51 protein-coding genes, 1 other RNA gene and 4 pseudogenes (1 of these 56 running past the window's edge) are annotated in these 57,671 nt (G+C 30.5%); 26 read left to right on the top strand and 30 right to left on the bottom strand.

The window, feature by feature from the left end; genetic code table 11:
- The 3 genes and pseudogenes from capC to ELQ06_RS07475 form a co-directional block, all read right to left on the bottom strand.
- Positions 1-833 (bottom strand): annotated as a pseudogene (capC, locus tag ELQ06_RS07485) (autotransporter adhesin CapC); its annotated part reaches 1,292 nt to the left of the window's first position; the annotation flags it as partial.
- Between the two features lie 202 nt (positions 834-1,035).
- Positions 1,036-1,394: a transfer-messenger RNA gene (gene ssrA, locus ELQ06_RS07480) on the bottom strand.
- The gene (locus ELQ06_RS07475; RefSeq protein ID WP_002783915.1) at positions 1,395-1,805 is read right to left on the bottom strand and encodes a hypothetical protein; all 411 of its coding nucleotides are present in this window, start codon (positions 1,803-1,805) and stop codon (positions 1,395-1,397) included. It abuts the tmRNA gene before it with no gap.
- Between the two features lie 90 nt (positions 1,806-1,895).
- Here ELQ06_RS07475 and ruvB point away from each other — a divergent pair, with 90 nt between their 5' ends.
- Together ruvB and ELQ06_RS07465 are read left to right on the top strand one after the other, a co-directional pair.
- Positions 1,896-2,903, top strand: a complete 1,008-nt coding sequence (gene ruvB / locus ELQ06_RS07470) for a Holliday junction branch migration DNA helicase RuvB (protein ID WP_002866780.1) — start codon at positions 1,896-1,898, stop codon at positions 2,901-2,903.
- Positions 2,904-2,906: 3 nt separating this feature from the next.
- Positions 2,907-3,950: an AI-2E family transporter gene (locus tag ELQ06_RS07465; RefSeq protein WP_002862038.1), complete on the top strand. Its 1,044-nt coding sequence runs from the start codon at positions 2,907-2,909 to the stop codon at positions 3,948-3,950.
- Between the two features lie 29 nt (positions 3,951-3,979).
- Here ELQ06_RS07465 and fumC read toward each other — a convergent pair whose 3' ends face one another.
- The 3 genes from fumC to ELQ06_RS07450 form a co-directional block, all read right to left on the bottom strand.
- Positions 3,980-5,371 carry a class II fumarate hydratase gene (fumC, locus tag ELQ06_RS07460; protein WP_002877339.1) on the bottom strand — a complete coding sequence of 464 codons (1,392 nt, stop codon included), beginning with the start codon at positions 5,369-5,371 and terminating at the stop codon, positions 3,980-3,982.
- A gap of 134 nt (positions 5,372-5,505) precedes the next feature.
- The gene (gene glmS, locus ELQ06_RS07455) at positions 5,506-7,302 is read right to left on the bottom strand and encodes a glutamine--fructose-6-phosphate transaminase (isomerizing) (RefSeq protein ID WP_052798040.1); all 1,797 of its coding nucleotides are present in this window, start codon (positions 7,300-7,302) and stop codon (positions 5,506-5,508) included.
- A gap of 4 nt (positions 7,303-7,306) precedes the next feature.
- Positions 7,307-9,655 (bottom strand): nucleotidyltransferase, encoded by a 2,349-nt coding sequence (locus ELQ06_RS07450; RefSeq protein WP_052798039.1) that lies wholly within the window; start codon positions 9,653-9,655, stop codon positions 7,307-7,309.
- A gap of 142 nt (positions 9,656-9,797) precedes the next feature.
- Between ELQ06_RS07450 and mqnE the strand changes: the two genes are divergently transcribed.
- Genes mqnE through ELQ06_RS07420 form a run of 6 tightly spaced genes read left to right on the top strand, consistent with a single transcriptional unit; the run spans position 9,798 to position 16,441 of the window.
- Entirely contained in the window at positions 9,798-10,862 is a 1,065-nt protein-coding gene (gene mqnE / locus ELQ06_RS07445; RefSeq protein WP_002856525.1) for an aminofutalosine synthase MqnE, read from the top strand.
- Between the two features lie 9 nt (positions 10,863-10,871).
- Positions 10,872-12,191, top strand: coding sequence for an NCS2 family permease (locus ELQ06_RS07440; RefSeq protein ID WP_052798038.1), 1,320 nt, complete (start codon positions 10,872-10,874; stop codon positions 12,189-12,191).
- Between the two features lie 13 nt (positions 12,192-12,204).
- Entirely contained in the window at positions 12,205-12,648 is a 444-nt protein-coding gene (locus ELQ06_RS07435; protein ID WP_002892911.1) for a phosphoribosyltransferase family protein, read from the top strand.
- A gap of 44 nt (positions 12,649-12,692) precedes the next feature.
- A complete protein-coding gene (locus tag ELQ06_RS07430) occupies positions 12,693-13,391 on the top strand; it encodes a VacJ family lipoprotein (RefSeq protein WP_002859657.1) in 699 nt (232 codons plus the stop codon).
- A 9-nt stretch (positions 13,392-13,400) separates the two neighbouring features.
- Positions 13,401-13,970, top strand: coding sequence for a phospholipid-binding protein MlaC (locus tag ELQ06_RS07425; RefSeq protein WP_002856450.1), 570 nt, complete (start codon positions 13,401-13,403; stop codon positions 13,968-13,970).
- Entirely contained in the window at positions 13,970-16,441 is a 2,472-nt protein-coding gene (locus ELQ06_RS07420) for an RND family transporter (RefSeq protein ID WP_052823880.1), read from the top strand. The genes ELQ06_RS07425 and ELQ06_RS07420 overlap by 1 nt, the downstream gene beginning before the upstream one ends.
- Before the next feature lie 30 nt (positions 16,442-16,471).
- Here ELQ06_RS07420 and rdgB read toward each other — a convergent pair whose 3' ends face one another.
- A complete protein-coding gene (gene rdgB / locus ELQ06_RS07415) occupies positions 16,472-17,074 on the bottom strand; it encodes an RdgB/HAM1 family non-canonical purine NTP pyrophosphatase (RefSeq protein WP_052823881.1) in 603 nt (200 codons plus the stop codon).
- Positions 17,075-17,240: 166 nt separating this feature from the next.
- Between rdgB and ELQ06_RS07410 the strand changes: the two genes are divergently transcribed.
- On the top strand, positions 17,241-18,542 hold the full coding sequence (locus tag ELQ06_RS07410; protein ID WP_052823882.1) for an MFS transporter: 1,302 nt from the start codon (positions 17,241-17,243) through the stop codon (positions 18,540-18,542).
- A gap of 2 nt (positions 18,543-18,544) precedes the next feature.
- Here the strand turns inward: ELQ06_RS07410 and ELQ06_RS07405 are convergent, their stop codons facing one another.
- Complete coding sequence (locus ELQ06_RS07405; protein WP_052794227.1) at positions 18,545-20,218, bottom strand: 4Fe-4S dicluster domain-containing protein; 1,674 nt, start codon at positions 20,216-20,218, stop codon at positions 18,545-18,547.
- Between the two features lie 77 nt (positions 20,219-20,295).
- On the opposite strand from ELQ06_RS07405, the gene selA reads away from it, so the two are divergent.
- The 4 genes from selA to ELQ06_RS07385 are packed head-to-tail and all read left to right on the top strand — an operon-like array spanning position 20,296 to position 24,715.
- Complete coding sequence (selA, locus tag ELQ06_RS07400; protein WP_052823883.1) at positions 20,296-21,618, top strand: L-seryl-tRNA(Sec) selenium transferase; 1,323 nt, start codon at positions 20,296-20,298, stop codon at positions 21,616-21,618.
- Entirely contained in the window at positions 21,615-23,420 is a 1,806-nt protein-coding gene (gene selB / locus ELQ06_RS07395) for a selenocysteine-specific translation elongation factor (RefSeq protein ID WP_052823884.1), read from the top strand. The genes selA and selB overlap by 4 nt, the downstream gene beginning before the upstream one ends.
- A 48-nt stretch (positions 23,421-23,468) precedes the next feature.
- On the top strand, positions 23,469-24,179 hold the full coding sequence (locus ELQ06_RS07390) for a DsbA family protein (protein ID WP_052823885.1): 711 nt from the start codon (positions 23,469-23,471) through the stop codon (positions 24,177-24,179).
- A 5-nt stretch (positions 24,180-24,184) separates the two neighbouring features.
- On the top strand, positions 24,185-24,715 hold the full coding sequence (locus ELQ06_RS07385; protein ID WP_052794223.1) for a hypothetical protein: 531 nt from the start codon (positions 24,185-24,187) through the stop codon (positions 24,713-24,715).
- 44 nt (positions 24,716-24,759) lie between these two features.
- Here ELQ06_RS07385 and fldA read toward each other — a convergent pair whose 3' ends face one another.
- The 3 genes from fldA to ELQ06_RS07370 are packed head-to-tail and all read right to left on the bottom strand — an operon-like array spanning position 24,760 to position 26,263.
- On the bottom strand, positions 24,760-25,251 hold the full coding sequence (gene fldA, locus ELQ06_RS07380) for a flavodoxin FldA (protein WP_052823886.1): 492 nt from the start codon (positions 25,249-25,251) through the stop codon (positions 24,760-24,762).
- The gene (locus ELQ06_RS07375; RefSeq protein ID WP_052823887.1) at positions 25,251-25,946 is read right to left on the bottom strand and encodes a hypothetical protein; all 696 of its coding nucleotides are present in this window, start codon (positions 25,944-25,946) and stop codon (positions 25,251-25,253) included. The genes fldA and ELQ06_RS07375 overlap by 1 nt, the downstream gene beginning before the upstream one ends.
- A 2-nt stretch (positions 25,947-25,948) precedes the next feature.
- Entirely contained in the window at positions 25,949-26,263 is a 315-nt protein-coding gene (locus ELQ06_RS07370; protein WP_002855637.1) for a DUF2325 domain-containing protein, read from the bottom strand.
- Positions 26,264-26,434: 171 nt separating this feature from the next.
- On the opposite strand from ELQ06_RS07370, the gene ELQ06_RS07365 reads away from it, so the two are divergent.
- Together ELQ06_RS07365 and ELQ06_RS07360 are read left to right on the top strand one after the other, a co-directional pair.
- Positions 26,435-27,859, top strand: coding sequence for a catalase (locus ELQ06_RS07365; RefSeq protein ID WP_134237499.1), 1,425 nt, complete (start codon positions 26,435-26,437; stop codon positions 27,857-27,859).
- A 56-nt stretch (positions 27,860-27,915) separates the two neighbouring features.
- A complete protein-coding gene (locus ELQ06_RS07360) occupies positions 27,916-28,386 on the top strand; it encodes a Cj1386 family hemin-binding protein (RefSeq protein ID WP_002858381.1) in 471 nt (156 codons plus the stop codon).
- Here ELQ06_RS07360 and ELQ06_RS07355 read toward each other — a convergent pair whose 3' ends face one another.
- A complete protein-coding gene (locus tag ELQ06_RS07355; RefSeq protein WP_002859670.1) occupies positions 28,387-29,043 on the bottom strand; it encodes a transcriptional regulator in 657 nt (218 codons plus the stop codon).
- Between the two features lie 167 nt (positions 29,044-29,210).
- Here ELQ06_RS07355 and ELQ06_RS07350 point away from each other — a divergent pair, with 167 nt between their 5' ends.
- The 7 genes and pseudogenes from ELQ06_RS07350 (at position 29,211) to feoB (ending at position 37,061) form a co-directional block, all read left to right on the top strand.
- Positions 29,211-29,573, top strand: a complete 363-nt coding sequence (locus ELQ06_RS07350; protein ID WP_002860397.1) for a RidA family protein — start codon at positions 29,211-29,213, stop codon at positions 29,571-29,573.
- Positions 29,574-29,576: 3 nt separating this feature from the next.
- Positions 29,577-31,015: pseudogene (gene dcuC / locus ELQ06_RS07345) on the top strand (C4-dicarboxylate transporter DcuC).
- Positions 31,016-31,027: 12 nt separating this feature from the next.
- The gene (locus ELQ06_RS07340) at positions 31,028-32,191 is read left to right on the top strand and encodes a PLP-dependent aspartate aminotransferase family protein (RefSeq protein ID WP_052823889.1); all 1,164 of its coding nucleotides are present in this window, start codon (positions 31,028-31,030) and stop codon (positions 32,189-32,191) included.
- Between the two features lie 9 nt (positions 32,192-32,200).
- A complete protein-coding gene (purB, locus tag ELQ06_RS07335; protein WP_134237498.1) occupies positions 32,201-33,568 on the top strand; it encodes an adenylosuccinate lyase in 1,368 nt (455 codons plus the stop codon).
- Positions 33,569-33,576: 8 nt separating this feature from the next.
- Positions 33,577-34,917: an MmgE/PrpD family protein gene (locus tag ELQ06_RS07330; protein WP_052823891.1), complete on the top strand. Its 1,341-nt coding sequence runs from the start codon at positions 33,577-33,579 to the stop codon at positions 34,915-34,917.
- 81 nt (positions 34,918-34,998) lie between these two features.
- On the top strand, positions 34,999-35,223 hold the full coding sequence (locus ELQ06_RS07325; RefSeq protein WP_002859677.1) for a ferrous iron transport protein A: 225 nt from the start codon (positions 34,999-35,001) through the stop codon (positions 35,221-35,223).
- Positions 35,220-37,061: a ferrous iron transport protein B gene (gene feoB / locus ELQ06_RS07320; protein WP_052794214.1), complete on the top strand. Its 1,842-nt coding sequence runs from the start codon at positions 35,220-35,222 to the stop codon at positions 37,059-37,061. The genes ELQ06_RS07325 and feoB overlap by 4 nt, the downstream gene beginning before the upstream one ends.
- On the opposite strand, the gene ELQ06_RS07315 is transcribed toward feoB, so the two are convergent.
- From ELQ06_RS07315 to gap, 5 genes are read right to left on the bottom strand one after another with little or no spacing between them, the layout of a single operon-like run.
- The gene (locus ELQ06_RS07315) at positions 37,058-38,551 is read right to left on the bottom strand and encodes a hydrogenase small subunit (RefSeq protein ID WP_052794213.1); all 1,494 of its coding nucleotides are present in this window, start codon (positions 38,549-38,551) and stop codon (positions 37,058-37,060) included. The genes feoB and ELQ06_RS07315 overlap by 4 nt on opposite strands.
- A gap of 3 nt (positions 38,552-38,554) precedes the next feature.
- Positions 38,555-39,379 carry an enoyl-ACP reductase FabI gene (fabI, locus tag ELQ06_RS07310; RefSeq protein ID WP_052794212.1) on the bottom strand — a complete coding sequence of 275 codons (825 nt, stop codon included), beginning with the start codon at positions 39,377-39,379 and terminating at the stop codon, positions 38,555-38,557.
- A 3-nt stretch (positions 39,380-39,382) separates the two neighbouring features.
- The gene (locus ELQ06_RS07305) at positions 39,383-40,054 is read right to left on the bottom strand and encodes a triose-phosphate isomerase (protein ID WP_052794211.1); all 672 of its coding nucleotides are present in this window, start codon (positions 40,052-40,054) and stop codon (positions 39,383-39,385) included.
- Entirely contained in the window at positions 40,051-41,253 is a 1,203-nt protein-coding gene (locus ELQ06_RS07300; RefSeq protein ID WP_002859679.1) for a phosphoglycerate kinase, read from the bottom strand. Before ELQ06_RS07300 ends, ELQ06_RS07305 begins: the two co-directional genes overlap by 4 nt.
- 2 nt (positions 41,254-41,255) lie before the next feature.
- Positions 41,256-42,254, bottom strand: coding sequence for a type I glyceraldehyde-3-phosphate dehydrogenase (gene gap, locus ELQ06_RS07295; RefSeq protein ID WP_052794210.1), 999 nt, complete (start codon positions 42,252-42,254; stop codon positions 41,256-41,258).
- A 59-nt stretch (positions 42,255-42,313) separates the two neighbouring features.
- Between gap and nadD the strand changes: the two genes are divergently transcribed.
- Together nadD and rsfS are read left to right on the top strand one after the other, a co-directional pair.
- Positions 42,314-42,859: a nicotinate (nicotinamide) nucleotide adenylyltransferase gene (nadD, locus tag ELQ06_RS07290; protein WP_052794209.1), complete on the top strand. Its 546-nt coding sequence runs from the start codon at positions 42,314-42,316 to the stop codon at positions 42,857-42,859.
- A gap of 27 nt (positions 42,860-42,886) precedes the next feature.
- Complete coding sequence (gene rsfS / locus ELQ06_RS07285) at positions 42,887-43,213, top strand: ribosome silencing factor (RefSeq protein ID WP_052794208.1); 327 nt, start codon at positions 42,887-42,889, stop codon at positions 43,211-43,213.
- A 33-nt stretch (positions 43,214-43,246) separates the two neighbouring features.
- Here the strand turns inward: rsfS and ELQ06_RS07280 are convergent, their stop codons facing one another.
- On the bottom strand, positions 43,247-43,624 hold the full coding sequence (locus ELQ06_RS07280) for a DUF1090 domain-containing protein (RefSeq protein WP_002875241.1): 378 nt from the start codon (positions 43,622-43,624) through the stop codon (positions 43,247-43,249).
- Positions 43,625-43,671: 47 nt separating this feature from the next.
- Positions 43,672-45,061, bottom strand: a pseudogene (gene pgmL, locus ELQ06_RS07275) (phosphoglucosamine mutase PgmL).
- Positions 45,062-45,163: 102 nt separating this feature from the next.
- Here pgmL and fliL point away from each other — a divergent pair.
- Together fliL and acpS are read left to right on the top strand one after the other, a co-directional pair.
- On the top strand, positions 45,164-45,700 hold the full coding sequence (gene fliL, locus ELQ06_RS07270) for a flagellar basal body-associated protein FliL (protein ID WP_002855429.1): 537 nt from the start codon (positions 45,164-45,166) through the stop codon (positions 45,698-45,700).
- A complete protein-coding gene (gene acpS, locus ELQ06_RS07265) occupies positions 45,701-46,048 on the top strand; it encodes a holo-ACP synthase (protein ID WP_002825806.1) in 348 nt (115 codons plus the stop codon). It abuts the gene before it with no gap.
- Here acpS and ELQ06_RS07260 read toward each other — a convergent pair whose 3' ends face one another.
- From ELQ06_RS07260 to ELQ06_RS07210, 11 genes and pseudogenes are all read right to left on the bottom strand, one after another.
- Positions 46,049-46,468: a hypothetical protein gene (locus tag ELQ06_RS07260; protein WP_002880391.1), complete on the bottom strand. Its 420-nt coding sequence runs from the start codon at positions 46,466-46,468 to the stop codon at positions 46,049-46,051. It abuts the gene before it with no gap.
- The gene (locus ELQ06_RS07255; protein WP_002880390.1) at positions 46,465-47,826 is read right to left on the bottom strand and encodes a cytochrome P450; all 1,362 of its coding nucleotides are present in this window, start codon (positions 47,824-47,826) and stop codon (positions 46,465-46,467) included. The genes ELQ06_RS07260 and ELQ06_RS07255 overlap by 4 nt, the downstream gene beginning before the upstream one ends.
- Complete coding sequence (locus ELQ06_RS07250; RefSeq protein WP_052798029.1) at positions 47,823-48,944, bottom strand: hypothetical protein; 1,122 nt, start codon at positions 48,942-48,944, stop codon at positions 47,823-47,825. The genes ELQ06_RS07255 and ELQ06_RS07250 overlap by 4 nt, the downstream gene beginning before the upstream one ends.
- A 72-nt stretch (positions 48,945-49,016) precedes the next feature.
- A complete protein-coding gene (gene kpsS, locus ELQ06_RS07245) occupies positions 49,017-50,201 on the bottom strand; it encodes a capsule polysaccharide modification protein KpsS (RefSeq protein ID WP_052798028.1) in 1,185 nt (394 codons plus the stop codon).
- Complete coding sequence (locus tag ELQ06_RS07240; protein ID WP_052821032.1) at positions 50,198-52,267, bottom strand: capsular polysaccharide biosynthesis protein; 2,070 nt, start codon at positions 52,265-52,267, stop codon at positions 50,198-50,200. The genes kpsS and ELQ06_RS07240 overlap by 4 nt, the downstream gene beginning before the upstream one ends.
- Entirely contained in the window at positions 52,264-52,776 is a 513-nt protein-coding gene (locus ELQ06_RS07235; RefSeq protein ID WP_002903883.1) for a cytidine diphosphoramidate kinase, read from the bottom strand. Before ELQ06_RS07235 ends, ELQ06_RS07240 begins: the two co-directional genes overlap by 4 nt.
- The gene (locus ELQ06_RS07230) at positions 52,766-53,527 is read right to left on the bottom strand and encodes a CTP:phosphoglutamine cytidylyltransferase (RefSeq protein ID WP_002825812.1); all 762 of its coding nucleotides are present in this window, start codon (positions 53,525-53,527) and stop codon (positions 52,766-52,768) included. Before ELQ06_RS07230 ends, ELQ06_RS07235 begins: the two co-directional genes overlap by 11 nt.
- 1 nt (position 53,528) lies before the next feature.
- Entirely contained in the window at positions 53,529-54,131 is a 603-nt protein-coding gene (locus ELQ06_RS07225; RefSeq protein ID WP_052798026.1) for a gamma-glutamyl-CDP-amidate hydrolase, read from the bottom strand.
- Complete coding sequence (locus ELQ06_RS07220) at positions 54,122-56,461, bottom strand: PEP-utilizing enzyme (protein ID WP_052798025.1); 2,340 nt, start codon at positions 56,459-56,461, stop codon at positions 54,122-54,124. The genes ELQ06_RS07225 and ELQ06_RS07220 overlap by 10 nt, the downstream gene beginning before the upstream one ends.
- Before the next feature lie 14 nt (positions 56,462-56,475).
- On the bottom strand, positions 56,476-57,237 hold the full coding sequence (locus ELQ06_RS07215; protein WP_002825818.1) for a class I SAM-dependent methyltransferase: 762 nt from the start codon (positions 57,235-57,237) through the stop codon (positions 56,476-56,478).
- Positions 57,238-57,290: 53 nt separating this feature from the next.
- Positions 57,291-57,671 (bottom strand): annotated as a pseudogene (locus ELQ06_RS07210) (SAM-dependent methyltransferase); the annotation flags it as partial.

Raw genomic sequence — 57,671 nt, 5'->3', positions numbered from 1 at the left:
CCTCCATACTTCTTATCATCTGTAACATCAAGATAAGCAGCATAATCATCGCCATTTAGCAAGTTTTCATTTATATAAGAACTTGCAGTTTTTAAAATCAAAGCTCCTGCGTTAGTGTCTTCATTAAGTGTATCTGTTTTTATGTCTTTCGCTCTTAAAGCAATAAAATCATTTACATCTAAATTAGAATAAGATTGAGATAAAAATCCAAGACCTGCTTCTTTAAGCGTTGCTGTTCCATTGACTTTAAAAGTATCGCTTTTCATTGAAACAATAGCACTATTTGTTGTGCTAAAGTCTCCATTTACAGTTAAGCTGCCATTTACAGTATCGTTAGTATTTTCTCTGCTACCATTAAAAATTAACAAAGATGAAGCTTTATTTTTATCTATATTGCCAAGATCAAAATCTTTACCTGAACCTTCCATTGTAAAATTAGCATTAATAATTCCTGCATTAAAATAACTAAGTCCTATATCAGTAGTTTTAAAATCTTTGGCATCTACATTGAAATTTTTTACTAAAGCAGCTGTTTTGCCTTGATAATCCATTTGGTTTTTCAAAGTTAAAGAATTATTGCCTAAATCAATGTTGATTTTAGTATCTTCAGGGGCATCATCAAAAGCTGAAGTGCTGATATTAAAAGTTACATCTTGCTTGTTTTTATAATTTTCATTTTTAAAAGTAGCAACATTGTCTTTTTCATTGATATCAAAATATTTGTCTAAATCACTATCGCCATTAAAAGTAATCTCTGCTGCAAAAGCACCCGAATAAAGCAAAGTTGCTACACCTAAGCTTAGCAATATCTTGCTCGAAGCATTTTTCTTCATAAGTTTCTCCTTCAATAAATTTAAACTGAAGGAAAAATTATACCCCCCTAAAAATAAGCTTAAAAATAAAACTATAAATTTTTAATGAAAAATTATAAAACCTAATATATCAAAGCTTTAAGGGTAATAAATCGATCTTAACTTCATATAAAAAATTCTAAAAATTTGAAATAAACTTATGATTTACTTAAAATTAGCGTGATGGTGGAAGCGAGGGGAATCGAACCCCTGTCCAAAAATAATCCCACAAAGACCTCTACATGCTTAGCAAAGATGACTACTTCACCCTACTTCGCTCATCTTCCAAAACTCAAAAGCAAGGCTAAGACTTTATTTCACCTCAACGCTTGTCAAACGCAAGGCTACACTATCAAAAATGACCGAAAATTAAGCTAGATAGTATGACTTAAATTTCAGGCTCAACTGAACTTACGCAGCTTTTGCGTAAGCAGGAGCGAATTTAACGTTGTTTGCGTTTAATTTTATTTGGGCTTTTTACGCTTTGCCCAAAGCGACATGCCATCTAAGCAGACTTACTCCTGTCGAAGCCAAGTCGCTCCCTTATTTAGAAATAATATTTGGAACATTAACAATTAAAGGATTAAAAACCGCTAAAACAGAATCATCATTTTCATATGAACGACAATATTTTTCAAACTGATCACTCATCAAAAGCATCCAATCCGTAAATTCATCACTAGCAGGCCCATTAAAGCGATTTGCTTGCGCCATCATCTCTTCACAAAATACACAAAAATCAGTCACTTCTTCAAGATTTAAGCGTCTTGCTGCCCAAGCGGTATTGTGTGCTAAAGTTTCAAGCTCTTTTATGGCTTCTTTATAACGCACACTATCGCTTCCAAGCTTGATGATTAAAGGTTCAAACCTATCGCACATGGTTCTAAAAAATTGCAAAAATTTTTCTATATCGTCAATTTCATAATCTAATTCTAATTTTGTTAAAATTCCCATTTTTAAACCATAATCATTAAAGTTTAATGTAAATTCTAGCAAATTTTAGCTAAAATCTTATTTTAATTTTTCCAAAATATAAGCAAAGATATGGATAGAATAGTAGAAATAGAAAAATACTCCTTTGATGAAACTTACGAAACTTCGTTGCGTCCTTCAAATTTTGATGGTTATATAGGTCAAGAAAGCATTAAAAAAAATTTAAATGTCTTTATAGCTGCAGCTAAAAAACGCAATGAATGTTTAGATCATATACTTTTTAGCGGTCCTGCAGGACTTGGAAAAACAACACTAGCTAATATCATCTCCTATGAAATGGGTGCAAATATCAAAACAACCGCCGCTCCTATGATAGAAAAAAGCGGAGATTTAGCAGCCATTTTAACCAATCTTAGCGAAGGAGATATACTTTTTATCGATGAAATTCACCGCTTAAGCCCTGCTATCGAAGAAGTGCTTTACCCTGCAATGGAGGATTACCGCCTTGATATCATTATAGGTAGTGGCCCAGCTGCTCAAACTATAAAAATCGATTTACCAAAATTTACTCTTATAGGGGCTACAACGCGTGCAGGTATGCTTAGCAATCCTTTACGTGATCGTTTTGGTATGCAATTTAGATTAGAATTTTACAAAGATAGCGAACTTGCCCTAATCTTGCAAAAAGCAGCTTTAAAACTTAATAAAACTTGTGAAGAAAAAGCCGCACTTGAGATCGCTAAAAGAAGTCGTTCAACTCCTAGAATAGCTCTAAGGCTTTTAAAAAGAGTTAGAGATTTTGCTGATGTTAATGATGAAGAGATTATCACAGAAAAAAGAGCTAATGAGGCCTTAAATTCTTTAGGAGTTAATGAGCTTGGTTTTGATGCGATGGATTTAAGATATCTTGAACTTTTAACCGCTGCTAAGCAAAAACCTATCGGACTTGCAAGTATTGCTGCGGCTTTAAGCGAAGATGAAAATACCATAGAAGATGTAATCGAGCCTTATTTACTAGCTAATGGCTATATAGAACGCACTGCAAAAGGGCGTATAGCGAGTGCAAAAAGCTATAGTGCTTTAAAACTAAACTATGAAAAAACTTTATTTGAGGAGTAAATTTTGCAAAATGGAAAATTCTTTCTTATAAGCTTTATTTTAGTCATTTTATTTCTTTTGCTTTACCTTTTTAAAGGTTTTTTACTTGTAATTATCATAGCTAGTTTAATGGCGGTAGCTACCTCAAATATCAATGCGAAATTTTTAAATCTTACTAAAGGGCATAAATTTTTAGCTTCCATTCTTACAACAACTTGTATGGTTTTGCTTTTCTTTGCACCTTTTGTTTATGCTATGATAGAACTTGCCAAAGCTTTAAAAAATTTTGATATTAATTTAGTCACACAAACACTTGATTATGTCAAAAACTATCAATTTACTTTGCCTGAAAGCTTTAATTTTTTAGAACCTAAAATCAAAGAATTTTTAGCTTCTATAGATTTAAATAGCATTTCTAAACAAATTCTAAGTTATGCTTCAAGTTTTACAAAATCAGGAGCTAAATTTCTTATAGATATGGTTTTAATTTGTGTGTTTTATTTCTTTGCAAATCTATATGGAACAGAACTTGTTATCTATCTTAAATCCATCATTCCCATTGATAAAAAAGAACTCGATGATGTTTTAAGCGAAGTGGGTAATGTTATGGCTGTTGTGCTTTACTCTATGGTAATTGTAGCAATATTTCAAGGTGCACTTTTTGGTTTAATCACAATGTTTTATGGTTATGATGGAATTTTAATGGGAGTAATTTTTGCTGTAAGTTCTCTCATACCTGCTATAGGAGGAGCTTTAATTTATGTGCCTGTAAGTCTTTATGAATTTGCCTCAAACAATCTTAACTCAGCTCTTGTTATTTTTATTTATTCTGTAATTGTAATTTCTTTTATAGCAGATACTTTAATCAAACCTTTAATTATCAAATGGATCAACAAAAAACTTGTAAAAACCCCTACCAAAATCAACGAACTTTTAATTTTCTTGGCTATGATAGCAGGAATTTCAACCTTTGGTTTTTGGGGTATTATACTAGGTCCTGCGATTTTAACCTTTTTTGTATCAACTTTAAGAATGTATGTGATTTTAAAAGATAAGAATTTAATTTAACTTGCCTTAAAAAAGGCAAGTTTTATGTTCTAGGCTTTTGGGCCTATCATTTTAGTAGGATCAACAAATTTATTGAAATCTTCTTCGCCAACCAAACCAAGCTCCATTGCGCTTTCTTTTAAAGAAATACCTTTTTTATGAGCATTTTTGGCTACTTTAGCAGCGTTTTCATAACCTATGTGTGGATTTAGAGCAGTAACTAGCATTAAAGAATTATGAAGATTATGATCGATTTTTGCACGATTTGGTTCTATACCTACAGCACAATGGATATTGAATGAATGCATAGAATCAGCCAACAAATCAAGACTTTGCAAGAAATTATAAATAATCACAGGCTTAAACACATTAAGTTCAAAATTTCCTTGACTTGCTGCAAATCCGATAGCTGCATCATTTCCCATCACTTGTACAGCAACCATAGTAACAGCTTCGCACTGGGTAGGATTTACCTTACCTGGCATAATCGAACTTCCTGGCTCATTTTCAGGGATGATAAGCTCACCAAGACCACATCTTGGGCCTGAAGCTAACCATCTTATATCATTTGCAATTTTCATTAAATTTGCAGCCAAACCTTTCATAGCTCCATGAGTAAAATTAATCGCATCATGACTTGTTAAAGCATGAAATTTATTTGGACTTGAAACAAATTTCGTACCTATAAGTTGAGTTAGCTCTTCACTTACTTTTTGGCTTAATTCTGGATGTGCATTAAGCCCTGTTCCTACTGCAGTTCCTCCTATGGCAAGTTCTCTTAAAGTTGGTAAAGAAGCGATGATTTGCTCTTTTGAATGCAAAAGCATAGAAAGATATCCACTAAATTCTTGTGCTAGAGTAAGTGGCGTAGCATCTTGTAAATGCGTGCGTCCTATCTTGATAATACCATCAAATTCTTTTACTTTTTTTTCAAAAGTTGCAATAAGCTCATCAAGCGCAGGGATAAGCTTTTTCTCTACTTGCTCAACCGCAACGATACTCATAGCAGTTGGAAAAGTATCATTTGAACTTTGACTCATATTAACATGATCATTTGGATGTACAAGCTTTTCTTTGCGAAAATCTCCGCCCATGATTTCAGTGGCACGATTTGCAATAACTTCATTCATATTCATATTACTTTGTGTGCCTGAACCTGTTTGCCAAATCGCAAGTGGAAAATTATCATCAAATTTACCTGCGATAATCTCATCGCAAGCTTGAACTATAGCATTTTTCTTAGCATCATCAAGTTTGCCAAGTTTGTTATTGACTAAAGCTAAAGATTTTTTAAGATTTGCAAAAGCATAGATTAAAACCTTTGGCATTTTCTCACAACCGATTTTGAAATTTTCAAAACTTCTTTCAGTTTGAGCTCCCCAATATTTGTCATTTGGGACCTTAACTTCACCCATAGTATCGTGTTCAACTCTATATTCCATAGTGTTTCCTTTCTAGAAATATTGTTAGAATTATTTAAACAAAAATAAGCATAAAGTTAGCTTATAATTTAAAATTTATTTATATTTTTTTGAAGTATTTGAAAGTTATGTGCAGTTTATTTAAACTGCACGGATTATTCGACTGTTACGCTTTTAGCCAAATTTCTTGGCATATCCACATCATTACCAAGTCTTATGGAAATTTCCATCGCCAAAAGTTGAGTAATGATCATCATTTCAAAAAATTCACACATATAATGATCTTGCTCATTGGTTTTTATAAAATCATCACTTAAATCAAATTCTAAAGGTGAAATGCTAAGCACTGTAGAATCCCTAGCAATAAGCTCTTCAACATTTGATTTTGTTTTTTCATAAAGCATGTGCTTTGGCATTAAAGCTATAGTATAAAGCTTAGAATCAGCCAAAGCAATAGGGCCATGTTTCATCTCTCCTGCAGGATAACCCTCAGCGTGAAGATAAGATAATTCTTTAAGTTTCAAAGCTCCTTCTAAAGCCAAAGGATAAAACACATCTCTGCCTATAAAGAAAAAGCCATGTCCATCTAAATAACGCTTAGATAAACGATGAATTTTTTCATGTAAAGCCTGTTTTACACTCACGCAATTTGGAGTATGCAAAAGTGCTTTAATTTCAGCAGAAACATTTAAATTTCTTTTTTGTGCCATAAAAATAGCAAGCATCCAAAGTGTTAAAACCTGAGTGGCAAAAGCTTTAGTTGAAGCAACTCCTTTTTCTATACCCGCACGAGTTAAAAGACTTAGGTGTGCTAAACGCACTATATTAGAATTATCCACATTACAAATTGCAAAAGTCTTAGCGCCCTGCTCTTTTGCAATCTTTAAAGCCTCTAAAGTGTCTGCTGTTTCTCCACTTTGAGAAATAACGATAAATAAAGAATCTTTTTTTATAATTGCTTCACGGTAGCGAAATTCACTTGCAATTTCTACTTTAGCTTTAACTTTAGCAATTCTTTCAAACAAATAAGCACTTGCCATTGCAGCATGATAGCTTGTTCCACAAGCACAAAGCGTGATTTCATCTACTTGACTTAAATCTTCATTGTTTAACTCATCAAAAACGACTTCATCGCCTTGAATACGCCCCATTAAAACTTCACTCATCACGCGACTTTGTTCATAAATTTCTTTTTCCATAAAAAAGCGAAAGCCATCTTTTTTTGCATAAGCCTTATCGCCTGAAAGCTTAGAAAAACAAAGTGATTTTAAAACATCATTTTCATAAACAACAAGCTCATCTTTACTCGCGTATCCCAAGCTTAAATCTTCAAGATACATTACCTCATCACAACTTCCTATCAAAGGCGCATCACCTGAAGAAAAATACCATTCTTTATTTGCATTTTTACCGATAATCAAAGGAGCAGCATTTTTTGCAAAATACACATGTTTGGGATCTTTTTTTGTTACTAACAAAGTAGCAAAAGCACCGCGAAGTTCTTTGATGGTTTTTTGCCAAGCTTCAAAAACTCCCAAATTTCTTGCATAAAATTCAAAAAGCTGGACAATAACTTCTGTATCGGTTTGACTTAAAAAACTCACGCCTTCTTTTTCAAGTTTGTCTTTGATTTCTTTATAATTTTCTATAATACCATTGTGAATCACACAAGAATACTGTCCTAAATGAGGATGTGCGTTGATTTCAGTAGGCTTACCATGAGTTGCCCATCTTGTATGACCTATAGCAAAACCATAACCTTGACTTTCAAAATCCGTGCATTTATTCGCCAAATTTTCAAGCTTTCCTACAGCTTTAAAAAAACTAAGCTCTCCTTCTTGCATCACTGCCATACCCGCACTATCATAGCCACGATATTCTAATTCTTTAAGTCCATTTAGTATAATTTGTTTTTTTTCATTATTTCCTATATAGCCTACGATTCCACACATTTTGTTACTCACTTATTAATAAATTAACTAACTTTTGCTCGCTATGTTCTAATTTTTCATTCTTTTGAAAAATAAAAATATTACGCGTTCTTTGTCTTATGGTTTGAATTTTTGCTGCACATAAAACAAGTTCAAGTTCATTAAAAACATTCATCAAATACGCCATTAAACCCTGCTGATCTTTGGTATTAAGACCTAATTTGGCATACATTTTAGAATAGTTTAAGTCTAATTTTAACTCATCTTTTTTAATGATTGGCTTTTTAATTTTTTTCAAATTAAAACCAGAAAGATTTGAATTTAAAAGCTCGCAAAGTTTTAGTTTTTGCTCATCACTGATAATATTATCATATTCAAATCTTAAATAAATTTTATTATCAAAAAGTTCAAAAAAGTTCATGAAAATAAGATTTAAATTTGTTAAAGAACTTAAAATAATGGCAATATTAAAATGAAGTGGTGCAACAATTTGCAAACTAAGATTTGTTTCATTACTAAACCAAAATTTAAAATCATTTTCTTTGGCTAATTTAGAAATCATAACAATATCTTCAAAAGTATTTTTTATAATAAAAAGATTTGATTTGATATGTATGATTTTATCTTGCAAAATTTCATCTTGCTCTAAAAAAATCTTACTTCTTTTAAGTGTTAATTCTTTTTTTACTCTTCTTGCGCTTTCTTCAAGTAGATTTTCATCTTCAAAACCTTGTTTTGCATTTTCTAAAAGTTTATCAAGAACTCTAAAATAAAAAGCATTATAATTTAAAGCCTTAGCCTTTAGCCAAGTTAAAGTGTATAAAAGCTCTAAATTTTCTAAATTTTCTAGCTTAGAAACCAAGCTACTTACAACAATAGGATTGTATATATCTTCTTTTTCTACAAGATCTTTTAAGGCATTATTGTTTTTAAATATCTTAAGACCCCATTCTAAAATTTCATTCTTTAAATCAAATTTAGAGCAATACGCTCTATATATGCCTGCTAAAGAAATTTCATTTTCACTTTCTATAGCGCTTAAAAGTATCACAAGCTTTAAAATCATTTTTTCATCGGTTTTAAGTTTTTGGAGTATCTCAAGCTCATCTTCATATTTTTCAAATTCACTTAACATAAGAAAAACTTGCTCATCAAAACTATAATTTCCTTCTTCATCGCTTAAAAAACGAACTGTCCAAAAAGGCTTACATAAATCTTTTAAAATTCCACTATCAAGCAAAAGTTTTAAAACACAAAAACTATGCCTTTTATAAAAAATTTTCTCAAAAAGTATTAAAGCTTTTTCTATATCTTTTTTACCGTATTTCAATCTTCTTAGGGCAAAAACCAAGTTAAGATCGAAAATAACATGTTTATCTTCAAGTTTTAATAAGTATTCTAAAACTTCCACAAGAGTTTTAAATTTATATTCTTGTTTAAGAGTATGATTTAATCCATCTTGAATTTGCTTTGCTAAAAAGTGTGTATAAAAACCTATAGTATGCATACTTTGCAAAGCCTTTTGAACCAACAACTCATTTGCTCCAAAATGTTTTTTAGCTTTTTTATACATTAATTCACTCAAATCATGAACATTAATAAGTAAAAATTCATCCTCATCTTTAGCACTTAATAAATTCATCGCTGATTTTAAAGAAAGTAAAAAATCTCCAGCTAAACGCAACTCGCTTAAATTTTTTTCATCTATAAAATTTAAAGCATAATTTTTTGGAGAAGTCTTAAAAAGAACAAGCAAACTCTCTAAGGATCTTAAATGATTTAATCCGCCAAAATCTTTTAAGATATTAAATTCTTGCTTTATAAATGGAATGTCAAATTCTTTAAAATTTTCTAGTAAAAGCTTGGCAAAATCATTTTTATTTTCTTTTATAATACTCTCAAATTTTATCTTAATCCCTTTAAATAAAATCCTAGAACCACATATGAAACGAGTTTGTATTATAGAAGTCTTAAGCTCATTGCTAGCATTATAAAGTCCATTAAATTCTAAGATAACCGAATCAATTTGCAAATGCGCATCATTTAAAATTTCGATAAAAGCCTTAATTATAGGTTTTAAATGAAAAGCCTTAATATCTTTATAAACAAAAATCAAAGAAATACTTTCATTAAAACAAAGACTATTATTTGCATATGCTTTGCTTGCTAAAACACAAAAAGGGATATTATCACTTGGAGGTGAAAAATCATCAAAATAATCTTTAAGAACTATATCATAAGCTTTTTTTATGAAATTATCCATATTTTTAGAATGATATAAGCTAAATGCCCCTTGCTTAAGAAAAAATTTTCTACAACTTTGGGTATAGGAACTAAGATTTTTTTTAAAAATTTCTAATTCTTTATTTAACAAAATTTCTACTCTCTTTAAATTTTAATATTTTAATAATAATCTTAACAAAAATATCTTTTATTTTGGCTTTTTCTATAAACTCTTTTTCAGTAAGCAAAAATTATAATGCTTTATTTAAAAACAGTAAAAGAGTAAAATTAAAATGAAAAATTTAATCACCAAACTAGAAAATGAAGAAAGATTAAACCAAGAAGAAGCCAACGCACTTTGGGATCTAGATCTTTTTACCTTAGGTAAATACGCTCACAAAAAACGCACTAAACTTCATGGAAAAAAAGTCTATTTTAATATCAATCGCCATATCAACCCAACTAATATCTGTGCAGATACCTGTAAATTTTGCGCCTTTTCAGCACACCGAAAAAATCCTAATCCTTATTTGATGACTCATGAAGAAATCATGAAAATTGTTGATGAAACCGTAAAACGAGAAACCAAAGAAGTACATATCGTTTCAGCTCACAACAAAGATACAACTTGGCAATGGTATTTAGAAATTTTTAAAATGATAAAAGAAAAATATCCTAATCTTCATGTAAAAGCTATGACTGCTGCTGAGATTGATTTTTTACATCGTCGTTTTAAAATGAGTTATGAAGAAGTGATAGAAAAAATGCTTGAATACGGCGTTGATTCCATGCCAGGCGGTGGAGCTGAAATTTTTGATGAAGAAGTGCGTAAGAAAATTTGTCATGGAAAAGTTAGCAGTGAAAATTGGCTTAAAATTCATAAACTTTGGCATGAAAAAAGCAAGCAAAGTAATGCTACCATGCTTTTTGGACATATAGAAGAAAGACATCACAGGATCGATCATATGTTAAGACTGCGCGATCTTCAAGATCAAACTGGTGGATTTAATGCTTTTATCCCTCTAGTTTGGCAAAGGGATAATAGCTTTATACAAACTGATAAAATCATGGATAGTGAAGAAATTTTAAAAACCATTGCCATTTCTCGTTTAGTGCTTGATAATATTAAAAATATCAAAGCTTACTGGGCAACAATGACTTTAAATTTAGCCATGGTAGCACAAGAATTTGGAGCTAATGATTTAGACGGCACTATAGAAAAAGAAAGCATACAAAGTGCAGGTGGTGCAAAGTCCGCCAAAGGCACAAGTTTAAAAACTTTTATCGATATGATAAAAACTTCAAATCTTATTCCTGTAGAACGCGATAGTTTATACAATGAGCTAAAAACCTACTAAGGAGAAAAAATGAGCTTTTTTAAACTCAAAGAAAACAATACGAGTTTTAAAACCGAAGTTATAGCAGGGCTTACTACTTTTTTGGCTATGGTTTACATTATCCCCGTAAATTCTAGCATAGTAGGAAATACAGGAATGCCCATAGAAGCTTTAATCACCGCAACAGCTTTAATCACCATAGTTGCAAGTGCTTTTAATGCTTTTTTTGCCAATACTCCTGTAGCTATGAGTGTAGGAATGGGTTTAAATGCTTATTTTACCTTTGCGGTTTGTTTAGGTCAAAACATAGCTTGGCAAAGTGCCTTGGGAGCTGTTTTTATTTCAAGTATTATTTTTCTCATACTTTCTTTTACGCATTTTCGCCTTTGGGTAATCCGCAATATCCCAAAAGATTTACGCCTTGCAATTTGTGCGGGCATAGGTTGTTTTATTGCATTTTTAGGCTTAAGTCAAATGGGTGTGATCATGCATAATAAAGATACTTTAGTCAGCATAGGAAATTTCAAAAGTCCTCATGTGCTTTTTGGAATTTTCACTCTAGCTTTAATCATCTTTTTTTGGGCTATAAAACTTCGCGGAGCTTTTATTTTGGGAGTATTAGCAAGCTCCATTATTGCTTGGATTTTCCATTTAGACAATGCAAGTTCTCCTGTGCAAATCTTTTCTTTGCCAAATTTTAGCATGGAAAATGGTTTAGGAGCCATCTTTTTACAACTTGATATCAAAAGTGCCTTAAATATTACTATGATACCTATAATTCTTACTTTTTTTATCACTCAACTTTTTGATAGCATAGGAACTATCACAGGTGTGGGTGAAAGAGGAAAGATTTTTGATGATCCTAAAAATGGAGAAAAAAAACTAAGCAAAACCTTAATGGCAGATGCAACAGGATCAGCCTTAGGAGCTATGACAGGCACTTCTACAGTTACAGCCTTTGTTGAAAGCACTACAGGGGTTGAAAGCGGAGGAAGAACTGGGCTTACAGCTTTAGTTGTAGCTATTTGTTTTGCTTTTACACTTTTTTTACTGCCACTTTTTAAAGCCATTCCTGCAAACGCAATATACCCCGTACTTGTAATGGTTGGAATTTTAATGTTTATGGAAGTTAAAAATATAGATTTTAAAGATAGTGCTATAGCTGTAGCAAGCTTTTTTACTATTATCATGATGCCTTTTACTTACTCCATCACCACAGGTTTTGCTTTTGGTTTTCTTTCTTATTTACTTGTACGAATTTTTAAACGCGAATGGGATAAAATCAATCTTGGCATTATAGTTTTAAGTTTATTATCTTTGGGTAATTTTTTACTTATGGCACTACAATAAATAAGGATATATAATGATATTTTACTCCTATGAAGAATTTAAAGAAGATGTAAAAATTCTTGCTAAAGAAATTAAAAAAGATTTTAACCCTGATGCACTTTTAGCTATAGCAAGAGGGGGGATGAGTTTAGGACACTCTTTAGCAGTGGCTTTAAAAACGCGTCAACTTTTTGCTTTAAACTCAATTCATTACGATGATACGAAAAAACTTGATACTATTGAAATTTTTAACATTCCTGATTTAAGCAAGCACAAAAAAATTCTACTCATTGATGATATAGTAGATAGTGGAGAAAGTTTAGCAGAAATAAAAAAAGTTTTGCTTGAAAAATTTCCTCATATTGAGCTTAAAATTACAACCATTTTTTACAAAAAAACCGCTCTTTTAGAGCCTGATTTTAAAGTAAAAGAAGCTACTGAATGGGTGGATTTTTACTGGGATATAAACCTTGATTAAAAATTTGCTATAATTTTACTTTTATAATTTTTAGGAGTTTTTGCTTGAGAATAAAATTTATATCTTTTATTTTAATTTTTTTTGCTATTTTTGCTTTTGCTAAAGAACAAAATTTAGATGATTTCGAACAAGAATACCAAAACTATCAAGTAAACGATCCACTTTCAGGATATAACAAAGCTATGACAAGTTTTAATGTGGCTTTGTATGATTATGGTTTGCGTCCCGTTCTTAAAGGCTATAACACTATCACTCCTGAATTTATAAGATTAGGGGTAAGAAATTTCTTTGATAATTTACTTGCTCCTTTGCGTTTTGTAGGCAATATTTTACAGTTTAAATTTGAAGAAGCGGGAGAAGAATTTAAAAGATTTACCGCCAATACCATTATGGGCTTTGGTGGACTTATGGATGTGGCATCAAAAATGGGTCTTAAAAAACATCCCGCGGACTTAGGAACCGTTTTGGCTCACTGGGGTGTAGGAAGCGGTTTTCATATTGTCTTGCCTATACTCGGCCCTAGTAATCTTAGAGATACTCTTGCTTTACCTGCAACTTGGTATGCAAGTTTTACTGCTTACATTGATCCTACTTGGGCAAGTATAGCTATAAGTGCTTATGGATTTGGTAATGAACTTAGTTTTAGACTTGATGAAATTGATGAAATTTATCACAACACGCCTAATTTATATCCATTCTTGCGTGATGCTTACGAGCAAAGACGCAATGAACTTAGCAAATAAAGGAAAATAATGAAAAAAATATTTTTAATCTTGGCTTTATTTTTTAATGCTTTTGCCTTACAGCTAGATGAAATTTCTAGTACTATGCAAAAAAACATTGATGCAAGCTTAAAACTTTTACAAGATAGCAAAGAAGACAAAAAACAAGCTGCTGATGGAATTTTTAAACTTTTTGATAGCATAATAGATTATAAACTCATGGCAAAACTCAGTCTTTCGAAAAATTATTCTAAATTAAATCCAAAAGAACAAGAAAAATTTACCACAGCCTTTGAAGCAAGTCTTAAAAAAAGTTTTACCGATAAACTCAGTCTTTATAAAGATCAGGTTTTAAAGGTCAAAAATGGTGAGTTAAAAAATGAAAAACGCTATTTTTTAACCACTTCTATGGTAGTAGATGGGGAAGAAAAAAATATCATTTTCAAATTTTACAATGATAATAACAACTGGCTTGTTTATGATGTAGATGTTTTAGGTGTGAGTATAGTACAAACTTATAGATCACAATTTGGAGATATTTTAGCCAACCAAGGCTTTGATGCCCTACTTCAAAAACTTGAGAGTATTGTCATAGAATAATGTTTGCAAAGCTTTTAAAGTTTTTTATTTCTCGTCCAAAAAGTACTTTTTTTGGAACCTTGTTTATATGCCTGTTTTTAAGCTTTTTTGCTTTTAAGCTTAGCGTAGATGCAAGTGCTGAAAGTTTACTTTTAGAAGATGATGCAGATTTAAAAACTTTTAGAGAAATTTCAAAACATTATAAAAGTGATAATTTTTTACTTTTAGCCTTCAAACCCTATGATGAAAAACCTTTTTCAAATGAAAATTTAGCCAAATTAAAAAAACTTCATGAAGAATTAGAAAAGGCCCCTTTAGTAGAGCGCGTTTTTAGCATCATCAATGCCCCTTTGCTTCAAAGTTCACAAAATACGGATTTAAAAGAACTGTTAAAAAATATCCCAAACATAGAAAGCCAAGATATAAACCGCACAAAAGCCCGAAATGAAATTTTAAATAGTCCCTTTTATAAAAATAATATCATCTCAAAAGATGGAAAAGTAACAGGGCTTATTATTTACTTAAAGCCTGATACAGTTTATAATGATCTTGTAGAAAAACGCGATCTTGCTACCGATGAAAAAGAAAAAGATCAAATTCGTCTTGCTATAAAAAAACATCAAGACAAGCAAAAAGTTATCACGAAACAAAGTCTAGATACTATTAAAAGCATAGTTCGAAATTATGAAAAAAATAAAGATACGCTCTACCTTGGTGGCGTAAGCATGATCGCTGATGATATGATAGCTTATATAAAATCTGATCTTGTGCTCTATGGTGTTTCTCTTGTATTTTTACTAGGACTTGCACTTTATTATTTTTTCCGTTCATGGCGCTTTGTTTTTTTACCTCTTTTTATTTGTTTTATAAGCTTAAGTGCGGCTAGTGGAGTTTTTGCGCTTTTAAATTTTCAAATCACAGTTATTTCATCAAATTACATTGCTTTGGTTTTAATTATCACCTTAAGTGTAGTTGTTCATTTGATCACGCATTTTATCGAAAGCACCCAAAATCATCCCAAAGCTAAAGTTGAGCGCATAGTGCTTGAAACCTTACTAGCCAAAGCAAATCCTAGCCTTTATGCCATTGTTACAACGATGATAGGATTTTTTTCTTTAATCCTATCAAATATCGAACCTATCATAAAACTTGGCATTATGATGAGTATAGGTATAGGTTTAGCTCTTATCTTTAGTTATTTGTTTTTAGCAAGTATCTTAGTTCTTTTAAAACCAAAAAATTATCATAAAAAAGAGTTTAAATTTAATCTTTTAGCCTTTTGCGCCAAAACCGCTCTTGATCCTAAAAAGCGTCGCATGATTTATGGAATTTCAGTTCTTGCTATAATCTTAGCTTTAATAGGCATTTCAAAACTCAGAGTTGAAAATTCTTTTGTCAATTATTTCAAAGATGGTAGTGAAATCAAAAAAGGACTTTTGGTTATTGATAAAAACCTAGGTGGAACCTTGCCTTTAGAAGTGATCATTCGTTTTCCAAATAATAAAAACGATCAAAATACAAGTGATACTCTTGATAGTTTTGAAAGTGAATTTGAAAATTTAGCCACACAAGAAACTTATTGGTTTGACTCTAAAAAAACACGTATTGCAAAAAAAGTTCATGAATTTTTAGAAAACAAAGAATTTGTAGGCTCGGTTTTAAGTCTTAATAGTCTTTTAACCCTAGGGAAAAATATCAACGACGGAAAAGAGTTAGATGATTTTGCCCTTGCGTTTTTAAATGAGAATTTACCTGCTAAATTTAAACAAGACTTGCTTTCACCTTTTGTAAGCATAGAAAATAACGAGTTAAGATTTAGCATGCGTATTGTTGATTCTGATCCGAATTTAAGACGTAATGAGTTTTTAATAGATCTTAAAAAACAGCTCAACGAGCTTGTAAAAAATGATGGAGTAGAAGTTCAAATCACAGGCATAATGGTGCTTTATAATAATATGCTCCAAAGTCTTTTTTCATCGCAATTTGATACTCTTATATTTGTAATTTTAGCTATTTTTATACTTTTTATCATTGTTTTTAGAGATTTAAAATTTTCAGTTGCGGCTATATTGGTAAATGTTATTCCTTTAAGTGTGGTTTTTGCTCTTATGGGGCTTTTAGGTATTCCTTTGGATATGATGAGTATCACTATAGCTGCTATTGCTATAGGTATAGGCGTTGATGATGCTATACATTATATTTATCGTTTTAGGGAAGAAATTAAAAACAAAAGCCTAGAAGAAGCCATTATGATTTCTCACCTTAGTATAGGTTCGGCACTTTATTATACTACCATTAGCATAGTTTTAGGTTTTAGTGTTATGATGAGTAGCAATTTTATTCCAACAATTTATTTTGGAATTTTAACCGTTTTTGTAATGATTTTGCTTTTAAGTGGAAGTTTGTTCTTATTACCAAGCTTTTTAATCACTATTTATTCTAAGAAAACCAAGTTTCCAAACCAACATAAAGAGCATATATTAAAACAATAATAGCTATATATTTTAAAAAATTTTTCATTTTTATCCTTTGTTTAAAATCTTTAAAATGATTTTTGCAAGCTCTAAGGCTTTAAAACGATGAGAGATGTTATTCTTCTCATCCACGCTAAGCTGGGCTAAGGTTTTATCAAAACCCTTTGGAATAAAAAGGCTATCATAACCAAAACCATTTTCACCTTTTTCTGTATCTATTACTTTTCCATGCATGGTTCCATGTGTGCTAAATTCCCCCATCAAACCCACCATAGCAATAGCAGCAACATAATGTGCCCTGCTTTGATTACAACCTTTTTTTATCATTTCATTGACAAGTTTATCACGGTTACTTTTATCATCACCCTTACCGCTAAATCGAGCAGAATAAATTCCTGGATTTCCTTCTAAAACATCTACACAAATGCCACTATCATCACTTAAGGCGATAAAATCTTTTTTTTGCTTTTCATCTAAAGCATTAAAAACCGCTCTTGCTTTAATCAAGGCGTTTTCTTTAAAAGTTTTTCCATTTTCTTCAATCTCAAAAGGTGTTAAAACTTCATCAAAAGCATAAATTTCAAAATCTTTTAAAATTTCTTTAAGTTCTAAAACTTTATGCTTATTGCTCGTAGCTAGGATAATCTTCATAACAAAAGCTCCAAAATAATATCAAAAACAAAAATATGATTTTATAAAATTTATCCTTGTGCGTAGCTTTTAAATATCAAATGATAAAACGATGTTAATCAATGCTTAATCCATTTCATAGTAAAATTATCCTAATTTAAATTTCAAATTTAATAGGAAATTGATAATGCTAAACAATGTCTTACCCTTATCTTTCATAGTTGGAACAAGATTTTTTGGGCTTTTTATAGTTTTGCCAGTTTTAAGTCTTTATGCTTTAAAACTTGAAGGCGCTAATGAATTTTTAGTGGGACTTTTAGTTGGTGTTTATGCCTTAACCCAAATGATTTTACAAATGCCTTTTGGGATTTTAAGTGATAAAATTGGTCGTAAAAAAACCATGCTCATTGGACTGATTATTTTTATAATAGGCTCTTTAATCTGCTCTTTTGCGGAAAATATCTACATCATGCTTTTAGGAAGAATGCTCCAAGGTGCAGGGGCTATTGGGGCAGTGGCTACAGCAATGATAAGTGATTTTATCACAGAAGAAAATCGTGGTAAAGCCATGGCGGTAATGGGTTCTTTTATAGGACTTAGTTTCGCAGCTTCTATGGTAATTTCTCCTCTAATGAGTGCAAAATGGGGTTTATCCAGTCTTTTTGATCTTAGTGCAGCTTTGTCTCTTTTATGTATAATTTTACTTTATACCGTTGTACCTAAAGAAAATAAAATCACTCATGAAAATGAAAAAACTCCTTTTTTTCATCTTATTAAACAAAAAAATTTAGCCCTTATGAATCTTACTAATTTCATGCAAAAAATGCTTATGAGTATAGCATTTTTAAGTATTCCTATCATTCTAGTAAAACATTTAGGCTTTGCTTCTGATAAACTTTGGATTGTTTATAGTGCTTCTATGGTGGCAGGTTTTATCGCTATGGGCTTTGCTGGAAGTTTAGGCGAAAAAAGAGGTTTGGCTAAACAAATTTTACTCTTAGGAATTGTTTTTTTCATACTTTCTTATCTTTTCTTTGCTCTTAGTGATTCTATGGATTTTTTTATCCTAGCAGTTGTGATTTTTTTTATAGGTTTTAATTTACACGAGCCTATTATGCAAAGTTGTGCATCAAAATTTTGTAAAGTTCATGAAAAAGGTGCAGCATTAGGGTTATTTAATGCTTTTGGATATGGTGGAAGTTTTATAGGTGGTATTATCGGAGGGATATTTTTACATCTAGATGCCTTAAATCTTTTAGCTATTATTTTAGTGGTTTTAGCTCTAATTTGGCTTGTGGCATTATTTTTCTTAAAAAATCCAGCTGATTTTAAAAACCTTTATCTACCTTTAGAAACGCCTTTAAATTTCAATACTTTTAGCGAAAATTTAGGGGTTGTAGATATTTATAAAAACTCTAAAAATCTTGTTGTTAAATTTGATAGCAAACTTACAAATAAAGAAGAATTAGAAGGCAAAATTAAGATCTAAATCTAATTTTGCCTCGCAAAACCCATTGCTTTTATCATCACTTTTGCCTTGCAATCTGCACAGCAATAAAGCGTTTTGATTTTATTTTCATCATTACCAAATTTAGGTTTCATTAAATTGGCTATTTTTTCTACAGCTTTTTTTGTGGCAAATTCTTTACCACATTCTATACAGGCAAAAAGTTCATCTTTTGCCATGGTTTGATATTCAAAATAAGAAGCTCTAAACTCCATTCCACTACGAAGTAATTTTAAAGTATCTTTTTCAGCACAACTTAACTCACAATACCCACAAGTCGTACAAAGAGAGGCATTAAATTTCAAAGCATTTTCTTGTTTATCAGCGATTAAAGCTCCTACATTACAGGCACCCACACAAGAAAGACAAAGCGTACAGGTGTTAGGATTGATTTCTACCTTACCATAACGCAACCATTCGCCACTTTCTATACTGCCAAAATCTTCATTTTTTATCATTTCTTGCATTCTTTTGGCAAAATTTTCTCTTGTAGTTAAGGTGTTGTTATGAAAATCATATTTTAAATCTTGTATAAATTCTTGCTCTTTTAAAACATTTTGCAATTCTTTTTCATCTTTAGCAACAAAAATAGCTTTTTTTTGAAATTTTCTCTCAAAAAAAGTATTTAAAAGCGTAATGGCTTCATTGCTACCACGAGATACAAAATCCGTATAAAAAACTAAATTTGCTCCACTATTTTGCAAAAGCGTTAAAAAATGCATAGAAGAAAGCCATTTTTCACCCTCTATCATAAAGGGTAAAACATCTTTTGGTAAAGCAAGATTTAAATTTTCTAAAGACATTTTTTTAGGAATGATTAAAATTTTTTTATCTTTATAAAACTCACAAAGGGTAAAAAAACTTTCTCTTGGCATAGGAGCATAATCAAGTGATCCACTAGGACACACACTAATACATCCTCCACAACCCAAACAATCCACTTGAGAAAATTCTAAATGCTTTTTTTCATCATCTTTTAAAATCGCCACAGTAGGACAAATTTCAGCACATTTTGCACAATGCTCACTGCGTCTTTCGTGGTATTGACACACGCTAGCATTATAGCTAATATAAGTTTTATAATGATATTTTGGACTTTTGCTTTGCAAAAACTCAAGCAATACTTCAAGATTTTCAAAATTTAAAAGATTATAACATCCACTTTGTCTTGTAAAATCTTTACGCACAACGCTTAAATCTTCAGCTTTAAAAAGTAAAAAATCAAAATCTATTTCCACTTCTTCGCCTTGATTTTTAACCACAGCACAAAGCTCCCCTACGCTTCCAAAAACAGCTAAAATTTCTGCACTGCTTAAAGCAATAACCTTAAATCCATGTTCTTTTAAAAACTCTACGGTTTGAGTATCGCTATCTACTAAAATCAAACGATTTTGCACTTCTTTGCTTTGTTCTAAATCAAGCCCTAAATCATAAACACTAGCTCTTGCTTCATAAAGCGTTAAAACATTTTTACTTTGCTCTAAAATTTCATCTTGAGAATTTTTAAGATAAAAATTAATCTCAGGGGCATAAATTTGTGCTTTTTGATTTTTATCATTACAAATTAATGCTTCTTTATCATTTGCCTGATCTAAAATTTCAATAGCATCAGGCAAAGGGATTAAAACATCATTTTTTATATAAACAAAATCTTGCATTGTCTTCCTTAATCTCTTTAAAACATCATTTTATAAATTCTATGTTAAAATAACCAAATATTTTCTTAAGGCTTAAGATGAACAAATTTAGAACTTTTCCACAAATTAACACTCTTATTGAAGATGAGAGTTTAAAATCCTATCCTTTTTATATCAAAGCATTTTTTTGTAAAAAAGTTGTCGCAAAACTAAAAGAAAATTTTTCCCAAGATGAAATTTCTAAAGATAAATTACTTTTAGAAATCAAAAAAGAAATCAAAACTTTTTACCGCAAAGATTTGCAAAGTGTAATTAATGCAAGCGGAGTGGTTATACACACAAACCTTGGCAGAAGTGTAATCCATGAAGAACTTTATGAAGCGTGTAAAGATATCATTTGTAATTATTCTAATGTAGAGTTTGATTTAGAAAATGGAAAAAGAGGCTCTCGCTATGCTTTGGTGCTAGAAAAACTTAAAATGCTTTTTGAATGCGAAGATGCTTTAGTAGTCAATAACAACGCTGCGGCAGTTTTTTTAGTACTTAATTCTCTTTGTTATGATAAGGAAGTCATAAGCTCAAGAGGAGAACTTATAGAAATTGGCGGAAGTTTTCGTGTGCCTGAAGTGATAAAAGCTGCAGGTGTAAAGCTTTGCGAAGTTGGAACTAGCAACAAAACACACTTAAAAGACTATAAACAAGCTATCAGTGAAAATACCGCTCTAATTTTAAAAACCCACAAGTCTAATTTCGCTCTTATGGGTTTTCATAGTGAAGTAAATATAAAAGATCTACATGAACTAGCAAAAGAAAAAGGGCTTTTGAGTTATTATGATCTAGGTTCTGGCTGGTGTGAAAATTTAAATGAAAAGCTGATTAAGAATGAACCTAAAATCAGAAAACTCGTACAAGAATGTGATATTTTGAGTTTTAGCGGAGATAAACTTTTTGGTAGCGTGCAAGCAGGCATTATACTTGGAAAAAAAGAACTCATAGAAAAACTTAAACAAAATCAACTTTTAAGAATGCTAAGAGTGGATAAATTAACCCTATCTTTTTTAAATGAAAGCTTAAAAGCTTATTTACAAAAAGATTATGAAAAAATTATTACCTTAAAACTTTTAAATGATGACTTATCCTTTATAGAAGAAAAAGCTTTAAGAGTGCAAAAAGAATTAAAATTTCAAACCCGACTCAAAAAAAGCAAAAGTTTAGTAGGAGGAGGTTCTATGCCTGATAAAAGTTTAGATACTTATATACTAACTTTTCAAGGAGATGCTTTAAAACTACAAACTCGATTTAGAAAAGAAAATATCATAGGACGCATTGAAAATGATGAATTTGTTCTTGATTTTAGAACTATACGAGAAAATGAACTTCAAAAACTTATTCTTACAATCAATCAAATGGAAAACTTATGAAATCTGTTATTATAGGAACCGCGGGACATATTGATCATGGAAAAACTTCACTCATTAAAGCTTTAAATGGTTTTGAAGGCGATAGTTTAAAAGAAGAACAAGAAAGACAAATCACCATTAATTTAAGTTTTTCAAATCTTAAATTAAAAGATAAAAACATTTCTTTTATCGATGTTCCAGGACATAAAGATTTGGTTAAAACTATGGTAAGTGGAGCTTTTGGCTTTAGTGTTTGTTTATTTGTCGTAGATATTAACGAGGGTTTAAAAGAACAAAGTTTAGAACATTTAGAAATTTTAAAAATTCTTGATATTAAAAATATCATTTTAGTACTTAGCAAATGTGATCTTTGTGAAAACATGGAGCAAAAAAGTGTAGAAATTTTAGAAGAGTTAAAAAATTTAGATTATCCCATTTTAAAAGTATTTCACACCAGTATAAAAAATAATCAAGGCATAGAAGAATTAAAAAATTATCTTTATACCATAGAAAACAAAGAAAATGATGAAGAACTGATTTTTCATTATTATATCGATAGAGTTTTTTCTCTAAAAGGCATAGGAACTGTCGTTACAGGTAGCCTGAATGAAGGAAGTATCACTTTAAATGAAAAAATCATCTGTTTAGACACTCAAAAAGAACTCATTGTTAAAAATATACAAAACCACGATACTAATTTAGAGCAAATCAAAGCTTGTAACCGTGTGGCTTTAAGTTTAAATTGTGATTATAAAGAGTTAAAAAAAGGTTATTTACTAAGTAAAAAAGGTTATTTTAAAGCCTTTAAAGAATGCGATGCTTTAGTTAAAGCAAAAAATTTACAAAATAGCAAAATGATTTTTTGCGTGGGTTCAAGACAAATAGAATGCAAAATAAATATATTAAAAAAACTAGAAAATGATGAATTTTTTGTACATTTTAGTTTTGATAAAAATGTATTTTTAAGTTTTGATGAGGCTTTTATTTTATTACAAAACAATCGTGTTATAGGCGGTGGTAAGGTTTTAAATCCTTTAAGCGAACCTTTAAAAAAAGAACAAAAAAATAAATTTTTAATGTTTTTGAAAAATAAAGATTTTAAAGCGGCTTTTTCTTTCTTAAAAGACGCACACAAATACGGCTTTGGCTTGCTTTCAAGTTATCAGAGATTTAAACTTTCTCATCAAAAAGCATTGAAATTAGCAAAAGAATTAAATCAAGTATTTGTTGATGAAAAAAATCTTAATGTATATCATTTACAAAGTCTAGAAGAAATTAAAAATTTCATCAAATTCATACTTGAAAAAAATCCTTATGCCATGCTTTCAGCACATTCTTTAGCTTTAAGGATTACTTGGGCAAGTGAAAATTTTTGCGAACTCGGGCTTAAAGAGATGTCAAATTTATTGGATTTTCAAAATGGAATTTATTTTAAAAAAGGCATAGATTTTGAAAAACTTCAAGAAAAAAACAATAACCAAATGTATGAAATTTTAAAAAAACAAGGTATTAAACCCGAAGCTCCTTATAATCTTTATGATTTTTTAGAACTTGATAGAAAAAGCGGAGATAATATACTCAAAAAACTTACCCAAAAAGGCTTAGTTGTAAGACTTTCACACAATCTTTTTATAGAAAAACAAGCTCTTGAAAAACTTATGCAAGAATGTTTAAATTTATTAAAAAATCAAAGTCTTGATGTGCAAAGTATGAAAGAATATTTTAATCTTTCAAGAAAATATGCTATTGCTTATTTAGAATACTTAGACAAATTTCCTCAAGTAAGCAAAGAAGCTGAAAAAAGATTTTTAACAAACATTTAGAAAATCATTATAGAATTAAACATAATTTATTTAAAGGATTTATAAACTATGAAAAAATTAAGTTTAATTCTTGCCTGTTCAGCATCTTTGTTTGCTGCAAGTAATTCAGAAATTAGTGATTTTTATTCAAAAAGCATTAAAGCACAATTTCCAAATGCTACCGTTAGTGTATCAAATCGTCAAAAGGTTGCTAATACGGGTTTTGAAAGTGTTATTGTAAGCGTTGAATTAAATGGACAAAAACAAGAAAACATTCTTTTTACAAAAGATAGTCTTATTACCCCTGATCTTATCGACTTGAAAACGGGAATTTCTTATGCTCAAGAATATGAAATGAAAAAATTTCAAGAAGCAAGAGAAAATTTTACAAAAAATGCTAAAGCTGTAGCACAAAAAGAAACCATGGTAATAGCTTTGGGAGATAAAAATAAACCTGCAATTTATGTTTTTTCAGATCCTGAATGCCCTTATTGTAGAGAACATTTAGCTCAAATTGATGATGAACTTAAAAACTATCAAGTTAATTATATCTTAACTCCAGTACATGGAAAATCTGCTTTTGAAAAATCCGCTCTAATCTACAAGGAAGCAAAAAAAGCAAAAAATGATAAAGAAAAAATCGCAATTTTAAACAAATACTATGATGCAAATATCAAAAATTATCCAAAAGTAAGTGATGTAGAATTAAAAGAAGTTTTTTCCTTATATGAAAAATATCGCTCATTAGGTCTTAGCGCTACTCCAACTATTATTAAATAAACCTAATGTCTAAATTTGCTTTAATTTTAAGCTTTTTTATAGCACTCTTTATGAGTGCTTGCACCAATGCAACTTTCATACAAAGCTTTATTCAAACAAGTAATGAAGGCATTTTTATCAGATCACAAAAACAACAAAGTTTTAAAATTTCCTTTCAAAATCCTAGTCAACTTCGAACTACTTTGGATAGAGATTTGGCTTTAAAACTTAAAAATTTAGGCTTAAAAGAAGTAAAAGAGAATGCAGATTATGAAATTTTAATCAATCTTATAGATATGAAAAAGCATTCTTATGCCCAAAAAATCACAACTTCAGCAAGATTTTTTTATGATTTTGATCCTTTGGAAAGTGATGGAGAATGGATGGTAGAAAACTACTATACTATGCAAGTTAATTTACAAATCAACTCTAAAAATCACAATTCTCAAAAAACAAGTCTTCTTGCTAGAACAGCTTATCTTGGAAATAAAGAACGCTGTCAATTATCTTTAGAAAATAAAATTATAAATCAAATAGTGAGTTTTTTTTATTTTTAAGAAAAGACAATCAAGAGTATAAAAACTCTTGATTTTAAGAATTATTAAGCAAAATAAGGTTTGATTTGTTCTATCCAAGCATCAATTCTTGATTCAGTTTGATCCTCTTGATTATCATTGTCAAGAGCAAGTCCAACAAATTTACCATCTACAACCGCATCACTTGCTTCAAATGTATAACCATCAGTTGAAACTTCTCCTACCAAATTTGCGCCTGCATCTTTTAAATTTTGAGCTAATTTACCCATGCCACCACAAAAAGTATCAGAATAACTTTCACTATCACCCATACCAAATACAGCTACAGTTTTTCCACTAAGACTAAGCCCTGAAAAATCAAAACCATCCCAATCATCTTGTAAATCACCACTTCCCCAAGTTGAAGTTCCACAAATTAATTTATCGTAAGAATTCATTTTAGCTGCATCAATATCTGAGATATTAAAAACATCGCTAATTCCAAGTTTTGAAGCAATTGTATTAGCCGCTCCTTCTGTATTTCCCATAGCACTACCATAGATTACTGCTACTGACATTATTTTCTCCTTATAATTTGATTTGATATTTTATACGGAACTAATTTTAACATAGTTTTGTTTAAATCACACAAAAAATGTTTTATTTCAATAAAATGTGTGAAATTTTTGTTACGCGGACAAACAATATAAAATTTTTCAAAATTGTTTTCTTTTATTAAATTCAATAATCCATGAATTTCATTTTCAATTTTTAAATTATGTGTATTAATCTCTTTGCAAAGTGGTAAAATTGCAAATTTCTTATCTATTATAATAAGATCACCATCTTGATCTATATTTTTTCCATTATTTTGAAAAGAAACCTTATCATAAACATAAGAGCTAAATAAAATTTGCGCATCAAAACAAATGCCATAAAGATAAATTCTTAAAAGTCTTAAAAAATCAACATTCTTAGATATTTTAGTATTAAAAATCAAGCTTTTTCTTTTTTGAAAGCAAAAAGCGTATGCATTAAGCTTGATATTTATATTTTGAATCTTACCAAATGAAACATGCATTATGTCATGTAAAAAATTTTCAAATATCATTTTTAAACTCTTGGTATTTTTTGCATATAAAAGAGGAATTTTTAGATCGCTATCAACGCTCGCATTATATTGAGTTAAAAAAGTCAACATAAGCTCTTGATTGTTTAAATAATGATAAATTTGCGGTATAAATTCTCGCTTATCATCAAATCCAAATAACATCTTTAACCTTTATAGCAAGAAAATTCTTTATTAAGATTAAAAATTTTACAATATTCACAATACACACAACTTACACTTCTTTTTGCACAAACTAATGGAATTTTACGCTTTTTAGCTTCATTTTTGATTTTTTTCATAGTATTATGATTTAAAAAGCTTGTTAACATTACTATACATTCTGTATCACAAGGAATCGGCTTGCGGTTAACTCTATTTTCATTACGCGCATCCCAGTGTTCTATTTTTTTAGCACCTAAATCATGTAAAACAGCTCTAATAGGAGTGATTTCATCTGCACCAATAACCAAAACTGACATAAATTCTCCCTTTGTGATTTTTAAAATATATTTTGATAATTATTATTATAATATAAAAAAACTAAATTTATTTTGAAATTTATTATCAATAAAATGCAATTATTCAGTTAATTTTAATTTTTAATAGATATAATTTACTAATTGATAAAATTTATTATTTAGGAGAAAACAATGAAAAAATTAACTAACGATTTTGGAAACATTATAGCCGATAACCAAAATTCATTAAGTGCAGGCGCAAAAGGACCTTTGCTTATGCAAGATTATCTTTTGCTTGAAAAACTTGCTCATCAAAATAGAGAAAGAATTCCAGAAAGAACCGTTCATGCCAAGGGAAGTGGGGCTTATGGAGAAATAAAAATCACTGCTGATTTATCTACTTATACTAAGGCAAAAATATTTCAAAAAGGAGAGATAACTCCTCTTTTCCTACGTTTTTCTACTGTTGCAGGTGAAGCAGGCGCAGCGGATGCTGAGCGTGATGTACGTGGATTTGCCATTAAATTTTACACCAAAGAAGGAAATTGGGATTTAGTAGGAAATAATACTCCAACTTTTTTTATCCGTGATGCGTATAAATTTCCTGATTTCATTCATACTCAAAAAAGAGATCCAAGAACTCATCTAAGAAGTAATAATGCTGCTTGGGATTTTTGGAGCTTATGTCCTGAAAGTTTACATCAAGTAACCATTCTTATGAGTGATAGAGGAATTCCTGCAAGTTATCGTCATATGCATGGATTTGGAAGCCATACTTATAGTTTTATTAATGATAAAAATGAAAGATTTTGGGTAAAATTCCATTTTAAAACCCAACAAGGGATTAAAAATCTTACCAACCAAGAAGCTGCCGAGCTTATAGCAAAAGATAGAGAGAGTCATCAAAGAGATCTCTATAATGCTATAGAAAATAAAGATTTTCCAAAATGGAAAGTTCAAGTTCAAATTCTTGCTGAAAAAGACATAGAAAAACTTGGATTTAATCCTTTTGATTTAACAAAAATTTGGCCTCATAGTCTTGTACCTTTGATGGATATAGGCGAAATGATTCTAAACAAAAATCCTCAAAATTATTTCAATGAAGTTGAACAAGCTGCCTTTAGTCCAAGCAATATCGTTCCTGGAATTGGCTTTAGCCCTGATAAAATGTTGCAAGCTAGAATTTTTTCATATCCTGATGCACAAAGATATAGAATAGGAACTAATTATCATCTTTTACCAGTAAATCGTGCAAAAAGCGAAGTGAATACTTACAATGTCGCTGGTGCTATGAATTTTGATAATTATAAAAATGATGCAGCTTATTATGAACCAAATAGCTATGATAACAGCCCAAAAGAAGACAAAAGCTATCTTGAACCTGATTTAGTCTTAGAAGGCGTAGCACAAAGATATGCTCCACTAGATAATGACTTTTATACTCAACCAAGAGCTTTATTTAATCTTATGAATAATGACCAAAAAACTCAACTTTTTCATAATATCGCCACTTCTATGGAAGGAGTTGATGAAAAAATTATCACTAGAGCTTTAGAACATTTTGAAAAAATTTCACCTGATTATGCAAAAGGAATTAAAAAAGCTTTAGGAAAATAATTTTTACTTGCCACTTTTGGTGGCAAACTAAAGATTATAATAATTAAGGAAAAACAATGACAACTCTTAGTTTAGAAGAAGAAAAAAGATTTGAAGAGCTTTGCAAAATGGCTTTTAATTTTGCAAGAAATAATGAATGTGAAAATCTTAAAATCATGATAGAAGCAGGTTTAAATGTAAATTTAAAAACTCATAAAGGCGATAGCTTGCTTATGCTTGCAGCTTATAATAATTCTTATGAAAGCGCTAAAATGCTTTTAGAAAAAGGTGCAAAAGTAGATGAAAAAAACGATCGTGGACAAACCCCATTAGCAGGAGTTTGTTTTAAAGGATACTTACCTATGTGTGAACTTTTAGTTAAATATGGAGCAAATATTGATGAAAACAATGGTTTAGGAATGACACCTTATACTTTTGCTATTATGTTTGGACGCAAAGATGTGGCAGAATTTTTACTCAAAAAATCTAAAAATAATTTTTTAAAGAAAATAAGCCTAAAAATACTAAAATTTATCAAAAAATTTTAGTTATTTTTTAAATTTCTTCAGATACCTATAGACACTAGGTTCTGAAATTTTTAAAAATTTTGCTACGATAGGAACCGCCCCTTTTATATTAAAAATACCTTTTTCATATAGCTTTTCAGCAATTTCTTCTTTTTGAGTAATGCTTAATTGATAATCAGAATTTAAATAACTAGAATCTACGCTTTGAACTAAAATATCCTCTATCGAGTGACTTAATGTTTCTATACTTGAATCATTTTGAGAAAAACTAATATTTCCTAAAATATCACCCATATCTCCAATTTTTTCTAAATCAATCATCTTGCATATTAAATCTCTCATAATGCTAGTATCATGATTGATACACAAAATACCTACTAATTTGTCATGATTTTTAATAAAAAAAGTAGATCCTCTAATTAATTTTGATTTTCCAACAAGAGCCTTATAATCACATAAAAAATCTTTTTCTAAATATTTTTTATTTTGCATAAGCTCACTTGCAAAAGCAGTCAAGGGAGAATCTAAACTTCTTCCACTAATGTGATTGTTAGCAATTGCTGCAATATAGGCCCCATCTTCAGTAATTACATGAAAAACTATCTCATATTGCTCACCTAAAACTTCTCCTAAAAAATATGTCAACTTTATAAATTGTTGTTTTTGTCCCTCATCCATAAAACTGCCTTCAATAAAAAATTAATATAATATTAAATTCTACTCTTTATACTTTAAAACATTTCTTAAAAATAAAATTTTATTATTATGATAATAAACTATTGACAAATTATTATTGTAGTGATAAAATGCATTCTGCTTAATCTATATTTAACAAAGGAGAATTCATGTCAAACTATCCAAAGGCCATTGGTCCATACTCAGCTTACAGAGAAGTAAATGGACTTTTATTTATATCAGGACAACTTCCTATCAACCCTGATTCAGGCGAAATAGAAAGCCATGATATCAAAGAACAAACCAAACAATCTTTGAAAAATATCGGTGCTATCTTAGAAGAAAATGGTATCAGTTATGATAAAGTGGTTAAAACCACTTGCTTTTTAGCTGATATTAATGATTTTGTAGCATTTAATGAAATTTATGCTGAATTTTTTAAAGCTCCTTATCCAGCAAGAAGTGCTTTTGCAGTAAAAGATCTACCAAAAAAAGCTAAAGTAGAGATAGAGATCATCGCTCAAAAAGGATAAAACATGCTAGGTATTGTTTTTTCTTTATTTAGTGTTTTTTTGCTTGTTTTTATGCTTTATAAAAAAATCAATGCTCACATGGCATTGCTTTTAAGTGGTTTACTTTTACTTTCCTTAGCTGCTATTTTTGGACTTTCTCCACACATTGTCGCTAAAGGTTCTTTAAATTTAGGTTTTTTTGATATTTTTCAAGTTTTCAATCAAACCATGTCAAGTACATTAGCAGGGCTTGGACTTACACTTATGACTATAGCAGGTTTTTCTGCTTATATGGATCATGTAGGGGCTTCTTATGCACTTTTTAAAGTTTTTGAAAAACCTTTAAAAGCCGTAAAATCTCCTTATGTTTTACTCATAGTTGCTTATTTTATCGTACAATTTTTAGTTCTTTTCATCCCTTCTCACGCAGGCTTGGCACTTTTACTTATGGTTACTATGTATCCTATACTTGTACGCTCTGGTGTTTCAAAACTTTCTGCCTTAAGCGTGATTGCTATTTGTCAATATATCGATCATGGACCTGGAAGTGGAAATGTGATCATGGCATCAAAAGTAGCTGAAGTTGATCCTGCAATTTATTTTGTTCATTATCAACTCCCTACAACCTTGCCTATCATTATAGCTGTAGGTATTGCAATATATCTTTGCAATAAATTTTTTGACAAAAAAGATAATTTTGTCTTCAATGCACAAGAAATTGAAAAAGAACTAAATGAAAATGAAGGTAAAGAAAAAGAACTTAAAAAACCTCCTAGAATTTATGCGATTTTACCTATAATTCCTTTGGTTTTAATCCTAGGATTTAGTTCCGTACTTGATAGCATCTTGGTTTTAATGGGAATAAGTAGCGCTGAAGAAGTTACAGCAGCTGCTAGTACTGCCATTAAATGAATGTTCCAGTAGCAATGGTGATTTCAACTTTTGTGGCTATTATTTTTGAAATGATACGCTATAAAAGTATAGTAGAAACTCTTAATTCTATGATGATTTTCTTTAAAGGAATGGGACATTTATTTGTTATCACAGTTTCACTCATCGTTTGTGGTCAAGTATTTGCAAGTGGTCTTTTATCTGTAGGTTTTGTAGATACTTTAATAGAATTTTGCAAAAATGCAGGATTTGGAGTTTTGGCTATTATTATCGCTGTTTCAATCTTACTTGCGGTTTGTGCTTTCTTAATGGGTTCAGGAAATGCAGCATTTTTTAGCTTTGCTCCACTTATCCCAAATATAGCAAAACACTTTGGAGTTGAAACTATCACCATGATAGCACCAATTCAAATCATGACGGGCTTTGGAAGATGTGTTAGTCCTATTGCACCAGCAATCTTAGCTATTTCAGCTATTGCAAAAGTAAGTCCTTTTGCCGTGGTTAAAAGAACAGCTATTCCTATGCTTGTAGCGGCTATTGTAAATGTTATTATGACTTATATCTATCTTTAAAAAGGAGAAAAAATGAACTCAAAAACTAAACTTATTCATTGTGGCAGAGGCGATCAAGGCGCTGAAGTAAGATCAGTCAATCCTACACTTATGCGTGCATCAACTATACTTTTTAAAGATCACGCAACTTGGCAAAAATACAGAGAATTAAGAAAAACAGATCGTGTTTTAAGTTATGGAGCTAGAGGAACAACAACCAATTTTGAACTTGAAAAACTTATTTGCACTCTAGAGGGTGGCTATAGAGCACAACTTTTCCCAACGGGACTTGCAGCATTAGCTATGGTACTTTTAAACTATGCAAGCAAAGATGCGCATTTTTTAATTACCGATGCAATTTATGGGCCTGTAAGAACAATTTGCGAATTATTTTTAGAAAAAATGGGAGTTGAAATTGATTTTTTAAAAGCTGATGCAAGTGATGTAGAAGAAAAAATCAAACCTAATACCAAGCTTATCTTATGTGAAAGTCCAGGTTCTATACTTTATGAAGTCATAGATTTACCAAAACTTTGCAAAATTGCCCATGCGCATAATATCCCTGTAGCTATTGACAATACTTATTCTAGTGGATATTTTCTAAATCCTTTAGAACTTGGAGTGGATATTTCAGTTATCGCTGCTACAAAATATCTTAGTGGACACTCTGATGTAACCATGGGTATAGTAGTAATCAACGAAAAAGAATGGAAAAATTTTGACAAACTTCCAGAAGCTTTAGGCTTTACAACAAGTCCTGATGATGCTTACTTAGTACTTCGTGGTATGAGAACACTAGATGTGAGAATGAAAGCTCATGAAAAAAGTGCTGATGAAATTGTAGAGTTTTTACAAAGTAGAAAAGAAATTAAAACAATTTTCTATCCAAAACTCAAATCCCACCCAAATCATGAAATTTTCATGCGTGATCATAAAGGTGCAAATGGTATGATTACCATAGAATTTACAGAAGGTTATAACAAAGAGGATGCTATTAAATTTGTAGATAAACTAGAATACTTTTCAATTGGTGCTAGCTGGGGTGGATATGAAAGCTTAGCCACCGTAACTACTCCACCTAGAACTGCAACAGACCTAAGTGCAAGAGGACCATTTGTAAGATTTCATATAGGTCTTGAAGATACTAAAGATTTAATTGCTGATTTAACACAAGCTTTTGATAGTATTAAAAAATAAGGAGATAAGATGACAGGAATTAGCGTATTTGATCATAGATTACTAGCAGACTCATGGAGCACGCAGGAAATGCGTGCTATTTTTTGCGAACAAAACCGCATACAAAAATGGCTCGATGTTGAAGCAGCTTTAGCAAAAGCACAAGCAAAACTTAAAATTATCCCTAAAAAAGCAGCTGATGAGATCGCAAAAAAAGCTCATTATAAATTTATGGATATGGACTTTATCTTTGCTGAATTTAAAAAAACCAAACACCCTTTAGTTCCTACTGTAAGAGGATTAGAAAAAGCTTGCGATAATAATTTAGGCGAATATGTACATTTTGGAGTAACCACTCAAGATATCATCGATACAGGACTGGTTTTACAATTTAAAGAAGCAATGACTCTTGTAAAAAGCGAATTAAAAGCTATCGCAAAAGCCTTAGCGAAACTAGCTAAAACCCATAAAAACACTGCTATGATGGGAAGAACTTTAGCACTTCAGGCTTTGCCTATTACTTTTGGACATAAAGTGGCTATTTGGTTAAGCGAACTTGAGCGTCATTTTGAAAGAATACTTGAACTTGAAAAAAGACTTTATGTAGGCAGTATAGTAGGTGCTGTAGGAACTAAAGCAAGTTTAAGTGATGAGTGCAATGAAGTAGAAAAACTCACTTTAGAAAATTTAGGACTTGATGTGCCTAATATTTCTTGGCAACCTGCACGTGATCGCTTTATAGAACTTGGTTTTATACTAGGTAATATCAATGCAACCTTTAACAAAGTCGCTCATGAAATTTTAATCCTTTCACATAATGAAATCGATGAAGTTGCTGAACCTTTTGGCAAAGGACAAGTAGGATCAAGCACTATGCCACACAAAAGAAATCCTGCAGTAAGCGAAAATGCAGTTACAGTAAGCAATGCCTTTAAAGCAAATTTAGCCATTTTAAGTGATATTGAAAGACATGAACATGAAAGAGATGGTCAAGTTTGGAAAATGGAATGGAAGCTTTTACCTGAAATGTTTTTAATGCTTTCTGTGGTTTTAGCAAATATGAAATTTGCTCTTAGTGATTTAGAAGTAAAAAAAGACAAAATGCTTAAAAATTTAAATACTCTTAATGGTTTTGTTTTAGCAGAGCGTGTTATGTTTGCATTAAGCGATCATTATGGAAAACAACACGCCCATGAGATTGTTTATGAAAATGCTATGCTAGGTATCGAAAAACAAAAAACCTTTAAAGAAGTTTTACTTGCAGATAAAAGAGTATCTAAGGTATTGAAAGAAAAAGAAATCGATACTTTGCTTGATGCAACAACCTATGTAGGATATGCACCAAAACTTGTAGATGAATTTTTGGAAAAAATCAAATATAGTGCTATTTTAAAATAGGAAAAATCATGTTCTATAGTGAAATTTTAGCGGATTTTATTTTCAATCTTAAATATGAAAATATCCCTAATACAGTTGTTCAAAGAGCTAAAGAACTTATGCTTGATAGCCTTGGAACAGCTATAGCAGCAAGTAAAGAAGAATGTGTTTTAAATGCTTTTAAAGCTTTTGAAAATTTAAGCACAGAAAAAAATACTCTTATTTGGGTAAATGATCAAAAATTAGATCCTATATACGCAGCCATGCTAGATGGCATTGCTTCTCATGCGTTAGATTTTGACGATACACATACAGAAGCGATTTTGCATGCAAGTGCAATTTTAACTCCACTTTGTTTAAGTTATGGTTTTCATGTTAGCAAAGATGCGAAAAAAATCATCAAAGCTTTTATAGTAGGCTGGGAAATTGCAGCTAGAGTAGGCATTGCAAGCAAAGGTACTTTTCATAAGCGTGGTTTTCATACCACTGCTATTGCAGGAATTTTTGGAAGCGTAAGTGCAAGTGCAATCTTGCTAGATCTTAACAAAGAACAAATCATCAATGCTTTAGGACTTGCAGGAAGTTTTGCAAGTGGGATTAATGAGTTTTTATCCAATGGATCTAATTCAAAAGTTTTGCATATTGCCAATGCTATTAAAAACGGTATTATAGTAGCTCATTTTGCTAAAAACCATATGAGTGGACCTTTGAGTATTTTTGAAGGTAGGGATAATATCTTTAAATGTTTTGGCATAGAAGAAGAATGCGATAAAACAGAACTTAACAAAGCCTTAGGAGAAATTTGGCAAACTATGCAAGTTTCAATCAAGCCTTATCCAAGTTGTCATTTTGCTCATGGGCTTATTGATTGTGCTATTGCTTTAAAAAATGATGGTTTAAAAGCTGATGAAATTAAAAGTATTCATTGTTTTGTAGATGAAGTTCCTATTTCTTTTATCTGCGATCCTTTGGAAGCAAAATACACTCCAAATAGTGCTTACGAAGCTAAATTTTCCATGCCTTTTTTAATGGCTCTAGGATTCTTTGATGGTAAAATCACTCTTGAATCTTATGAAAATTTAAAGCGTGAAGAAGTACTAGAATTTGCTAAAAAAATCAGTTACGAAAAAAGAAAATCTCAAGGCTTTCCAAAATATTTTCCAGGGCATTTAGAAGCCAGTTTGCAAGATGGACGCACAATCCAAAAAGATGTTTTTATAAATAAAGGTAATTTTGATAATCCATTAAGTTTTGAAGAATTAAAAGCTAAATTTTTAGCCAATGCACAAATTTACCTTGATAATGCTAAAGCTAACAAAATTCTAGATCAAATCATCAATCTAGAAAATTTAAACCACTTTTCTTTTTAAATATTAATCCTTCTTTTTATAAGAAGGATAATTTCATTACACTTTTTTATTATAATATTTATTATTAATTTAGGAATTACAATGACTTTAGATAATTTAAAAGATGGACAAAAGGCTATTATTGTCAATTTAAGCGCTCAAAAAGAACTCAAAAATAGACTTTTAAGCTTTGGATTTATCAAAAATAAAAACTTGAAAAAAATTCACTCCTCTTTAAAAAATGCCACCATAATGGTAGAGCTTGATGCAAGTTGTGTTATCCTAAGATCTGATGAAGCTAAAACCATAGAAGTGAATCTTATATGAAAAAAATCAAAATAGCCCTTGTAGGTCAGCCTAATGTAGGCAAAAGTCTTCTTATTAATGTGCTTTGCAAAGCTAATATGAAAGTAGGAAATTTTAGCGGAGTTACTATAGAAAAAGCAAGCGCAAAAACTTTTTATAAAAACTATGAATTTGAAATTATTGATTTGCCAGGAACTTATTCTTTAGATGGATATAGCGAAGAAGAAAAAATCACACGTCATTTTTTAAATCAAAACGACTATGATGTTATTGTTAATGTTTTAGATGCTACCAATTTAGAACGCAATCTTATCCTTAGCGCAGAACTTTTAAGCCTTAATAAAAAAATGCTTTTAGCTTTAAATATGTGCGATGAAGCCAAAAAAGAAGGTATAGAGCTTGACACTTCTGTTTTAAGCCAAGAATTTCAAAGTCAAGTTGTTGAAATTTCAGCAAAAACAAAAGAAAATTTAGAACTTTTGCTGCAAAAAATTATTATTTTATTTGAAAGTAAATTTATTTCAAGATCTCAATTTTATACTCCACTTTGTGAAAAAAGCCCAGAGAAAGAATATTTATTATATTTTATTAATGAACTTTCAAAAAAAATTATCACACGCAAAAAAGAAGAAAGAAATTTAACCAAAAAAATCGATGCCTTACTTATCCATAAATTCTTTGGCTTACCTATATTTTTATTTTTAATGTGGCTTTTATTTCAACTCACCTTTAGCTTAGGGCAAATTCCTATGGATTATATAGAATCAGGCTTTAATGCCTTAGGTGAACTTGTTAAAAACAATATTTCTAATACCTTCATCGCTTCAGCTTTAGCTGATGGGATTATCGCAGGTGTTGGTGCTGTGATACTTTTTTTACCTAATATAATAATCTTATTTTTAGGCATAGCTCTTTTAGAAACCACAGGCTATATGTCAAGAATAGCTTTTTTACTTGATGGGATTTTACATAAATTTGGTTTGCATGGTAAAAGTTTTATTCCGCTAATCACTGGTTTTGGTTGTTCGGTACCTGCTTTTATGGCTACACGCACTCTTAAGAACAAAAGAGATAGACTTTTAACTCTTTTTGTGATCAATTTTATGAGTTGCGGGGCAAGACTTCCTGTATATGTGCTTTTTATCGGTGCTTTTTTTCCAAGTGAAAAAGCAGGAAATTATCTTTTTGGAATTTATATTTTAGGTGCGATTTTGGGACTTTGTGCTGCAAAATTTTTAAGAATGACAGCATTTCGTGGACTTGATGAACCTTTTGTTATGGAAATGCCAAAATATCGTATGCCAAATTGGCATTTAGTTTGGTTTATGGTTTACAATAAAGCCAAAATGTATCTTAAAAAAGCAGGAACTTTCATACTTTTAGCCTCTTTGCTCATATGGTTTGCTAGCAATTTTCCAAAAAATGAAGAAAATTTAAATGATTTTAACGCTCAAGAAAGAGCCATAGAACAAAGTTATTTAGGACAATTTGGCAAAGGCATAGAACCTATTTTTAAACCCCTTGAGTTAGATTGGAAATTAAGCATATCTTTAATCAGTGGTTTGGCCGCTAAAGAAGTGATGATTTCAACTATGGGAGTACTTTATTCTCTTGGAAAAGAAGTGGATGAAACAAGCAGTGATTTAAAAGGAATTATTGCCAAAAATATACCTATACCAAGTGCAGTGGCTTTTATTTTATTTGTAATGATTTATAATCCCTGCTTTGCAGCAACTATAGTTTTTTCAAAAGAAAGTGGAAAGCTAAAATACACTCTCTTTCTCTTTCTTTTTACCTGCATAAGTGCTTATATAGTAGCTTTTATAGGGCTTCATATTGCTAAAATTTTATTAAATTAACTTGCTTTTAATGATGAAATTTTAGTAATATTATCTTCAAAAGCTTTTAAAATACTATAAGCAATACCTTCAAAATCAAGCCCACCGCAAAGATAGATTAAAGTCATACGAAAAGATTTACTCACATCAAGCTTTGGTTTTTCAGCATTCATATTTAACTTAAAATCATAAGGACTTGCATGTTTAAAAGCATAATTTTTTGCCGCAATTAAAAAATCATTCTTATCTTTTAAAAATGCGCCTTTAACCAAAATAAAACTCATCTCAAGATATTTCCAAAAATCTTTTGAAGGCATAGGATTTTCATCAAAATTTTGTTCTATAAAAGCATAGTTTTTCTCAAAGGATTTTTTATAATTTTCTACAAGCGAAGCACCTAATTTATTTTTAGCTATATTTTGTAAAATAAGTTTTATATTGCTTTCAAATTCAAAATCTATTTGTTCTAAAATTTTAATTTGCTCTTCTGGAAAAAATTCTTGTTTTAACTCTTCATTGCAAAGTTTAGCGTAAGAAAAAATATTTGCCATAGGTTTTTCATAATTCCCAAACTCATCCCAAAAATTTTTCTCACTACAGGCTATACAACCATGTCCTGCAGCCACTGGCCAAGAAGTTTTAGCATTAAATTTCACTTTAGGACAGTTGTTGTAAGTATAAGGTCCTTTACAACCTATCTTAAATAAACAAGCTCCATTCTTTGCAGCTTCATCGTCAAAATGTTCAGCAAAAATCCCACTTTCAAATTTCGCCTTTCTTTCACACATATCATGCAAACATTTACCATAAGCCCACACAGGACGATTTTGTTCATCAAGTTCAGGTAAAACTCCAAATAAAGCAAAAAAACTTAAAGTCGCAATGATATTTACATCACTTGGAGGACAACCTGGAATATTTACTACTTTCTGACTTAAAACTTCGCTAATACCACAAGTGTTACTAGGATTTGGATAAGCAGCCTGAATACCACCATAACTTGAACAAGTACCCACTGCAAAGATAGCCTTGGCTTTAGCGGCTAGTTTTTCTAAAATTTCATAGCCACTCTCTCCTTGCGCTCCTATAGTAAGAAAAAAGGTATCAATGGCTGCAACACCACCTTCAACCGCTAAAATAAAATCTTCTTCTAAAACATACTCTAAAAGCTCTTCAGCCTTAGTGCCATTTGCCGCCATTAAAGTTTCATGATATTCTAAAGAAAAAAAATCAAAAATAAGCTCATCAAAACTTGGCAACTCAGAACGCAACAAACTCTCGCTACACCCTGTACATTCACAAAGATGAAGCCATACTAACTTTGTTTTAGGTGCGATTTGAAAAAATCTTTGAGCAAGAGCTGGAATTTCATTGCCTAAAGATAAATGTCTAGCAAGAATTTTTACACTTTCTTCATTGATAACCTTATCCTCTTTTAAAGTAGAATTCTCAAGTTTTTTAATGCGATCTTCAAGTATATTTTTTAATTCTTCATTGCTAAGCTTTGCCATTTTTTATCCTTTTTGATTATCCCAACAAAGAACAGTTTGCCCTTCTTCATTTTTTTCAACATCGCCCATACCCATGATGTTATATCCTGCATCAACATAATGTATTTCACCTGTAACACCATTTGCTAAATCGCTAAGTAAATACATAGCCGAATTGCCTACATCTTCTATACTAACATTGCGTTTTAAAGGAGAATTGATTTCATTGTATTTTAAAATCATTCTAAAATCCCCTATTCCACTTGCTGCCAAAGTTTTAATAGGACCTGCTGAAATAGCATTAACACGAATTCCTTTTACTCCTAGATCTCTTGCTAAATAACGCACAGAACTTTCAAGTGCGGCTTTTGCTACACCCATAACATTATAATGAGGTACATATTTAACCCCACCAAGATAACTTAAAGTCAAAATCGAACCCTTCTCTTTTAAAATAGGTAAAACCGCACGTGTTAAAGAAAGTAAAGAATACACAGAAGTTTGCATAGCTATATCAAAAGCTTCTTTTGAAGTTTCTAAAAAAGAATTTTCTAAAGCTTCTTTTGGAGCAAAAGCAACCGCATGTACTACAAAATCAATCTCACCTAAATCTTTTTTGATTTTTTCAGCGATAGAATCTAAATGCTCGTTATTATTTACATCAAGCTCATAAACAAAATTAGAATTAAACTCTTGTGCTATAGGTTCTACACGTTTTTTTAAAGCATCATTTAAAAAAGTAAAAGCAAGCTGGGCTCCTTGATCAAAACATGCTTTTGCTATGCCATAAGCGATAGATTTATTATTTGCAACCCCTACAATAAGGCCTTTTTTACCCTTCATAATCATCTTTTATCCTTTGATTAATTTTATAAAATTTTCTACTTTTAAAGCTGCAGAGCCTATCAAAACTCCACCACAATGATTTACACTTAAAATTTCTTTGATATTATTTTCATTCACGCTTCCACCATAAAGCAAAGGCGCCTTGGTTAAACTCACTAAAAATTCAAGCACTTTAGCGATATCTGTACTTTGTGCACTCACTCCCGTTCCTATAGAATAAATAGGCTCATAAGCGATAATGAGTCTTTCATAATTTAAATCAATAATTTCAAGTTGTTTTTTTAAAAACTCTAAAGTCTTGCCTGAATTTTTTGTATCTAAATTTTCACCTATACAAAAAACAATTTTATAACCATGCTCTTTAGCAAAATCAAATTTAGCTCCAATAAGCTCTTCATCTCCTAAAGCTCTTCTTTCAGAATGCCCGATTAAAACACATTTGATCCCAAATTCGTCCAAATGCTCTTTTCCAAGCTCGCCTGTAAAAGCACCATTAACACAAGGATAAAAATTTTGGGCTCCTTGTATGAAGTTATTTTCATTTTCTAAAAATGCTACACTAGGTGGGAAAACGATAATATCATCACATTTTGCTCCCATAGTTTTATTTAAAATTTCAGCATAAATTTTAAAACTTGCTCTTGTGTGATTGCATTTTAAATTTGCAGCAAAGATCATTCATTTTCCTTAGATCTTAAAGCTTTTACACCTGGAAGTTCTTTACCCTCTATAAGTTCAAGAGAAGCGCCACCTCCAGTAGAAATAAAAGTCATCTCATCTGCATCACCTGCGCGCGCAACCACATCAGCTGTATCACCGCCTCCAACAACAGAAGTTGCATGCCCTTCACTAATATAATGACTCATTTTAATGCTACCTTTTGAAAATTTATCAATTTCAAAAACCCCCATAGGTCCATTCCACCAAATCGTTTGCGCATCAGAAATCACCTCTTTAAAAAGTCTCACACTTGCAGGTCCTATATCTAAACCCATCCAACCATTTGGAATTTCTTGTGCTGGAACAAATTTCATCGGCGCATCTTGTGAGCACGCAGGAGCGGCTACAACGTCTACTGGAAGATAAATTTTCACTCCTAAATTTTTACCTTTAGTAAGAATTTTATTAGCTTCTTCTAAAAGTTCTTCTTCTAAAAGTGAATTTCCTATATCATAACCTAAGGCTTTTAAAAAAGTAAATGCCATACCTCCGCCTATGATTAATTTATCTACCTTTGGTAATAAATTTGTCAATGCTTGAAGTTTTCCACTTACCTTTGAACCTCCAACAACAGCGACAAAAGGACGTGCTGGATGTTTGATAAGATTGCTTGCAAAATCAATTTCTTTTTGGAGTAAAAATCCTGCACCTTTGTGTTTTTCATCAAAAAATTTAGTAATAGCCTCCACGCTAGAATGTGCTCTATGGCATACTCCAAAAGCATCATTGATATAAACTTGAACCATAGAAGCAAGTTCTTTGGCTAAATTTTCATCATTTTTAGTTTCGCCTTTTTCAAAACGCAAATTTTCAAGAAGTAAAATTTCACCCACTTTTAAATTCATAGCTTTGGTTTTTGCATCTTCGCCGATAACATCTTTTGCCATAACAATTTCTTTATCTAAAAGTCTAGCAAGACGCTTAGCAACAGGTTCTAAAGAATACTTGGAGCTAATTTCTTTTGGGCGTCCTAAGTGAGAGGCTAAAATCACACTACAACCATTATCCAAACAATATCTTATCGTAGGAATAGCTGATCTTATGCGTCTATCATCGGTGATATTTAAAAAATCATCTTGAGGAACATTAAAATCACATCTTATAAAAACTTTTTTCTTAGCTAAATCAATATCTTTTATAGAAATAATATCACTCATGATTAAGCCTTATTTGCAATATATACTGCCATATCTACTAGACGACTTGAATAACCCCATTCATTATCATACCAAGCAATCACCTTGATAAAATCATCCGCAATCACTTGAGTTAAATCACTTGCCACAATGGCCCCATAAGAACAAGTGATAAAATCGCTTGAAACTCTTTCATCATCATCCACCATTAAAATGCCTTTTAAATTTGTAGCTGCAGCTTTTCTAAAAGCTTCATTGATTTCATCTTTGTTAACTTTACGGCTTAGTTGTGCAGTTAAATCCACGCTTGATACATCAATCACTGGCACACGCATACTTTGTCCATGAAGCTTGCCATTAAGCTCAGGCATAACAAGTTTCATAGCTTTTGCTGCGCCTGTAGAGGTTGGAATGATATTTTGCGCTGCAGCACGAGAACGGCGTTTATCTTTAGCCTTAGCATCAATAATACTTTGTCCATTTGTATAAGCATGTATCGTTGTCATAAGTCCTTTTTCTATACCAAAATTATCTTGTAAAACACGACAAACAGGACCTAAACAATTTGTTGTACAACTTGCATTAGAAATAATGCTTTCACCCTTGTAAAGTTCTGAATTTACTCCTAAAACATAAGTAGGTGTATCATCTTTTGCAGGAGCACTCATGATCACTTTTTGCACTCCCATATCTACAAATTCTTGACATTTTGCCATAGTTAAATGTGCTCCTGTGCACTCTAAAACAATTTGTGTGCCGTATTTTGCAAAGTCAAGATCTTTTACATTGCGACTTTTAAATACTTTGATTTTTTTACCATTTATCACTAAATCATCGCCTTCACTATCAACACTGCCTTTAAATTCACCATGTACTGTATCGTATTTAAAAAGGTATTTTGTAAGTTCAATATCTGTAGTATCATTTATCGCCACAAGCTCAATATCATTTCTTTCTAAGATGATTCTTGCAACACATCTGCCTATGCGTCCAAAACCATTTATAGCAACTTTTACAGCCATTTAATTTCCTTTTGCAAAATATAATGTTAATATTCTACAAAAAAAAGGTTAAAATTTTAATGAAGATAGCACTTTTTGGTGGCAGTTTTGATCCGCCACATAATGGACACAATAGCGTTGTTTTAGAGGCTTTGGAAAAATTAGATATTGATAAGCTTATTATTATGCCTACTTATATTAATCCTTTTAAACAAAGTTTTAGTGCTGATGAAAAGCAAAGATTCTTATGGGTTAAAAAACTTTGGGGACATTTGCTAAAAGTTGAAATTTGTGATTTTGAAATCAGGCAAAAACGCCCTGTTCCTAGCATAGAAAGTGTTAAGTATCTTTATAAGCTTTATAATCCTAGTAAATTTTATCTTTTAATCGGTGCAGATCATTTAGAAAAACTTCACCTTTGGCATGATTTTGAAAAACTTAATTCTTTAGTAGAATTTGTTATTGCTAATCGCAATGATATAGAAATTCCTAAGAATTTTAAAGATTTAAAAACCAATAAAAAAATCGCTTCTTCTTTCATACGCAACACTCTAAATACAAATGAAGTCTGCGAAGAAATTAAAGATGAAGTAAAAAAATACTATGAAAAATTACAAAAAAATTGATACAATTTCAAAAATTAAAGGACAATAATGCAAGAAAGAATAGATTTAATCGTTAAAATTTTAGATGAAAAAAAAGCTGAAAATATCAAAACCATTGACATGAGCGAGCAAGAATACTTTGTAAAATATGTCATTATTGCAGCTACTTTAGGAGAAAGACACGCTCTATCCTTGATCGATGAGCTTAAAACACAACTTAAAGCCAAAGGTGAGGAATTTTTAAACATAGATAGTAGCGAAGAATGGAGCGTGATCGATCTTGGCGATATTTTAATCCACCTTTTAACACCAGAACATAGAGGAATTTATAATATAGAAGAATTACTAGAAAACCTTAAAAAAGGCAAGGTTTAAAAAGGCTAAAAATTTAATTAGCCTTTTTAGTTTTTAGAGATTATCAATATATTCTTCAATCTCTTTTTTGATTTTCTCTTTTTGTTCTTTTAAAGCTTTTTTCTTAGCTTTATACTCAACCTTACTCATATAGTCTTTTTGATCATGTAAAGCATCGAGTTCTTTTTCGATTTTTTCCACTTCTTGTTCTTTAAGTTTTTTAGCTTCTAGTTTTTTATCATAAAACATAGGATCTTTAGTGCAATCATTTTGCACTTGCTTTAAAGCAAGTTCTAAACTTAAAGTTCTAGCTGTGTCATTATGTGCTTTAGAAAAACTGATTTCTTTATTAATACGATCAATTTTTTTATCGCATTCACTTGCACCAAAAGCAAAAGCACATAGCGTAAGCAGAACAAGTATTTTTTTCATTTTTTATTCCTTTTTAAGATAAATTTAAATCGCGAAATATTATCTCATCAATTCTTAAATCTAGCTTTTATATCATCAAATAAAGTAAACACCATACTTTCAAGCTCTTTTGCTCTTTCTAAAGATGTTGCCTCAAAGCGTGTGATAAGATAAGGGCTAGTGTTAGATGCACGAAGCAAAGCCCATCCATCGCCAAAATCTATCCTAGCTCCATCAATTTCACAAAGACTTTTAACACCTTTTAAAGCTCCTTTTTCAATCTCTTTTTGAAATTCTTCTACAAGTTTAAATTTTTCTTCTTCATTTACAGGAATTTTAATTTCAGGTGTAGTATAAAGTTTTGGTAAAGCTCTAATCATACTTTCTAGATCAAAACCTTTATAAACAAGCTCCAAGGCTCTTAAAAATGCATAAATTCCATCATCATAACCAAAATATCTATGTTTAAAGAAAATATGCCCACTCACTTCAGCAGCTAAATCAATATCTTTTTCTTTCATCATTTTTTTGATATTAGAATGTCCTGTTTTTCCCATAAAAATAGTTCCAAATTTAGCCACTTCATCAAAAAGATTTTTAGAACATTTTACCTCGCCTAAAATGCGTGGATTAGGGATATTTTTAGCAAACAAATAACAAAGCTCATCTCCACAAAATACATGAGTTTTACTTAAAGCAACCATTCTATCAGCATCCCCATCAAAAGCAAAAGCCAAAGAATAATCTTGATTTTGATTTAAAAATTCTCTAATCGCACTTAAATTTTCTTCTTCTGTAGGATCTGGAGCATGGTTTGGAAACTGTCCATCAGGCTCTGCAAACATTACATGAGCTTTTAAATTTAAAGCTTTGATTAAAGGCTCTATCACCACTCCAACCGCACCATTTGTGCAATCAACACCAAATTTATAATTAAAATCCTTTAAAAAACTAAATTGCTCGCACATAAATTTCACATAAAGGCTTAAAATATCGTATTTTTCTACTTCTAAATTTTCTTCAATATCATCATCTAAATGCTTATAAACTTCTTTTGAAAACTCTTTTAATTCCACACCAAAAAAACTTTCTTTATTGATAGTGATTTTAAAACCATTATAATCTTTTGGGTTATGAGAGCCTGTTATCATAACATTTGCATCAAATTTCAAGCCCTCATAAAGACTAAAATACCCCAATGGAGTTGGCACAAGTCCTATATCATAGATTTTTATTCCCGCTTTGTTAAGTCCACTCACTAGATAATTAAAAAGCTCATTTGCACTATATCTTGCATCATAACCCACACTTACATTTTTACAGCCTTTATTTAGCATGGTTTGTCCTAAGCAAAAACCTATAGCCTTAACACTTTTTTCATTCAGTTCTTTGTCGTAAAGTCCTCTTATATCATATTCTCTAAAAATCACATCTAACATTTTTTTCCTTCAAATTCATCTCTTCTTTGACCTAAATTTATCGTTTTTCTAAAGCAAATTTGGATAGAAAAGAAATTTTTGCTACAATTTTACATTAATTTCACTAAATGAAGGAAAATTTATGGATGAAGAATTAGAAAACGAAGAAACGAAAAAGAAAAAAGGCGGTTCACTTGTAATTATTATTGTTATTTTACTTTTTGTTTTACTTCTTAGTATTATGGGAGTAATTGCTTGGCTTATTTCAAGCAGTTCAAGTGATGAAAGTGAAGTCAAAGAAGCTCCAAAAGAAGAGGCAAAAGCCGATAAACCTAAGGTTTCAGCCCCTACTCAACGAGGTAGTGATTTTGCTAATATAGGTCCTATGTATCCACTTGATCCTTTTACCCTAAATTTACTTAGCGATAGTGGCTCAAGATATGTAAAATGCACTATAGAATTAGAACAAAATAGCGAACTTTTAAAACCTGAACTTGACAAAAAAGTTCCAGTGATTCGTGATATTATTATTCGTACATTAACAGCTAAAACTTTTGAAGAAGTAAGTACACAAAAAGGCAAAGAACGTTTAAAAGATGAGCTAGTTGGAAAAATCAATGAAATTTTAACCGATGGCTTTATTAAAAATGTTTATTTTACGGATTTTGTAGTTTCTTAAATGCGTGTAGGCTGTGATATCATCGCCATTTCTAGAATAGAAAAAATTCATTCTAGACATGGCAAAAATTTTTTGGATAAATTTCTAAGCCCAAAAGAACAAATACTCATTAAAAATCCAGCAACTCTAGCAGGTCTTTGGGCTGCTAAAGAAGCCGCTAGCAAGGCTTTAGGTGTTGGAATTTGTGAATTATGCAGTTTTTTTGATATTGAAATATCAAAAGATGAAAAAAACGCGCCTAAATTAAAATATTCTCAAAAAATTACAAAAGATTTTAATATCACTCAAACTTCCCTAAGCATTTCTCATGATAATGGTTTTGCTATAGCCATAGTAGCTATAGTTTGATTATTTTCCTATAGTTTGCTTATCTAAATTTCTTGAAAGTATGAAATCCACCACAGGTTGTTCTCTTTTATTTGCTCTTTTACAATGATCTTTTTGAAAAAAATCTGTGATTTTTATAACAATCCTTGCCCATTTTTTGCGATTTCTTTCACGCCACGCATGAGAAGAAACGCTCTCCCAAGCATAGCCATTAAACAAGCTTGCATTTACAAAATGATCTAAGGCTCTAACACCCTGTCTTGCTCGTGCGGTATTAAAAAAAGTTCCTATAATCACGATAAAAAGATATCCTAAAACTGCTAAAGGTACTATCGCACAAAGCAAAATAGTCCCTGCTAATTTTTCTTTTAAGCTTCCTTTTAAGGTGCGTTTTACACGACGACGAAAATTGGCACGAATTTTAACTCTAACTCTTTTCATAACTCTCTTTTGCTAAATTTTATCCTCATACCATTAGCCGAACGCACTGTTAAACGCCCTACTACATCAGGTACAAATCCTTCTTCAAGTTCTAGTTTGTAAGTTTTTAAAATATTAGCCAAAATCAAAATCGCTTCTTGCATAGCAAAACCTTGTCCTATACAAATTCTTTCCCCTACCCCAAAAGGCAAATAAGCATCTTTTTTGTATTCTCCTTCAAAACGAGAAGGATTAAATCCATGCGGATTTGTCCAAAATTCTTCATGTCTGTGTATCAGCCAAGGAGCAATCACCACCCCAGAACCTTTTTTAATAAGCTTATCTCTAACTTGGGTATCTTTTTTTGCCTCTCTTGCAAAAAATCCAACAGGAGGATAAAGTCTTAAAGATTCTTTAAAAATATTTGTTAAGTATTTAAACTGTCTTAGATGCGAAATTTCAATGGCTCCACCCTGTAAAACCTGAGTAATCTCCTCATAAGCTTTTTCTTGCTCCTTAGGATAAAGACTAAGCAAATAAAGCGTCCATGTCAAAGAACTTGCTGTGGTTTCATGTCCTGCTAAAAAAAGCATAGCCACTTGATCTAAAATTTCCTCAAAAGAAAAACGCTTATTTGTATCAGCATCCACTACTAAAAGCAAAGATCCTAAAATATCTTCAAATTCTGCATTATCTGCCATATCATATCTTGGTTTTATGATATCACTTAAAACCTGTCTGATCACATCTCCGGCCTTAGCACGCTTACAATCTCCTAACACATAAGAAAGCCATTTTGGAAAACGAAACATACGACGCATGGCTGTATGCACGCTTTGCTCTTGAAAAGTCACAAATGCGTTTAAGATTTTTTTACCTTTTTCCTCATCGAGTTTTGAAGACATAATGGTGCGAAAAATCACATCAGCGGTAATAAAAGTCATAGCTTCATCTACTTCGATAACAGCATGATTTGGATACTTGCTAAAACGATCCATCATATCTGCCACAGCTTCACTCATAAGATTAAACACTTTATTGATACGAGTCATTTCAAAACTTGGACGCAAAAGCTCTCTTTGTTTTTTCCAAACTTCACCATTTGTAGTAAAAATACTCTCCCCTAAAAGCGGACTTAAAAGCTCATGTAAAAATGCACTTTTAGGAAATTCTCTAACCTCATCAACCATCATTCTTTTAACTTCTTTAGTGTCATTTATGACATAAAGATCAAAATTTGGCATCTTCACATAGCCTGTTTGCATTTTATAACTACGCTCATAAAGCCCGTCAAGCCAAGATCTACGCTTTAACAAAAAAGTTAAAAGCGTAGAAGCTTTATTTTTATAAGGTTTTGGAAAAAAGGGGCATTCACTCATATTTTTACCTTTTCTTCTAAAAATTTAGGCATTATGATGAAAGAAAAAAAATCATAATCACCTTTAACACTAATACTATAAAGATATAAAAAGTGCGCTTTGTTTTTATCTCTTTTTATTTTTTTATACTCATGTTTTTCATATAAAGTGTGAAATTTAGCACTTAAAAATGGGGGTGTAAATTTAGCATTTACGCCACTCGTGCGGAAAAAATCCACTTGAGGAAAACATGCTCCATCAATAATCGATGTGTAATCATACCATTTTAAATCAAACCTTGAAACAAATTCAAGCTTCTTTCTAAATTCATCCGCTTTTTTTTGATAACTCACTAAAGGAATGCATTCTCCTAGAGTAAGAATTTTTAACTTATGAAGTAAAGATAAATCTAAATTTTGTCTTAAAATACACTCCAAAACTTCTATACAAACTATAGTTCCAATACTATGTGCTACTAAAACAAGTTCATAATCTTGTTTATTTTCATTTTGTTTTAGCTTATCTACTATGGTATTTGCAAAAAGCTTGATTCTTTCTTGCATAGTGCCTGTTTTTTTATCTTGCCAAGTAGCACAAAAAGCACAAATTCTTGCTATCCAAAATACAGCTAATTTCTTACCTAATTTAAATAAAAAATGATTTAGTAAAAATCCTAAAAAACATCCTATGATGATAGCTAAAGAAAAATGCATATAATTTTGCAAAAAAGCAAAACTTCCAAAAGCCAAAATCAAAGAAAATAGTAAAGAAAATAACACATAAAAAAAAGGATAATAACCTGTGATAAGTTGATAAATCGACTCTTTGCCAAATTTGATAAAAAGCCCTGTGATAGTATAAATTCTAAAAAAACTATAACAATCTGCCAAAGCATCTTTATAATTTTCTGACCAATTTTTCTTAACAATATCATTCCATGTTAAAAAATGATATTTAGTTTGTACTCCTTCGCAAGAAATTTGAAAAAAAGGAAATTGCTCATTTTTTTCAATTTTACTTAAATCAACTTTAATGTTAAAAGCATGAGAATAATCTTTTAGGTTTTTTTTAAATAAATCATAATAAAATCTATAACTTTTAGGATCATATCCTGCTATATAAAATACTTCCCTATCCATACAATAATTTCTTTTTGCTTTTAATTATAACAACTTTGCTTTAAAAGCTCTCTTAATCAAAGCTTTTTAGTCTTATTTGTCTAAAAAGAAATTTTTATAAAAATTGCCGTTGAATTGATTAGTTTGTAAAAGATATTTTTTAAAATTACATACCAAAACAGGATTGGGTTTATAAGCATGAGCTTCACGCCAAAAAAATTGAAGTTTTTTTGGATAAGATAAGCCTTCAAAATCATAAAAAGCATTGCCACAAACCTTAGTCGGACAGCCTTCTAAAATAGCACTAAGGCCTACTGTTGAATTTATAGTAATACAACCCAAAGCCTTTCTTAAAAGAACTGGCAAGTGGGTATCATGAACATATAAAACCCTTCCTTCTACATGATATTTTTGACTTAAATCATTTATGAGTTTAGAATAATTCTTATAGCCCCTATCCATGGGATGGTGTTTAAAAACTAGATAAGATTTAGCTCTTGCATGGTTTGCAAAAGAAAGTATGGTTTCCTCTATAAAGTGCTCTATGCTTTTTTTGTAATGATATTTAATTTGCGTATCGCTATAAACTTGTAAAATCGCCAAAAAGTACTTTTTTTCTAAATTATAAATCTTTTCATTTAGTTTTTTTTCTGTAATCTTATAAAGATACTTTCTATACAATGATCTAAACCAAAATAAAAATTCAAAAGGATATAAAGTGCGATGATGAAGTTTGTTGTTAAAAAATGGAGCCAAAATAAAAGCAAACAACCAATACAAAAAAGCATCAAAAGCCATAAATTTAAATCCACCTGGAATTTCTTTTATGCTTTCTTTGGTAAAAATATTTTGAGAAAGATAAAAATTTTTATCACGCGGTAAAGAAGAATTTGCATTCACCCCATCTTTTTCCAAAGTAATACAATAAGGCCTTAAATATCCTTCTTCAAAAATCCATATTTCAATTCCTAATTCTTTAGCCACTTTAATAGCCTTAGCATGTATAATGCGACAATCATTATACATTAAAATAGCATCGATTTTTTTATTTTGAAAAAAATCTCTATAGAAATTTTCAAGATCTTTTTCATCACACTTACACCTCGTTCCACTAGGATAGAAAAAAAAATCTCCGCCGTTAAAATTGAGTTTAAAAACTTTGGTTTGGTTTTTTCTCATTTTAACTGCAAGATGATGAAAAAAATTTCCCACAGGCCCTTGCAAGAATAAAACATTTTTACCGCTAAATTCTTTTTTAATTTTAGTGCTAAATCTCATTTCTTTGCTAAAAATTCATAAAATCTTCTTATTTTTCTAAGCATAAAAGTTTTAAAATCTATTGCCAATTTTATATATTTTTTTGAAAAATAAGCTTTTTGTAAATTTAGCATTATATCTAAACAAACTTCAATTTCACATAAAGTTTTTGTTTTAGGATTTATATATCTTGGATATATGATTAAAGCACCTGCTACAAGCTCTTCTAGGCTTAGTTTTCTTGTTCTTCTTTCACATCTATATTTATCTTTTGTTAAACCCCAGCCCGCATAAAAAGGCATACCATAAGTAAAAACTTTTTTAGCTCTTAAAAGAGCATCAAAACCACTTGTAGAAGTAATAGTGTGAATTTCATCAGCAATTTTTATAGCGCTATCAATACTGCAATCTTTTACAATCTCATCACAAAATTCCAAGATGAGTGTTTCATCTTTTAAACCTATACGGTTGCCACTTAACACATCAGGATGGGGTTTAAAGATGATATAAGCATCTTGATTTTTAGCACGCACCTCCTTAAGCAAATCAAGAGTAGATAAGCCAAAACCCCCTAAAATCATCGAAGCATCATCTTCAACTTGAGCAGGGATTAAAATAATCTTTTGTCCTATTTTGGCATTGATCTTTAAATTTTCATGCTTTAAGCCATTGTATTTTGAAAAGCGGTTCTCAAGTAAGATTTTTATAATATTTTTTGCCCTATTTAGCATATTTTCATCAAAAATTTCGTTTTGCAAAAGCTCTTCTAATTTACTTGCTTTATTTGGATCTATGTAAAGTCCTTTATCATCAACGATTAAAGAAAAAGGGCGCGTAAGATCAGAACCTAAAGAGATTGAGCGAATAAATCCATCTTCAACTAAAGAAATTTTGGGAGTAAAATGGAGCAAATTCTCATCTTGCGCTTTTTTTATAAGAGTAGTTTTAAGAGCGTTATAATCTATCCTTTTACCCCAAATAAAAAATTTATCATTTTCTTTTAATTGTATATTCTTTAAACAATCTAAGAAATCTAGAAATATGATTTCATTGTTTTTAGCTATAAAAAAAGGTTTTACAAATTTCCTTTTCCATTTTGAAAATCCAAAGAAAAAAAGTCTATTAGAATTTGCCTTTTCTATATCTTTATATTTTGCTAAAGTTTGAATAGTATCAAAAATATTACTTTTTTGATTGAAATAAGGATTAAAATACTCAGAATAAAGTATATAAGCAGCATAGAAAACTTCTTCTAAACTTCTTTTTTGCATCCTTCTTTTACACTCTAATTTATCTTTTGTTAGACCCCAGCCCGCATAAAAAGGCATGCCATAACAAATACATTCACATTCTTGCATCAAAGCTTCAAAACCCATACCAGAAGTTTTGGTATAAACCTTATCAAAAAACTCAAGCAAGGCTACGGGATTAAAATTTTCAGTAATTAAAATACATTCTTTAGGTAAGGAATTTATATCTAAATCACTTTGTTTTTTACCGCTTAAAACATCAGGATGGATTTTTATATAAATTTTAGATTTAGGATTTTCTTTTATGGCATCTTTTATCATATCGACGGTTTTAAAACCTTTAGCAAGCCCAAATTCAAGTGAGGCATCATTGGCCGTTTGGGTGATGATTAAAACCCTTTTTTCATCTTTTTGAAAATAATCATCTGGAATATCAAGATTGTTATTATACTTGCTAATTTTATATTTTTTGATAAGCTCTATAGCTTTTTTAGCTTGCTTGATTTCTTCATCTTTAAATTCATAAGTATTTAAAAGATTTTCAAGCTTTGAAGGTGCTGTTGCATCATAATAAATGCCTATATCATCTTTAACCATAGAAAAACTTGGGCTATTTTCAACCCCTAAATTTAATGAGCGGATAAATCCATCTTCTAAAAGCATGAATTTAGCCTTATATTTTTTAGCTAAATTTATAGCTTTTAAACCTGATTTTTTGCGTCCCCAGCCAAGGAAAAGATCATCTTTATTTATTTTTGATTTTTTCTTATACAAAGAAATGGTGTAAAAATTTCTAACATTAGCAATAAGTTTTTTTGATATTGAGTAATGCTTCACAATGCCAATTTCTTTATTATAAGTTCAACTTTTTCTTCTAAATTATTTCGACAAGAATTATTGATCACTAAATCAGCCTCTGGTTTATCAAATTCTATATCAACACCAACTACATTATCAATTTCTTTATTTAAAGCCTTAGTATAAAGCCCTTTTTGATCTCTTTGCATTAATTCATGCATATCGCATTCTATATAAATTTCATAATAATTTTTTAATTGCTTTCTATTGTAATCATAAATCTCATTAAACATTGAAATCGTAGTGACAATAACCATCATACCTTGATCATTTAAAAATTTTGCAAATTTAGCTCTTTTCAAAGCCATATCTATGCGACCTTGTCTATCGTATGCATAATGTCCTAATATTTCTCTTAACTCATCTCCATCGAGATAAATAAGGTTTTTATATTTTAATTTTAATTTCTCATACAAAGCTTGACCTATAGTTGTTTTTCCACTTCCAGCTAAACCAGTAAGCCAAATAATATAAGGACTATTTATCAATTTGCACCTCTAAATCACTCATAAAATCAATTTCACACCAATTGCCATCAATTTCCACTGCTTTTGCGTTGTTGTATTTTTCAATTAAAGCTTGCAAAAAACTTGTCATGTACATATTTTCAAAATTTTTATTATCATATAAAATATCTCGATCAAGCATTTCATAAAAAGCAATAACTTCGGAAAGAAATTGATAAGAAAATTTAAAAAGTCCTATATATTGAGCTTCTATCTCATCATAGGCATTAGCTTTTTTTCCAAGTTCTATAATATAACCATTTGTCATCTTTAATGTTTCAGCATCTTCTAAAGGATTTGCAAAGCGTTTGCTCCAAAGCTTACGCCAAGACTTATCAACTACTATAGCAAGTTCTTCTTTGGCATTTATAAGCTTTTGCACGCAATCTTGAAAATAAACAATATCCGCATAAGAAATAATCAAATCTTGTTTTTCTTCGATGCATTTTAATATAAAATCTTTAGCGCAAAAAAAAGTATGAACCATATTGGTTTTATCATATTTTGAATTAATAAAAAAATGCTCGATATCATATTTATTAAGATAATTTTTTAACACTTCGTTTAAATATCCACCCACAACAGCTATTTCATTTATACCTGCTGATTTTAAAGCTTCGATTTCATAATCTATGATTTTTTTATTCTTATACTCAACCATACACTTTGGTTGATCTTTTGTTAAAGGCATCAGCCTTGATCCAAAACCTGCTGCTAAGATAATTGCATTCATATTATTCCTTGATTAAACTAAACCACTCTCTTAAAATTTGAATATTATTAAGCCCATTTTCTCTTTCAATATGCCACATTATACCAAAAATATTTTCATACTTATGTTTAAAAGCTTCTATGGTATTATCTTTTGCTAAGCAAAGTTCTACAAGATCTTCGCCTAATTTTTCAATAGCAAAATTATGAAAAGAATTGCTTATAAATTTTTCTTTTGAGAAAAATACTTCATGTTTGCCTATATGATTTTCACAAGGACTTATATGGCTATTAAAATAATGAGCTATCATCTGAGCCCCTCTGCAAATTCCTAAAAGTGGTATTTTTTCTTCTAAACAAATTTCTATAACTTGCTTTTCATATAAATCTCTCTTTTTAGATAAGACATTGGGATTATAAAAACTTAAATCATTGCCACCGCTTAATATCACAGCTTTTATTAGATGTTTATAATAAGAAAAATCTATTTCATAGCTAAGAGGAAGAGGAGTAAAATTTTTAAATAAATCTTTATTAAATAATTTTCCCCAATCCAAAGCCAAACATTCTCTTTCTTCATGATAGCTTTCGTTGCAAATAAGCCTTTGAGTAATACCTATAAACAAAATATTTGCTCACTTTCACATTCTATATTTATTTTTTTAGCTTTTAAATATTTTTCAAAATTTTCTTCTCCAACTCCTATAACAGCAGGCATTCCAAGTTCTGAGGCACGAATGGCCATATGCGAATTAGCACCCCCATAACATGTAATAAGTCCTGCTATATTTTTTGTAAATAAATAATCATATCCGGGATCTGCGGCATAAATTAAAACAATCTTTCCTTCTAAATCTTTATCATTTTCCTTTGCCGTAAATGCAGTAATACTCTTTTGTGTAATGAAATTTGGAATAATGCTATGATTATAAAAAGAAAAAATTTCATCGGCATTGCAAAGTAAAGAAGGAAGTTTTATAGCTTGTGTAAGTTCATATTCTTTTTTATTGCGATTAATTTCTTCTACAAACTGCTCTTTTGGATTTATAGAATAAAGACTAGAATAAAGATTTAAAATGCTTTTTATATCAAGATGAGCCAAATCTTCTTTTTCAATGCCATAATATTTGCCTAATTCTTCTATATAAACTATAGCTTTAGAAAGCAATCTAGTGAATTCAAATTTAACGAGCTCTCTACCCTCGATAGCCTGTTTTAAAAAATCAAAAAATTCACAAGCATCAATCTCTAATCCATGCTCTCTAAGTAAAGCATTTAAAGCTTTTGTCTTTTCTTTTGAAAAAACAAAAGCTTTATCTTGTAAATAAACTTTACTATCTTTTTGATCCACATCAAAATAAAGTTCAAAATCTTCATCATATCTTGGAGATAAAATATTATAAGTTCCTGCTCTTAAGTGTCCAAAATCTTTCAAAAATTGATCTTTGTTGTGAAAATTAAGATGGTTTGTTTGTTTGCTTAAATTTTTGCTCACTGTATTAAGTGAATTTAAAAAATCATCTTTTTCCTCTTTGGTTATAAAATCAATCTCAACTAAAGAATTTAAAAGTTGCATTGCTACAAATGCAGCCCTAGCCACCCCCGCAAAAGGCAAGGTTCCATAACGCTTGCATTCTTCAATAAGCCAATAAATTTTATCAATTAAAGAAAAATTAGAATTAATAATGCCATCATATCTTTCTTTTAGCTTATAAGCTTTTTGTATATCTTTTAAATAAAACCCTGATCTAGGATTAATAATCTTATTTGTAAGTTCCAATAATGAAAATTCTAATCTTTTGATTTCATTTTCATTAAAACCATGATTTAAAAGTTCTTCTAATTTTTTAGAACTATTAAAGTCATAACAAGAATAAACAATATTAAATTCAATCTTATCGTGCAATTCATGATTTTTATTAAGCTTATCTAAGTAAAAATTGACAAGTTTTTGTGCAATATTTTCATCTAATTTTTTTGGTATAAAAGAATTAAAAGATAATCTTACATCTACATAAGGAATGCCTAAAAAAGAATGGATTAAAGGATGGGATCTTAGATCTCTATAACCATAATTATCTCTTTGATACGCCCAGATATTATCTGTGATGATTTCTTTATATAAACTAAAAGCTAAACGCCTAGGTCTTAACCCTATGATTTCAGCTGGATTCCAATCAGGCATTACCCCAAAAATAGCTTTATCTCCCAAAACTCTAGATCTTGATTCTTTTAAAGACTCAAAACGTTTATAAAATCTATATAAAGCTTCTTTTGGTAAAGAATGAAATAAATTATTTTTTTCATGCATAACCAAAGGACGCACTTGTAAGCAAAAAAGTTCTTCCTTATCATCTTGAATAGCAAATGCAAATTCAACATCTAAAAAACAACAGTCATATAAAACTTCTAATTCTTTTATAAGTTCTATAATTTTTTGAAGTCTAATATCTTTAAATTCTAAATAATCTCTGTAATGACAGTAAGTTTTTGCACTCTTACTACTTCCATCTGTAATAGAGCTATTTGAACCATTTTCATCATATTGAAGACAAAAATAAGGGGAAAAATTATCCTTATCAACACTAAAACCAACTCCACAAAGAGTAATGTTTTCAAGCATAGGTTGAACTAAAATTTCATCGCTTTTTGATGGCATAGAATTGGCAACTTCATATAAAGCTTTTAATAACTCATCTTTAGAATCAGCTTTAATATTTGCCAAAGAAAGAAAAGCACCTGCATTGGAGTTTTTCATACTATCTTCACTTAAAGAAGAACTTCTTATAATGAGTCTATTAGCCTTTAAGGTTTGAATGTCATGTAAAACTTTATCTTCATTTGATATTAATTCTTCAAGCGAAGTTAAAACCAAAGGTAGAACTTTTGCTTTTTTTAATTTTGTTTGTAAATTTTTTAAATTTTGTGCTTTGGTTTTAAAATTCAACTCCGCCATATTTTTCCTTAGTTTTATATTTTTTTAGCACTCCAACAACGAGTGGTATATTTTATGCTAAATTCCTTAGGAAGTCTTTGTGAAATTTTATCACTAATTTTATTAAAAAGTTCATTTCCTTCATCAGTCTCCAAATCCCAATAAGGATTTTTAACACTTTTCCATGCATTAATATAATTTTCAATGCTTTGATGAAAATAAAAATCCTCTTCAATATAAACAATATTATCAAAAAGATCCTTTCGACTCTCTATAATTGGTCTTTGATCTTCTCTTCTTGTTCCCCTTGTATAATTTGGTACAAATTCTACAATAGTATCTTCAGCTATTTTTTGCACAGGATCGTTTAAATCCCTGTGATTCCACATACAAGAAAAATATCCCTCTGATTTTAATAAGCGATGAGCTTCCTCTAAGGCTTCATTTCTATCCATTACATTAAAACTACTACCAAAAGTCACCCAATCAAATTCACTATTTTGGAGTGTTGAGTTTAAGCCTGTTGCTCTAACCCAGTCAATCTTTTGATCCTTGGTTCTTTCTATCCCGATCTCACGCATCGCATCATTTGGTTCTACAGATACTACCCTACATCCTCTTTCTAAAAGCATAATGCTTAAATTTCCAGTTCCTGCACCGATATCAGCGACTTTAATATCTTTTTTTCCAACTAAACTAATAAGCATATCTATAGTTTTTGGAGCATAATTTGGTCTATAGCTATAAAATTTAGCATGCTTGGTATAATCCCACACTTGTTCTACTAGTTTTTGCATTTTATTTCCTTTTTTTTCATCTTTAACAAGCTTGATGAAAAAAAGGAGGTATTTTATGCTTTTCTAGCTGTCCATGCTCTTATTTTATAAGGAATCTCTATACTTTGCATATGAGAAATTTTAGCTTCTATCATCTCTAAAATTTCCTTCCATCTTTTTTCACCTGCTTGTGCTTGTATATCATTTACAGAATGCCAAGCTCCAAGATAACGCTCTTTATCCCAAAACTCTTTATAGTCACACTCCATAAAAAAGCAGTCTGTGAAATCTCCTGTTGAAACAAGAATTTCTTCCCATTTTTTAACATTTTGAGTGCCACTGCTTACACGAGCAAGATCTGGAACAATATGTTTAATCTCCTTTTCAATTTCATCAAAAATCGAACCCTCTACAATGTGGCGAGGATTCCAAATCGCAGTAAAATACCCCCCCCC

Source organism: Campylobacter sp. CH246 (genome assembly GCF_004378835.1).
GTDB classification, from domain to species: Bacteria; Campylobacterota; Campylobacteria; order Campylobacterales; family Campylobacteraceae; genus Campylobacter_D; species Campylobacter_D jejuni.
Note: the sequence above shows the minus strand (reverse complement) of the source record. Positions and strands in the feature narration are given on the sequence as shown.

What these genes read in the sequence shown, in the direction of transcription:
- ELQ06_RS07215 (WP_002825818.1), bottom strand. Translation starts at nt 57,237, where the DNA reads ATGCAAAAACTAGTAGAACAAGTGTGGGATTATACCAAGCATGCTAAA.
- ELQ06_RS07410 (WP_052823882.1), top strand. Translation starts at nt 17,241, where the DNA reads ATGCTAAACAATGTCTTACCCTTATCTTTCATAGTTGGAACAAGATTT.
- ELQ06_RS07325 (WP_002859677.1), top strand. Translation starts at nt 34,999, where the DNA reads ATGACTTTAGATAATTTAAAAGATGGACAAAAGGCTATTATTGTCAAT.
- feoB (WP_052794214.1), top strand. Translation starts at nt 35,220, where the DNA reads ATGAAAAAAATCAAAATAGCCCTTGTAGGTCAGCCTAATGTAGGCAAA.
- ELQ06_RS07350 (WP_002860397.1), top strand. Translation starts at nt 29,211, where the DNA reads ATGTCAAACTATCCAAAGGCCATTGGTCCATACTCAGCTTACAGAGAA.
- ELQ06_RS07315 (WP_052794213.1), bottom strand. Translation starts at nt 38,551, where the DNA reads ATGGCAAAGCTTAGCAATGAAGAATTAAAAAATATACTTGAAGATCGC.
- kpsS (WP_052798028.1), bottom strand. Translation starts at nt 50,201, where the DNA reads ATGAGATTTAGCACTAAAATTAAAAAAGAATTTAGCGGTAAAAATGTT.
- ELQ06_RS07250 (WP_052798029.1), bottom strand. Translation starts at nt 48,944, where the DNA reads ATGGATAGGGAAGTATTTTATATAGCAGGATATGATCCTAAAAGTTAT.
- ELQ06_RS07435 (WP_002892911.1), top strand. Translation starts at nt 12,205, where the DNA reads ATGATATTTTACTCCTATGAAGAATTTAAAGAAGATGTAAAAATTCTT.
- fumC (WP_002877339.1), bottom strand. Translation starts at nt 5,371, where the DNA reads ATGGAATATAGAGTTGAACACGATACTATGGGTGAAGTTAAGGTCCCA.
- ELQ06_RS07390 (WP_052823885.1), top strand. Translation starts at nt 23,469, where the DNA reads ATGAAAAAATTAAGTTTAATTCTTGCCTGTTCAGCATCTTTGTTTGCT.
- fldA (WP_052823886.1), bottom strand. Translation starts at nt 25,251, where the DNA reads ATGTCAGTAGCAGTAATCTATGGTAGTGCTATGGGAAATACAGAAGGA.
- ELQ06_RS07260 (WP_002880391.1), bottom strand. Translation starts at nt 46,468, where the DNA reads ATGAAAAGAGTTAGAGTTAAAATTCGTGCCAATTTTCGTCGTCGTGTA.
- ELQ06_RS07305 (WP_052794211.1), bottom strand. Translation starts at nt 40,054, where the DNA reads ATGATCTTTGCTGCAAATTTAAAATGCAATCACACAAGAGCAAGTTTT.
- rdgB (WP_052823881.1), bottom strand. Translation starts at nt 17,074, where the DNA reads ATGAAGATTATCCTAGCTACGAGCAATAAGCATAAAGTTTTAGAACTT.
- ELQ06_RS07255 (WP_002880390.1), bottom strand. Translation starts at nt 47,826, where the DNA reads ATGAGTGAATGCCCCTTTTTTCCAAAACCTTATAAAAATAAAGCTTCT.
- mqnE (WP_002856525.1), top strand. Translation starts at nt 9,798, where the DNA reads ATGAAAAATTTAATCACCAAACTAGAAAATGAAGAAAGATTAAACCAA.
- selB (WP_052823884.1), top strand. Translation starts at nt 21,615, where the DNA reads ATGAAATCTGTTATTATAGGAACCGCGGGACATATTGATCATGGAAAA.
- ruvB (WP_002866780.1), top strand. Translation starts at nt 1,896, where the DNA reads ATGGATAGAATAGTAGAAATAGAAAAATACTCCTTTGATGAAACTTAC.
- ELQ06_RS07420 (WP_052823880.1), top strand. Translation starts at nt 13,970, where the DNA reads ATGTTTGCAAAGCTTTTAAAGTTTTTTATTTCTCGTCCAAAAAGTACT.
- glmS (WP_052798040.1), bottom strand. Translation starts at nt 7,302, where the DNA reads ATGTGTGGAATCGTAGGCTATATAGGAAATAATGAAAAAAAACAAATT.
- ELQ06_RS07355 (WP_002859670.1), bottom strand. Translation starts at nt 29,043, where the DNA reads ATGGATGAGGGACAAAAACAACAATTTATAAAGTTGACATATTTTTTA.
- rsfS (WP_052794208.1), top strand. Translation starts at nt 42,887, where the DNA reads ATGCAAGAAAGAATAGATTTAATCGTTAAAATTTTAGATGAAAAAAAA.
- nadD (WP_052794209.1), top strand. Translation starts at nt 42,314, where the DNA reads ATGAAGATAGCACTTTTTGGTGGCAGTTTTGATCCGCCACATAATGGA.
- ELQ06_RS07280 (WP_002875241.1), bottom strand. Translation starts at nt 43,624, where the DNA reads ATGAAAAAAATACTTGTTCTGCTTACGCTATGTGCTTTTGCTTTTGGT.
- purB (WP_134237498.1), top strand. Translation starts at nt 32,201, where the DNA reads ATGACAGGAATTAGCGTATTTGATCATAGATTACTAGCAGACTCATGG.
- ELQ06_RS07360 (WP_002858381.1), top strand. Translation starts at nt 27,916, where the DNA reads ATGACAACTCTTAGTTTAGAAGAAGAAAAAAGATTTGAAGAGCTTTGC.
- ELQ06_RS07385 (WP_052794223.1), top strand. Translation starts at nt 24,185, where the DNA reads ATGTCTAAATTTGCTTTAATTTTAAGCTTTTTTATAGCACTCTTTATG.
- ELQ06_RS07475 (WP_002783915.1), bottom strand. Translation starts at nt 1,805, where the DNA reads ATGGGAATTTTAACAAAATTAGAATTAGATTATGAAATTGACGATATA.
- fliL (WP_002855429.1), top strand. Translation starts at nt 45,164, where the DNA reads ATGGATGAAGAATTAGAAAACGAAGAAACGAAAAAGAAAAAAGGCGGT.
- fabI (WP_052794212.1), bottom strand. Translation starts at nt 39,379, where the DNA reads ATGATTATGAAGGGTAAAAAAGGCCTTATTGTAGGGGTTGCAAATAAT.
- ELQ06_RS07365 (WP_134237499.1), top strand. Translation starts at nt 26,435, where the DNA reads ATGAAAAAATTAACTAACGATTTTGGAAACATTATAGCCGATAACCAA.
- ELQ06_RS07425 (WP_002856450.1), top strand. Translation starts at nt 13,401, where the DNA reads ATGAAAAAAATATTTTTAATCTTGGCTTTATTTTTTAATGCTTTTGCC.
- ELQ06_RS07340 (WP_052823889.1), top strand. Translation starts at nt 31,028, where the DNA reads ATGAACTCAAAAACTAAACTTATTCATTGTGGCAGAGGCGATCAAGGC.
- ELQ06_RS07330 (WP_052823891.1), top strand. Translation starts at nt 33,577, where the DNA reads ATGTTCTATAGTGAAATTTTAGCGGATTTTATTTTCAATCTTAAATAT.
- selA (WP_052823883.1), top strand. Translation starts at nt 20,296, where the DNA reads ATGAACAAATTTAGAACTTTTCCACAAATTAACACTCTTATTGAAGAT.
- acpS (WP_002825806.1), top strand. Translation starts at nt 45,701, where the DNA reads ATGCGTGTAGGCTGTGATATCATCGCCATTTCTAGAATAGAAAAAATT.
- ELQ06_RS07440 (WP_052798038.1), top strand. Translation starts at nt 10,872, where the DNA reads ATGAGCTTTTTTAAACTCAAAGAAAACAATACGAGTTTTAAAACCGAA.
- ELQ06_RS07370 (WP_002855637.1), bottom strand. Translation starts at nt 26,263, where the DNA reads ATGTCAGTTTTGGTTATTGGTGCAGATGAAATCACTCCTATTAGAGCT.
- gap (WP_052794210.1), bottom strand. Translation starts at nt 42,254, where the DNA reads ATGGCTGTAAAAGTTGCTATAAATGGTTTTGGACGCATAGGCAGATGT.
- ELQ06_RS07300 (WP_002859679.1), bottom strand. Translation starts at nt 41,253, where the DNA reads ATGAGTGATATTATTTCTATAAAAGATATTGATTTAGCTAAGAAAAAA.
- ELQ06_RS07220 (WP_052798025.1), bottom strand. Translation starts at nt 56,461, where the DNA reads ATGGCGGAGTTGAATTTTAAAACCAAAGCACAAAATTTAAAAAATTTA.
- ELQ06_RS07375 (WP_052823887.1), bottom strand. Translation starts at nt 25,946, where the DNA reads ATGTTATTTGGATTTGATGATAAGCGAGAATTTATACCGCAAATTTAT.
- ELQ06_RS07405 (WP_052794227.1), bottom strand. Translation starts at nt 20,218, where the DNA reads ATGCAAGATTTTGTTTATATAAAAAATGATGTTTTAATCCCTTTGCCT.
- ELQ06_RS07230 (WP_002825812.1), bottom strand. Translation starts at nt 53,527, where the DNA reads ATGAATGCAATTATCTTAGCAGCAGGTTTTGGATCAAGGCTGATGCCT.